The 57,671-nt window shown below is 61.7% G+C and carries 45 protein-coding genes and 1 pseudogene; 27 read left to right on the top strand and 19 right to left on the bottom strand.

The features are described from left to right. Positions 1-142: 142 nt before the first annotated feature. From J2W17_RS09045 to glcD, 5 genes are read right to left on the bottom strand one after another with little or no spacing between them, the layout of a single operon-like run. Positions 143-2,326, bottom strand: a complete 2,184-nt coding sequence (locus tag J2W17_RS09045) for a malate synthase G (protein WP_307332579.1) — start codon at positions 2,324-2,326, stop codon at positions 143-145. Positions 2,327-2,375: 49 nt separating this feature from the next. Continuing rightward, the gene (locus J2W17_RS09040) at positions 2,376-2,777 is read right to left on the bottom strand and encodes a heme-binding protein (protein WP_150797656.1); all 402 of its coding nucleotides are present in this window, start codon (positions 2,775-2,777) and stop codon (positions 2,376-2,378) included. 19 nt (positions 2,778-2,796) lie between these two features. Next, positions 2,797-4,014, bottom strand: a complete 1,218-nt coding sequence (gene glcF / locus J2W17_RS09035) for a glycolate oxidase subunit GlcF (protein ID WP_307332574.1) — start codon at positions 4,012-4,014, stop codon at positions 2,797-2,799. Positions 4,015-4,017: 3 nt separating this feature from the next. Next, complete coding sequence (gene glcE / locus J2W17_RS09030; RefSeq protein ID WP_307332570.1) at positions 4,018-5,082, bottom strand: glycolate oxidase subunit GlcE; 1,065 nt, start codon at positions 5,080-5,082, stop codon at positions 4,018-4,020. Next, positions 5,082-6,581, bottom strand: coding sequence for a glycolate oxidase subunit GlcD (glcD, locus tag J2W17_RS09025; protein ID WP_307332567.1), 1,500 nt, complete (start codon positions 6,579-6,581; stop codon positions 5,082-5,084). The genes glcE and glcD overlap by 1 nt, the downstream gene beginning before the upstream one ends. A 234-nt stretch (positions 6,582-6,815) precedes the next feature. Between glcD and glcC the strand changes: the two genes are divergently transcribed. From glcC to J2W17_RS08990, 7 genes are all read left to right on the top strand, one after another. Next, entirely contained in the window at positions 6,816-7,583 is a 768-nt protein-coding gene (glcC, locus tag J2W17_RS09020; RefSeq protein WP_307332563.1) for a transcriptional regulator GlcC, read from the top strand. Next, positions 7,583-8,494: a LysR family transcriptional regulator gene (locus tag J2W17_RS09015; protein ID WP_307332559.1), complete on the top strand. Its 912-nt coding sequence runs from the start codon at positions 7,583-7,585 to the stop codon at positions 8,492-8,494. The genes glcC and J2W17_RS09015 overlap by 1 nt, the downstream gene beginning before the upstream one ends. Positions 8,495-8,598: 104 nt before the next feature. Continuing rightward, positions 8,599-9,528: a hydroxymethylglutaryl-CoA lyase gene (locus J2W17_RS09010; protein WP_307332556.1), complete on the top strand. Its 930-nt coding sequence runs from the start codon at positions 8,599-8,601 to the stop codon at positions 9,526-9,528. Between the two features lie 22 nt (positions 9,529-9,550). Continuing rightward, positions 9,551-10,741 (top strand): CaiB/BaiF CoA transferase family protein, encoded by a 1,191-nt coding sequence (locus J2W17_RS09005; protein ID WP_307332554.1) that lies wholly within the window; start codon positions 9,551-9,553, stop codon positions 10,739-10,741. 12 nt (positions 10,742-10,753) lie between these two features. Beyond that, positions 10,754-11,278 carry a gamma carbonic anhydrase family protein gene (locus J2W17_RS09000; protein ID WP_307332552.1) on the top strand — a complete coding sequence of 175 codons (525 nt, stop codon included), beginning with the start codon at positions 10,754-10,756 and terminating at the stop codon, positions 11,276-11,278. Between the two features lie 65 nt (positions 11,279-11,343). Beyond that, on the top strand, positions 11,344-12,660 hold the full coding sequence (locus J2W17_RS08995) for an MFS transporter (protein WP_307332550.1): 1,317 nt from the start codon (positions 11,344-11,346) through the stop codon (positions 12,658-12,660). Positions 12,661-12,714: 54 nt separating this feature from the next. Further along, positions 12,715-14,001, top strand: coding sequence for an OprD family porin (locus J2W17_RS08990; RefSeq protein WP_307332547.1), 1,287 nt, complete (start codon positions 12,715-12,717; stop codon positions 13,999-14,001). Between the two features lie 240 nt (positions 14,002-14,241). Here J2W17_RS08990 and J2W17_RS08985 read toward each other — a convergent pair whose 3' ends face one another. Further along, a complete protein-coding gene (locus J2W17_RS08985; protein WP_307333327.1) occupies positions 14,242-16,005 on the bottom strand; it encodes an L-lactate permease in 1,764 nt (587 codons plus the stop codon). Between the two features lie 169 nt (positions 16,006-16,174). Here J2W17_RS08985 and J2W17_RS08980 point away from each other — a divergent pair, with 169 nt between their 5' ends. Beyond that, positions 16,175-16,411: a hypothetical protein gene (locus tag J2W17_RS08980; protein WP_307332544.1), complete on the top strand. Its 237-nt coding sequence runs from the start codon at positions 16,175-16,177 to the stop codon at positions 16,409-16,411. A gap of 177 nt (positions 16,412-16,588) precedes the next feature. On the opposite strand, the gene J2W17_RS08975 is transcribed toward J2W17_RS08980, so the two are convergent. The 4 genes from J2W17_RS08975 to J2W17_RS08960 all read right to left on the bottom strand — a co-directional run bounded on the left by J2W17_RS08975 (position 16,589) and on the right by J2W17_RS08960 (position 22,281). Then, the gene (locus tag J2W17_RS08975) at positions 16,589-18,154 is read right to left on the bottom strand and encodes an amino acid permease (protein ID WP_307332541.1); all 1,566 of its coding nucleotides are present in this window, start codon (positions 18,152-18,154) and stop codon (positions 16,589-16,591) included. A gap of 162 nt (positions 18,155-18,316) precedes the next feature. After that, on the bottom strand, positions 18,317-19,477 hold the full coding sequence (locus J2W17_RS08970) for an iron-containing alcohol dehydrogenase (RefSeq protein ID WP_307332537.1): 1,161 nt from the start codon (positions 19,475-19,477) through the stop codon (positions 18,317-18,319). A 17-nt stretch (positions 19,478-19,494) separates the two neighbouring features. Next, positions 19,495-20,886: an aldehyde dehydrogenase family protein gene (locus tag J2W17_RS08965; RefSeq protein ID WP_307332535.1), complete on the bottom strand. Its 1,392-nt coding sequence runs from the start codon at positions 20,884-20,886 to the stop codon at positions 19,495-19,497. A 21-nt stretch (positions 20,887-20,907) separates the two neighbouring features. Next, complete coding sequence (locus J2W17_RS08960; RefSeq protein ID WP_307332530.1) at positions 20,908-22,281, bottom strand: glutamine synthetase family protein; 1,374 nt, start codon at positions 22,279-22,281, stop codon at positions 20,908-20,910. Between the two features lie 197 nt (positions 22,282-22,478). Here J2W17_RS08960 and J2W17_RS08955 point away from each other — a divergent pair, with 197 nt between their 5' ends. Continuing rightward, a complete protein-coding gene (locus J2W17_RS08955; protein WP_307332528.1) occupies positions 22,479-22,799 on the top strand; it encodes a carboxymuconolactone decarboxylase family protein in 321 nt (106 codons plus the stop codon). On the opposite strand, the pseudogene J2W17_RS08950 reads toward J2W17_RS08955, so the two are convergent. Continuing rightward, positions 22,768-22,896 (bottom strand): annotated as a pseudogene (locus J2W17_RS08950) (glutathione S-transferase family protein); the annotation flags it as partial. The gene J2W17_RS08955 and the pseudogene J2W17_RS08950 sit on opposite strands and share 32 nt — an antisense overlap. Positions 22,897-23,021: 125 nt before the next feature. Further along, on the bottom strand, positions 23,022-24,446 hold the full coding sequence (locus tag J2W17_RS08945; RefSeq protein WP_307332525.1) for an MFS transporter: 1,425 nt from the start codon (positions 24,444-24,446) through the stop codon (positions 23,022-23,024). Between the two features lie 137 nt (positions 24,447-24,583). Between J2W17_RS08945 and J2W17_RS08940 the strand changes: the two genes are divergently transcribed. The 6 genes from J2W17_RS08940 (at position 24,584) to J2W17_RS08915 (ending at position 34,032) form a co-directional block, all read left to right on the top strand. Next, positions 24,584-25,474 (top strand): LysR family transcriptional regulator, encoded by an 891-nt coding sequence (locus J2W17_RS08940; RefSeq protein WP_307332522.1) that lies wholly within the window; start codon positions 24,584-24,586, stop codon positions 25,472-25,474. Between the two features lie 527 nt (positions 25,475-26,001). Beyond that, entirely contained in the window at positions 26,002-27,339 is a 1,338-nt protein-coding gene (locus tag J2W17_RS08935) for a TackOD1 domain-containing metal-binding protein (RefSeq protein ID WP_307332518.1), read from the top strand. 5 nt (positions 27,340-27,344) lie between these two features. Beyond that, entirely contained in the window at positions 27,345-28,673 is a 1,329-nt protein-coding gene (locus tag J2W17_RS08930) for a glycosyltransferase family 2 protein (RefSeq protein ID WP_307332515.1), read from the top strand. 1 nt (position 28,674) lies between these two features. Beyond that, positions 28,675-29,523: a hypothetical protein gene (locus tag J2W17_RS08925; RefSeq protein WP_307332511.1), complete on the top strand. Its 849-nt coding sequence runs from the start codon at positions 28,675-28,677 to the stop codon at positions 29,521-29,523. A 6-nt stretch (positions 29,524-29,529) separates the two neighbouring features. Further along, positions 29,530-30,642, top strand: a complete 1,113-nt coding sequence (locus J2W17_RS08920) for an HlyD family secretion protein (RefSeq protein ID WP_307332508.1) — start codon at positions 29,530-29,532, stop codon at positions 30,640-30,642. A gap of 189 nt (positions 30,643-30,831) precedes the next feature. Continuing rightward, positions 30,832-34,032: a glycogen debranching N-terminal domain-containing protein gene (locus J2W17_RS08915; RefSeq protein WP_307332506.1), complete on the top strand. Its 3,201-nt coding sequence runs from the start codon at positions 30,832-30,834 to the stop codon at positions 34,030-34,032. On the opposite strand, the gene J2W17_RS08910 is transcribed toward J2W17_RS08915, so the two are convergent. Then, on the bottom strand, positions 34,029-34,286 hold the full coding sequence (locus J2W17_RS08910; protein ID WP_307332503.1) for a hypothetical protein: 258 nt from the start codon (positions 34,284-34,286) through the stop codon (positions 34,029-34,031). The genes J2W17_RS08915 and J2W17_RS08910 overlap by 4 nt on opposite strands. 443 nt (positions 34,287-34,729) lie before the next feature. On the opposite strand from J2W17_RS08910, the gene J2W17_RS08905 reads away from it, so the two are divergent. Then, positions 34,730-35,797: a hypothetical protein gene (locus tag J2W17_RS08905; protein ID WP_307332501.1), complete on the top strand. Its 1,068-nt coding sequence runs from the start codon at positions 34,730-34,732 to the stop codon at positions 35,795-35,797. A 16-nt stretch (positions 35,798-35,813) separates the two neighbouring features. Next, entirely contained in the window at positions 35,814-36,167 is a 354-nt protein-coding gene (locus J2W17_RS08900; protein WP_307332497.1) for a DUF1428 domain-containing protein, read from the top strand. A 13-nt stretch (positions 36,168-36,180) separates the two neighbouring features. Here J2W17_RS08900 and J2W17_RS08895 read toward each other — a convergent pair whose 3' ends face one another. Beyond that, on the bottom strand, positions 36,181-36,375 hold the full coding sequence (locus J2W17_RS08895) for a hypothetical protein (RefSeq protein ID WP_307332494.1): 195 nt from the start codon (positions 36,373-36,375) through the stop codon (positions 36,181-36,183). 60 nt (positions 36,376-36,435) lie between these two features. Here J2W17_RS08895 and thpR point away from each other — a divergent pair, with 60 nt between their 5' ends. Then, positions 36,436-36,975, top strand: coding sequence for an RNA 2',3'-cyclic phosphodiesterase (gene thpR / locus J2W17_RS08890; RefSeq protein ID WP_307332491.1), 540 nt, complete (start codon positions 36,436-36,438; stop codon positions 36,973-36,975). Between the two features lie 363 nt (positions 36,976-37,338). Here the strand turns inward: thpR and J2W17_RS08885 are convergent, their stop codons facing one another. From J2W17_RS08885 to J2W17_RS08865, 5 genes are all read right to left on the bottom strand, one after another. After that, positions 37,339-38,436 (bottom strand): polyamine ABC transporter substrate-binding protein, encoded by a 1,098-nt coding sequence (locus J2W17_RS08885; protein WP_307332488.1) that lies wholly within the window; start codon positions 38,434-38,436, stop codon positions 37,339-37,341. A 308-nt stretch (positions 38,437-38,744) separates the two neighbouring features. Continuing rightward, a complete protein-coding gene (locus tag J2W17_RS08880) occupies positions 38,745-39,629 on the bottom strand; it encodes an ABC transporter permease subunit (protein ID WP_307332486.1) in 885 nt (294 codons plus the stop codon). Beyond that, a complete protein-coding gene (locus J2W17_RS08875) occupies positions 39,626-40,507 on the bottom strand; it encodes an ABC transporter permease subunit (protein ID WP_307333325.1) in 882 nt (293 codons plus the stop codon). The genes J2W17_RS08880 and J2W17_RS08875 overlap by 4 nt, the downstream gene beginning before the upstream one ends. Positions 40,508-40,536: 29 nt before the next feature. Further along, positions 40,537-41,679 (bottom strand): polyamine ABC transporter ATP-binding protein, encoded by a 1,143-nt coding sequence (gene potA / locus J2W17_RS08870; RefSeq protein WP_307332482.1) that lies wholly within the window; start codon positions 41,677-41,679, stop codon positions 40,537-40,539. Between the two features lie 316 nt (positions 41,680-41,995). After that, complete coding sequence (locus J2W17_RS08865) at positions 41,996-42,757, bottom strand: gamma-glutamyl-gamma-aminobutyrate hydrolase family protein (RefSeq protein WP_307332479.1); 762 nt, start codon at positions 42,755-42,757, stop codon at positions 41,996-41,998. Positions 42,758-43,037: 280 nt separating this feature from the next. Between J2W17_RS08865 and J2W17_RS08860 the strand changes: the two genes are divergently transcribed. The 9 genes from J2W17_RS08860 (at position 43,038) to J2W17_RS08820 (ending at position 57,538) form a co-directional block, all read left to right on the top strand. Beyond that, positions 43,038-44,414, top strand: a complete 1,377-nt coding sequence (locus tag J2W17_RS08860) for a glutamine synthetase family protein (RefSeq protein ID WP_307332476.1) — start codon at positions 43,038-43,040, stop codon at positions 44,412-44,414. Positions 44,415-44,681: 267 nt separating this feature from the next. Then, entirely contained in the window at positions 44,682-46,172 is a 1,491-nt protein-coding gene (locus J2W17_RS08855) for an aldehyde dehydrogenase (RefSeq protein WP_307332473.1), read from the top strand. Positions 46,173-46,224: 52 nt separating this feature from the next. Next, positions 46,225-47,511, top strand: coding sequence for an NAD(P)/FAD-dependent oxidoreductase (locus tag J2W17_RS08850; RefSeq protein WP_307332468.1), 1,287 nt, complete (start codon positions 46,225-46,227; stop codon positions 47,509-47,511). 366 nt (positions 47,512-47,877) lie between these two features. Beyond that, on the top strand, positions 47,878-50,577 hold the full coding sequence (mdeB, locus tag J2W17_RS08845) for an alpha-ketoglutarate dehydrogenase (protein ID WP_307332464.1): 2,700 nt from the start codon (positions 47,878-47,880) through the stop codon (positions 50,575-50,577). Between the two features lie 171 nt (positions 50,578-50,748). Continuing rightward, positions 50,749-52,815 carry a maltose alpha-D-glucosyltransferase gene (gene treS, locus J2W17_RS08840; protein ID WP_307332461.1) on the top strand — a complete coding sequence of 689 codons (2,067 nt, stop codon included), beginning with the start codon at positions 50,749-50,751 and terminating at the stop codon, positions 52,813-52,815. Between the two features lie 754 nt (positions 52,816-53,569). Beyond that, positions 53,570-56,131 (top strand): nitrite reductase large subunit NirB, encoded by a 2,562-nt coding sequence (nirB, locus tag J2W17_RS08835; RefSeq protein ID WP_307332458.1) that lies wholly within the window; start codon positions 53,570-53,572, stop codon positions 56,129-56,131. Continuing rightward, positions 56,131-56,508 carry a nitrite reductase small subunit NirD gene (nirD, locus tag J2W17_RS08830; RefSeq protein WP_307332455.1) on the top strand — a complete coding sequence of 126 codons (378 nt, stop codon included), beginning with the start codon at positions 56,131-56,133 and terminating at the stop codon, positions 56,506-56,508. The genes nirB and nirD overlap by 1 nt, the downstream gene beginning before the upstream one ends. Before the next feature lie 45 nt (positions 56,509-56,553). Then, positions 56,554-56,994 carry a CBS domain-containing protein gene (locus J2W17_RS08825; RefSeq protein WP_150767278.1) on the top strand — a complete coding sequence of 147 codons (441 nt, stop codon included), beginning with the start codon at positions 56,554-56,556 and terminating at the stop codon, positions 56,992-56,994. Between the two features lie 100 nt (positions 56,995-57,094). Further along, positions 57,095-57,538: a CopD family copper resistance protein gene (locus tag J2W17_RS08820; protein ID WP_307332450.1), complete on the top strand. Its 444-nt coding sequence runs from the start codon at positions 57,095-57,097 to the stop codon at positions 57,536-57,538. Positions 57,539-57,671: the final 133 nt, after the last annotated feature.

The following is a 57,671-nucleotide window of genomic DNA, read 5'->3' as shown; positions in this document are numbered from 1 at the left end:
TCCATCGCGAGCAAGCTCGCTCCTACAGGTTCGCAGGTTCACGCTCCTACGGGTTCGCAGGTTCGCAGGTTCGCAGGTTCGCAGGTTCGCAGGTTCGCAGGTTCACAGGTTCACAGGTTCACAGGTTCACAGGCATCAGGCATCAGGCCTGGGCTTGTTCCTTGAACCGCTGCCGGAATTTGTGCAGCAACGGTTCTGTGTAGCCATTGGGCTGCGCGACGCCTTCGAACACCAGTGCACACGCCGCCTGGAACGCCACCGACTGGTCGAAGTCAGGCGCCATCGGTGTGTACAGGAGATCGCCGGTGTTCTGTTCGTCGACGACCCGCGCCATGCGCTGCAGTATCTCGACCGTCTGGTCCCGGGTGATTACGCCGTGCAGCAGCCAGTTGGCCATGTGCTGGCTGGAAATGCGCAGGGTCGCGCGGTCTTCCATCAGGCCCACGTTGTGGATGTCGGGCACCTTGGAGCAGCCGATGCCTTGTTCGACCCAGCGCACCACGTACCCCAGCAAGCCTTGTGCATTGTTTTCGACTTCCTGGCGAATCTCCTCCGCCGACCATGCTGGATCGGTCACCACTGGCACGCTGAGCAAGCCTTCCAGCAACGACTGGCTGACGCCATTGAAATCCGTGCGTTCAAGCTCCACCTGCACGCTGCGCACCTTGACCTGGTGGTAATGCAGAGCATGCAAGGTCGCGGCGGTCGGCGAGGGCACCCAGGCCGTATTGGCGCCGGCTTTCGGGTGAGCGACTTTCTGTTTCAGCATGTCGGCCATCCGGTCTGGCATGGCCCACATGCCTTTGCCGATCTGGGCCCGGCCGCGCAGGTTGCAGGCCAGGCCAACCAGCACGTTGTTCAGCTCATAGGACTCGATCCACGGCGTGTTTTTCATGTCGCCCTTGCGCAGCATCGCGCCGGCTTGCATGGCCGTGTGCATCTCGTCACCGGTGCGATCGAGGAAGCCGGTGTTGATGAAGGCGACCCGTGAGGACGCGGCGGCAATGCAGGCCTTGAGGTTGACGCTGGTGCGGCGCTCCTCGTCCATGATGCCCATTTTCAGGGTGTGGCGTTCGAGCTGCAGCAGGTCTTCGATGCGACTGAACAATTGCTCGGCGAAGGCCACTTCGGCGGGGCCGTGCATTTTCGGTTTGACAATGTAGACGCTGCCGGTGCGGGAGTTGCCGCGACGTTGCAGGTCATGCAGGGCGATCAGGCTGGTGATCACGCCGTCGAGAATCCCTTCCGGAATGTCCAGCCCGCCCTGGTCAACAACGGCCGGGTTGGTCATCAGGTGCCCGACGTTGCGGATGAACAGCAGCGAGCGTCCGTGCAGCGTCAATGCCGTGCCATCGGCGGCGGTGTACTCGCGGTCCGGATTCAGCCGGCGGGTGATGGTCTTGCCGTTTTTCTCCAGGTCCTCTTTCAGGTCGCCCTTCATCAGGCCCAGCCAGTTACGGTACACCTGCACCTTGTCGTCGGCGTCGACAGCTGCCACCGAGTCTTCACAATCGATGATGGTCGAGAGCGCCGCCTCCAGCAGCAGGTCCTTGACCCCGGCAGCATCGGCCTGACCGATGACGCTCTGCCGGTCGATCTGGATCTCCACGTGCAGGTCATTATTCTTCAGCAGGATGGCCACCGGGTCGGCCGGCGAGCCCTGGAAACCGATGTACTGCGCGGCATCGGCCAAGCCAGTCTGGCTGCCATCGTTCAAGGTGGTCTGCAGCGTGCCGTCTTCGATCCGGTAACGGGTCACCGCTGCATGGGAGCCGCTGCTCAAGGGGAAAGCCTGGTCGAGAAACGTCCGGGCAAACGCGATGACTTTCGAGCCGCGCACGGGGTTGTAGGTGCGGCCTGGTTCAGCGCCGTCGTCAGGGGGAATCACGTCGGTGCCGTAGAGTGCGTCGTACAGCGATCCCCAGCGCGCGTTGGCGGCATTGAGTGCATAGCGCGCATTGACGGCCGGGACCACCAGTTGCGGTCCGGCCTGCAGGCTGATCTCTGTATCGACGTTGGCGGTGCTGACCTTGACCTCAGCCGGTGCAGCTTGCAGGTACCCGATGTCACTGAGAAAGGCGCGATAAGCCGCCATGTCGCTCACCGGTCCCGGGTGGGCGCGGTGCCAGCTGTCCAGCTCGGCTTGCAGGCGATCCCGTTCCGCCAGCAGCGCGCGGTTTTGCGGCGCCAGTTCATGCACCAGATCGGCGAACCCTCTCCAGAACGTTTGCGGGGCCAGACCGGTGCCCGGCAGCACTTCCACCTCAACGAAACGTTGCAGGACGGGCGCGACCTTGAGGCCTTGGCAGTTCACGAAATCGGTCACTTTTGCATCTCCATCACACAGTATTCATTCAGCGCGAGCAGCGCCCTGTTCATTTCAGGCTTTGCGCACCGGCCTTGGCCACTTGTGCGTCCTGCTCGGCCTTGACCCCGGACACCCCGACGGCACCGATGACCTGGCCGTCGACGATGATTGGCACGCCGCCTTCCAGGGAGGTCAGCAGGGGCGCTGACAAGAAGGCGTGGCGTCCACCGTTGACCATCTCTTCGTAGCCTTTGGACTCGCGCCGACCCAGGGCCGAGGTGCGAGCCTTTTCGGTGGCGATGTAGGCGCCGATCGGGGCGCAACCGTCGAGGCGTTCGAGGGCCAGCGGGTGACCGCCATCGTCGACGATCACGATGGTCACGGCCCACTGGTTGTTCTGGGCTTCGGTGCGGGCGGCAGCGAGGATCTGGCTGACTTCGGTCTGACTCAGTACGGCTTTGCTTTTCATGAAACTCTCCAGGGTGGGGTTAAGGCAGTGCGGCTTCGACCAGTTCGATCCAGTGCCTGACCGGGGTTCGGCCCGCACCATCGAGGTGCGACTGACAGCCGATATTGGCGGTGACGATGACGTTGGGGCGTCCGCTTTCCAGGGCATTGAGCTTGTTGTCGCGCAGTTGTCGGGACAGCACGGGTTGGGTCACAGAATAGGTGCCCGCCGAGCCGCAGCACAGGTGACTGTCAGGCACGGGCGTGAGGTTGAAGCCCAGGCGGGTCAGGATTGCCTCGACCGCGCCGCCGAGTTTCTGTGCGTGCTGCAAGGTGCAGGGGCAATGAAACGCCAGGCGCTGATCGCTGTGCACGCCGAGCTTTTCCAGCGGCTCGTCACGCAGTACTTCAACCAGGTCCTTGGCCAGGGCGCTGACTTTTTTCGCCTTCTCGGCATAGGCCGGGTCGGCGCGGAGCAGGTGCCCGTAGTCCTTGATGAAGGCGCCGCAACCGCTGGCGGTCTGGACGATGGCTTCGGCGCCGTTTTCAATGCTTGGCCACCAGGCGTCGATGTTGCGCCGGGCGCGATCGAGACCGGCGGCCTGGGCGTCGAGATGATAGTCCACGGCGCCGCAGCAGCCTGCCTCGCGGGTGGCTATGACACTGATCCCAAGTCGATCCAGGACTCGCGCGGTGGCCGCGTTGGTATTGGGCGACAGGCTCGGCTGCACGCAGCCTTCGAGCATCAGCACCTGCCGGGCGTGGCGGGTGACCGGGCGCGGTTTGGCGGGGTAGACGCGGCGCGGCAGTTTGGCCTGCAAGGCAGTGGGCAACAACGCGCGGAACACCTGGCCGCTGCTCACCAGTGCCTTGAACAGTCGCGGATTGGGCACGACACCGCGCAGTCCTTCGCGCAACAGGCGCTGGTCGACAGAGCGCGGCACGGCGGCATCGACCACCGCGCGACCGATGTCCAGCAGGTTGTGGTAGTCGACCCCGGAAGGGCAGGTGGTTTCACAGTTGCGGCAGGACAGGCAGCGATCCAGGTGCTGTTGGGTTTTCTGCGTGACTTCGTTGCCCTCCAGCACCTGTTTGATCAAATAAATACGACCGCGGGGACCATCCAGTTCATCGCCGAGCAACTGATAGGTCGGGCAGGTGGCGTTGCAGAAACCGCAGTGCACGCAGGTGCGCAGGATGCTTTCGGCTTCTTCGGCGCGGGGCAGTTGGCGGGCCTGTTCGCTCAAGGTGGTTTGCATGGGTCAAAGCTCCGCGTACAGGCGACCGGGGTTGAAGATGCCCCGGGGATCGAGTTGTTGCTTCAGGCTGCGGTGGTAGCGCATCAGTGCCTCCGGCAGCGGCTGGAACGGGCTGTCGATCAGACCGTGGCTGTAGCAGGTCACATGCCCGCCGACCTCTTCGACGATCGAGCGGATGAACGAGGCCTCGGCGTCGGATTTGAGCCAACGCTGCGCGCCGCCCCAATCGATCAGCTGCCGGCCCGGCAGGGACAGTCGGGGGGTGTTGTGCGGCACCGACAGACGCCACAGTGGCTGGTCTTCGTCGAAGAAGCTCAAGCGATGTTCGTTGAGATCCGCCCAATAAGCCGTATCCAGCACCTCGCCACCCAAGCGGTCATGGGCGGCCGCCACCGAGCCTTCGCCACCCTCGAGTCGCAGGTGCAGGCGCTGGCCGTCGTGACACGCGGCGCTGATCGGCAACGGTTGCTGGCCCCATTCCGCCAGGCGCAGCAGGGCGCGATCGCTGTCCATTTCCAGGCTGATGCTCAAGCACTGCCGCGGTTTGGGCAGGACCTTGAGCGAGACTTCGGTGATCACCCCCAGGGATCCGTAGCTGCCGGCCATCAGGCGTGACAGGTCGTAGCCGGCGACGTTCTTCATGACTTCGCCACCGAAGCGCAAATGCTTGCCGTGGCCGGTGATGACCCGGGTGCCGAGCACGAAGTCTCGCACCGAGCCTGACCAGGGACGGCGCGGCCCCGACAGCCCGCTGGCGATCATGCCGCCAACGGTGGCGTCGTCGCCGAATGACGGCGGTTCGCAGGGCAGCATCTGCTGCGCCGCGTCCAGCACTTGCGCGAGTTCAGCCAATGGCGTGCCGCAACGGACGGTGATCACCAGTTCGGTCGGGTCGTAGCTGACGATGCCCCGGTGCGAGCGCGTGTCGAGCACTTCGCCGGCAACGATGCGCCCCAGGAACGCCTTGCTGTTTGAACCCTGGATGCGCAACGGCGTGGCGTTTTGCAACGCCTGGTTGACTTGTTCCAACAGGGTGCCGCTGTCATCCATATCGTGTTCGCCTGGCATCAGAAACGCTCCAGTTCAGGGAAGGGCAGTTGCCCCATATGAACGTGCATGGCGCCAAACTCGGCGCAGCGGTGCAGCGTCGGTATGTTTTTGCCGGGGTTGAGCAACCCGCTCGGATCGAAGGCCGCCTTGACCGCGTGAAACAGGGTCAGCTCATCGCTGTTGAACTGTGCGCACATCTGATTGATTTTCTCGCGACCGACACCGTGCTCGCCGGTGATACTGCCACCGACCTTGACGCACAATTCGAGGATCTTGCCGCCCAGGGCTTCAGCCCGATCGAGTTCGCCCGGTTGATTGGCATCGAACAGAATCAGCGGGTGCATGTTGCCGTCACCGGCGTGAAAGACGTTGGCCACCCGCAGGTCGTACTCGGCCGACAACGCGGCAATGGCCTGCAGCACGCCGGGCAGTTCGCGACGCGGGATGGTGCCGTCCATGCAGTAATAATCCGGAGAGAGACGACCCACCGCCGGGAAGGCATTCTTGCGTCCGGCCCAGAAGCGCACCCGTTCGGCTTCATCCTTGGCCAGGCGCACTTCGGTGGCGCCGGCCTGTTCCAGTACCTGGCGCACGCGGTCGCAGTCGTCATGGACGTCGGCTTCGACGCCATCGAGTTCGCACAGCAGAATGGCTTCGGCATCCACCGGATAGCCGGCGTGGATGAAGTCTTCGGCAGCGCGTATGGCCAGGTTGTCCATCATTTCCAGGCCGCCGGGGATGATGCCGGCGGCAATGATGTCGCCCACGGCGCGCCCGGCTTTTTCAACGGAATCGAACGCTGCCAGCAGCACCTTGGCGGTCTGAGGTTTGGGCAGCAGCTTGACCGTAACCTCGGTGATGACCCCGAGCATGCCTTCGGAGCCGGTGAACAGCGCCAGCAGATCGAACCCCGGCGAGTCGAGGGCGTTCGAGCCCAGGCTCAGGTGTTCGCCATCGACTGTGAGGATGTCGACCTTGAGCAGGTTGTGCACGGTCAGCCCGTACTTCAGGCAATGCACGCCACCGGCGTTTTCCGCGACGTTGCCGCCGATGGAACAGGCGATCTGCGAGGACGGGTCCGGCGCGTAGTACAGGCCGAACGGTGCCGCTGCCTGGGAAATCGCCAGGTTGCGCACCCCCGGCTGGACCCGAGCGGTGCGCGCGGCAGGGTCGATGTGCAGGATGTTGTTGAAGCGCGCCATCACCAGCAGCACGCCTTTTTCCAGGGGCAACGCACCGCCGGACAAACCGGTGCCGGCGCCGCGGGCGACCACCGGCACCTGCAGTTCATGGCAGACACGCAGCACACCTTGCACCTCGTCGAGGTGGCGGGGCAGCACCACCAGCATCGGTGTGGTGCGATAGGCGGAGAGTCCGTCGCATTCGTACGGCTTGAGTTCTTCGCGCTGATGCAGGATTTCCAGATCCGGCAAGCGCGTTTGCAGCGCCTGGATCAGTGCGGTTCTGTCGACATCAGGCAAGACACCGTCGACGCGTTCATCGTAGAGGATGTTCATAGGCGGTTCACGGCACTCGGTTGTTTTTATTAGAGCCTTGTTCGGGCATAACGCTCACTTGCATCATTGGCCGGAGACGGTCTACTGTCTATGCGTTGTTTGACTGGTCGAACCAGTTTTTTATTCGATATTTCCAGCTATGTCGGAAAAATGCTCTATAAAACATTAGCTTGTAAGCGTGTCTGCAGCGGTGTGATTAAGCTGACGCAGCTGGTCATACCAGTTGGAGGGTTAATGGAAAGCGTAGAAACGAGTCGTAATCCGCAAGTTGCGGACGTGGTATGCGAGCGCATCGAACGGTTGATCGTCGATGGGGTGCTCAAGACCGGGCAGCTGTTGCCTTCGGAGCGGCGCCTGACGGAAAAGCTCGGCGTCTCGCGCACGGCACTGCGCGAAGGGCTGAAGCTGTTGCGCGCCCGCGGCATTATCCGCACCGAGCAGGGCAAGGGCTCTTTCGTCGCCGATCTTTCCGGTCACGGTGGCGTATCGCCGCTGATGCACCTGTTCGGCTCGCAGCCCCGCACCCTTTATGACCTGTTCGAAGTGCGCAGCCTGCTCGAGGGCGAATCCGCGCGCCTGGCCGCCTTGCGTGGAACCGACGCCGATTTTGTCCTGATCACCCGCGCTTACGAGGCATTGATCGATGCCCACAACCATCCGCTGCAAGCGTGCGACCATGCCCGGCTCGATCATGCGTTTCACCTGGCCATCTGCGAGGCCTCGCACAATCCGGTGCTGGTGCAGACTTTGCGCTCGCTGACCGACTTGCTGCTCAACACCGTCTTTGCCTCGGTCAACAACCTCTACCACCGCGAACCGCAAAAACGCCAGATCGACCGCCACCATGCGCGACTCTACAACGCGGTGACCGGACGCATGCCGGAGCAGGCGCGCAAGGCGGCCATCGCGCATATCCAGAGCCTGTGCGACAACCTCAAGGAAATCGAAGGCGAAGAGCAACGGCTGGTCCGGGCCACGCTGCGGCTGGAGGGGTGGACCTGATGCAGCACCTGGACCACTTGTCCCTGCACCTGTTCATCCTGGTCTGCGACGAAGGCACCATTGCCCGGGCCAGTGAGCGGGCCTTCCTCGCACCTTCGGCGGTCAGCAAGCGCATCTCCGACATCGAGGCGCGCTTCGGCACGCCGCTGCTCAAGCGCAGCAAGCGCGGGGTCGAACCGACGCCGGCGGGGCTGGCGTTGCTGCGGCATGCGCGGTCACTGACCCTGGCGATGGAACGGCTCGACAGCGAGCTCGGCGAATATGCCGAAGGGGCTCGCGGGCATGTGCGGGTCTTGGCCAATGTATCGTCGATCATGGAGTTCCTGCCGGAAGAACTCTCCGCTTTCATGCTGGACAACCCGCGCATCCAGGCCGACATCGAAGAGCGTTTCAGCCCCGACGTCGTGCGTGGGGTGGCCGAGGGCAATGCCGACCTGGGCATCTGCCGGCGTTCGATGGCCGTGGGTGACCTGGAGTTTGTGCCTTACCGTCAGGATCACCTCGCGGTCGTGGTCAGTGCGAGTCATCCCTTGGCGGATCGCAGCAGCATTGCCTTCGAAGAGACACTGGACTTTGATCATCTGGGCTTGTCGGCCTTCGCCACCCTCAATACCTTCATGCGCGAAGACGCCTCAAGGCATGGCCGAGAGTTGCGCTTCCGCTCCTATGTGTCCTCATTCGATGCGACGTTCCGCCTGGTGCAGTTTGGCCTGGGACTGGCGGTGTTCCCGCTGGAAGCGGTGGCGCGCTACGCGCAACTGTTCGATCTGCGCATCGTCCCCCTGACCGACGACTGGGCGCTGGGCGAGTTTGTGATCTGCGTGCGCGATCGTGAGGCCTTGTCGCTGTCGGCGCGCCGATTGCTGGACCATCTGCTGCTGCGTGCACCGCCGCGCCAATCGACGGTCTGATCCATCCATCGCGGTTGACGATGGATCAGGCCGTGAATCACGTCTTTTCGGCACCGCGCTGTCTCTCTAGTCTGGGCCAAAGCTTCAGCCTGTGAGAGAACTTCATGACAACAATAACGATCAACGAAGTCGGTATGCGCGATGGTTTGCAGAGCCTGCAAGCCATCATGCCAACCATCGCCAAGCGCCAATGGATCGATGCAGCGTACGCCGCTGGCGTTCGCCATATGGAGGTCGCGTCCTTCGTGCCTGCCAGACTGCTGCCGCAAATGGCCGATGCCAGGGAAGTGGTGGCCCATGCCCTGAGTTACCCCGACCTGGTGGTCTCGGTCCTGGCGCCGAACCTGCGCGGTTGCCGCGACGCGCTTGAATCCGGCGCCCATCGCATCATCGCACCGGTCTCGGTCAGCGCCGCCCATAGCCTGGCCAATGTGCGGCGCACGCCACTGGAAATGGTCGAGGAGCTGGCGCGGATGTGCCGGTTGCGGACCGAGACGGGCTTGCACAACGTCCAGATAATTGCCGGGATGTCGGTCGCCTTTGGCTGTACCCGCCAGGGCGATGTGCCGCTGAGCGACCTCTGCGAATTGACCGGCCACGTGCTCGAAGCCGGTTGCGATCTGGTGTCCCTCGGCGACACCACCGGCTACGCCAATCCCGGCCAGGTGGCGACGACCTTGCAGGCGATTCGCGCCATTGCCGGGGACAAGCTCAGGGCCGCGCATTTCCACGATACCCGCGGCCTGGCGCTCGCCAACAGCCTGGTGGCGGTGCAGCAGGGCATCACCGAACTCGATTCGTCCCTGGCCGGGCTGGGCGGCTGCCCGTTCGCCCCGGGTGCGTCCGGCAACACCGTGACCGAAGACCTGGTGTTCATGCTGCAAAGCATGGGCTACGACACCGGCATCGATCTGGCGGCCCTGATCGCCTCACGGCAGGTGCTGCGCGACGCCTTGCCCGACGAAGCCCTTTACGGCTGCATCGCCCGCGCCGGCCTGCCGCTCAATTACACCCCAGCCGCCAGCCGCGCCTGAACCTGCGACGAGGAAAACAATAATGTCCAGACTTCCATTGGACGGCATTCGTGTCGTCGAAATCTCACATATGGTGATGGGACCGACCTGCGGGATGATCCTCGGTGACCTCGGCGCCGAAGTGATCAAGATCGAGCCGACCCGCGGCGATGGTACCCGGCGTCTGCTCGGTGCCGGTGCCGGGTTCTTTCGCACCTTCAACCGCAACAAGCAGTGCATCGCCATCGACGTCAACACCGCGCAAGGACGCGATGCCGTACTGGAACTGATCGACACCGCCGACGTGTTCATCGAGAACTTCAAACCCGGGCGCATGCAGGAGCTGGGCTTCGGCTACGAGGCGATTCATCAACGCAACCCGCGCCTGATCTATGCCTCGCACAAAGGCTTTCTCAACGGTCCATATGACAATCGCCTGGCCCTGGATGAAGTGGTGCAGATGATGGCCGGCCTGGCCTACATGACCGGCCCCGTCGGCCGGCCGTTGCGCGCCGGCAGCTCGGTGAACGACATCATGGGCGGCATGTTCGGTGCCATCGGCGTGCTGGCCGCGCTCAACGACCGCCACGTCACCGGCGTAGGCCGCGAGGTGCAGAGCGCGCTCTACGAGAATTGCGTGTTGCTCGCCGCCCAGCACATGCAGCAGTACGTCGTGACCGGCCAGGCTGCAGCGCCGATGCCGAACCGCATCAGCGCCTGGGCGATCTACGACGTGTTCGAGTTCGCCGGCGGTGAGCAGATGTTCGTCGCCGCCACCGGCGAAGGGCAGTGGAATGCCTTGTGCCAATTGCTGGGCCAGACCGCGCTGCTCGACGACCAGACCCTGGCCACCAACAATGATCGGGTGTTGCAACGGCCACGGCTGCTGGCGCATCTGGCCGAAGTATTCGCGACCATGGACGCCCAGGCCCTGGCAATGCAGCTCGAAGCCCACAGCATTCCTTTCGCGCCGATCCGTCGCCCGGAAGAACTGTTCGAAGATCCGCACCTGCTGCATAGCGGTGGCCTGGCCGATCTCGAACTCGAAGACGGTTCCTTCACCGCCATGCCGCTGCTGCCGTTGTCCCTGGATGGCGAGCGTCTGCAACCGCGCCGGTCGATTCCACGCATCGGCGAGCATACCCACAAGGTGATGCGCGAACTGGGCTACAGCGACGAGCACATCGCCGAACTGTGTGCCGCCGGCGTGCTGAAAACCGATGTTCAGGCCTGAGGAGACGCTGCCATGGCTATCTATCGATACGACACGCTTATCCCTGTCATCCATGCCGAAACCTTCGTCGCCGAAGACGCGACGGTCATCGGCAATGTCACGCTCGAGCAAGGCGTCAGCGTCTGGCCCCAGGCCGTGCTGCGCGGTGACAACGAGCCGATTCGCATCGGCCAGTACAGCAATGTCCAGGAGGGCGCGGTGCTGCATGCCGATCCCGGTTTTGCGTTGACCGTGGGCGAGGGCGTCACCATCGGCCATCAGGCCATGCTGCATGGCTGCACCATTGGCGACGGTGCGCTGATCGGGATTCAGGCGGTGGTGCTCAATGGCGCGGTGATCGGCAAGAACTGCCTGGTCGGTGCCGGCGCGATCGTCACCGAAGGCAAGGTGTTCCCGGACAACTCGCTGATTCTGGGGGCGCCGGCCAAAGTGGTGCGAGAGCTGACGCCTGAAGCCATCGCCGGCATGCTTGGCAATGCCCGGGACTATGTGAGCAAGGGTCAGGCCTACAAGGAAAAATTGGTTCGCATCAACTAACCCCGTTGAGCAACGTCCTGCAGGATTTTGCTTCTCTCCAATAATTACAAAAACGGAGAAACACCATGGTTGCCATGACTGGCGAAATGGCGCTTGCGCGCAACGAAGAAACGATCAACGAGTTGCTGCTGTATCGGCGCGTGGCCTGGCGCATCATGCCGCTGGCCATCATCTGCTTTCTGTTTTCCTATTTTGACCGGATCAACATCAGCTTCGCCAAAGTCCAGATGCAACAGGAACTGGGCTTGTCCGACGCGGCCTATGGCCTGGCGGCGAGCATGTTTTTCATTGGCTATGTGCTGTTCGAAGTGCCCAGCAGCCTGGGCCTGAAACGCTACGGTGCGCCAGCCTGGATCTGCCGGATCATGATCTCCTGGGGCCTGGCAACCGCGGCCCTGATGTTCGCCTACACCCAATACACCCTGTACTTCCTGCGCTTTCTGATCGGCGTCATGGAGGCCGGCTTCGGCCCGGCGATCCTGTTCTACCTGGCGTGCTGGTTCCCGAAAAAGCATCTGGCAAAGATGAACGGGCTGTGGTTCCTGTCGGTACCGCTGGCCGGTGCCTTGGGTGGGCCGGCTGCGGGGGTCCTGTTGGGAACGATGGATGGCGTGCTCGGCCTGGCGGGATGGCACTGGCTGTTCCTGATGTCGGGGTTGCCCTGTGTGCTGCTGGGTCTGTTGGTGCTGTGGAAGCTGGACCGGGACATCGAGTCGGCCAAGTGGCTGAGCCGGGGCGAGAAAGACCTGTTGGCGGCTAACCTCGAATACGACCGGGCCAAGGCCAAACCGGTGCATGCCTCGCTGTGGCGCGTATTGCTGACCCGGGAAGTGGCGATCATGGCGCTGATCTACTTCGTGATCAAAATGGCCTCCTACGGCATCAATTTCTGGATGCCGCACCTGATCAAATCGTCCGGGGTGCAAAGCGTATTCTGGGTCGGCATGCTGTCATCGCTGCCCTACATCGTGGCGTGCATCGGCATGATCTGGCTGACCCGCCTCTCGGACCGCACCGGCGAGCGCAAGAAGTACCTGGTGATGTGCCTGTTGCTGGCGGCGGTGGGGTACTTGCTGGCCTGCCTGTTCTCCGATTCGTCCTGGGCGATGATGGCGGCGCTGGTGCTGGCCACGGCGGGCACCTTTATCGCGATCCCGATCTTCTGGACCATTCCGCAATCGACCTTCTCCGGGTTGGCGATTGCCAGCGGCACGGCGGCGATCAACTCCATCGGCCAGCTCAGTGGCATGGTCGCGCCGGTGATGGTCGGCAAGATCAACGATGTCTCCGGCACCAGTTACATGGGCATGCTCTCCATCGCGCCGATGATTCTGCTCGCGTGCATTGTGGTCGTGTGCTTCGTCAAGAATCCGAAGGCCTGACCCGGCTGTTGAAACAATCTCGCTCCTGATAACAACAATAAAACAGGCACAAACATGACTCCATTCGTTATGCAGCGAGCATCGTTGATGCTCGCGACGGTTTGCTGCGCCTTTCATTCAGCGGCCCAGGCCGGTTTTGTCGACGATGGCAAAGGCAGTCTGGAGCTGCGTAACTTCTACTTCGATCGTGATTTTCACGGTGACTCGGCCACCCAGTCCCGGCGCGGCGAGTGGGCGCAGGGCTTCATGCTGAAGTTGCAATCGGGGTTTACGCCCGGCCCGCTGGGCTTCGGTCTGGATGCCGTGGGCATGCTCGGGATCAAGCTCGACTCCAGCCCGGATCGCTCCGGCAGCGGGTTGTTGCCACGGGGGTCGGACAGGCGCGCCGTCGACGATTATTCCAAGGCCGTCGGGACATTCAAGGCCAGGTTTTCCCAGACCGAGGTGCGAGTGGGCGGCCTCAGTCCGCAGCTGCCGCTATTGGCTGCCAACAACAGCCGGCTGTTCCCGCAGTGGTTCAATGGCGCCCAGTTGGTGAGCAAGGACCTGGACAGGTTCACCTTCACCGCGCTGGAGGTGGATTCGACCAAGCTACGGGATTCCACCGATTTCGAAGACCTGACGGCGATGGCGCAGCAGGGGGCTTATCCGGCCAGTGTCACCGGTGACCGTTTGTACTATGCCGGTGTTGACTACCAACCGCTGAAGAACCTGACGCTGAGCTTGCACACCAGTCAGCTCGAAGAGCTGTTTCGCCGTGACTTCGCGGGGTTCAAGTACAAGATCGGGCTGGGGCCGGGAGATGTGTTCACCGAGTGGCGCTATTTTGCCGCCCGTGAAACCGGGCGCGAGTTGTTGGGCAAGGTCGATAACCGGACCTTGAGCACCCACTTCGGTTATGCGATCAAGGGCCATACCTTCAGCGGCGGCTACCAGAAAGCCCGTGGCAACACCGCTTACGCCTACGTGGGCGGTACCGACACTTATCTGTTCAGCGAGCAACAGGTCAGCACCTTCGCACTGGCCAATGAACGGGCCTGGATGATGCGCTATGACTATGATTTCGCAGCGCTCGGGGTTCCCGGGCTGACTTTCAATCTGCGGTATGTGAAGGGGGACCAGGTGGATCCCTCGGCTATCAGCAGCGTCAAGGCCGGGAGGTTACGGGCATCGGGTGGGGAGGGGCAGGAGTGGGAGCGGACCACGGACCTGAGCTACGTCGTCCAGTCCGGGGCGTTGAAGAATGTATCGCTGCGCTGGCGTAACGCGACGATGCGCTCGAACTTTGCAGATGCGGCGGATGAGAATCGGGTGATTGTTGGGTACATCATCAGCTTCTAGGCTTTATCGATGGATCGAAGGTTTTGTATTGGACACAATCCCGATTTCACGGATGTACCCGGCCCCATGTAGGAGCTGGCTTGCCAGCGAAGGGGCCGTCACATTCAACATCATTGGTGCCTGTCACACCCCCTTCGCTGGCAAGCCAGCTCCTACATGGGGCCGGGTACTCCCTTCGTTTTTCACCCTCCACCCTACCCAGGCTTCCAACCCGGGCAGGGTCTGCAGGTTTCGCATCAATCACTTCCCACCCACCACCATACTGCTGAACGGCTCGACATACGCCTGCAACGTCACCAGGCCACCGACCAGAATGGCCAGGATGATCGAATGGAAGAACACATAACGCAGGATCTCCCCTTCATGGCCATACCAGCGCGTAGCGGTGGAAGCCACCACGATCGACTGCGCATCGACCATCTTGCCCATCACCCCGCCGGAACTGTTGGCCGCCGCCATCAATACCGGGCTGAGCCCCAGTTGCTCGGCGGTCACCCGTTGCAAGCCGCCAAACAGCACGTTGGAAGCCGTATCCGAACCGGTCAAGGCCACCCCGAGCCAGCCGAGCAAAGTGCCGAACATGGGATAGAAAATACCCGTCGCGGCAAAGGCCAGGCCCATGGTCGCATCCAGCCCCGAGTAACGCGTAAGGAAGCCGAGGGCGAGCATCGCCACGATGGTGATCAGTGAGTAACGCACCAGCCAGATGGTTCGCAGGTAATGGTGAATCAGTTGCGGGATGGAATATCCCATCAACAATCCGCCGAGGATCGCCGACAGCAGGATGCCGCTGCCGGTGGCGGTAAACCAGTTGAACTTGTAGATCGCCTCTTCGGTTTTCGGCACAGGCACCACCGGCGGCACCTTCTCGATCTGCTGGTGAATGGTGGTAAAGGTCAAGGTCGGGGCGAAAATCGGGTTGGCCTCACGCATCGGCTTGCCTTGCGGATCGAGTTTGGCCGAATGGGTGACCGGATCGATCGCCGCACGGGTATCGAACATGTTCTTGAAACTCTGGGTCCCCCAAGCGAAGACGAACACCGTCAGGACGATCCATGGCATCCAGGCACGCATCACGGCGGATCGGTTTTCGCTGTTGAAGTTGGCGGTGGATGTGGGTTGTACGTCGTGCTCCTCGTCGATTTTGGAGTTGTCCACTCGGCCTGACAACGCGGCGGAGGTATGGATGGTGGCCGGTTTCCAGACCTTGATGAAGCCGGTCAGGCAGGCCATGGAAATCAACGCGGCGATCACGTCCACCAGCATCGGCCCGTGGTAGTTGGACACCAGGAACTGCGGCACCGCGAAACTGACCCCGGCCACCAGGATCGCCGGCCAGATTTCCAGCATCTTGCGCCAGCCGGCAAAGGCCCAGATCAGCCAGAACGGCACGATCACAGAGAAAAACGGCAGTTGCCGACCGACCATCATCGACAGCTCCATTTCATCCAGCCCGGTAACTTTGGCCAGGGTGATGATCGGTGTGCCCAGGGCGCCGAACGCCACCGGCGCGGTGTTGGCGATCAATGCCAGGCCCGACGCCGCCAGCGGCGAGAAGCCCAGGCCGATCAGGATGGCCCCGGTCACCGCCACCGGCGTGCCGAACCCGGCGGCCCCTTCGAAGAATGCGCCGAAGCAGAAGGCAATCAGCAGCAACTGCAGCCGCCGATCGTCGGTGATGCGGGCCAACGAGTCCTGCAGCACCTTGAACGAGCCGTTCTCGGTCGTCAGCCGGTGCAGGAAAATGATGTTGAGCACGATCCAGCCGATCGGCAGCAAACCGTTGGCGGCGCCGTACAGCGCGGCGGAACCGGCCATGTTCGCCGGCATGCCAAAGGCGAAGATGGCAATGATCAGGGCCGAACCCAGCGCCATGAGTGCCGCCAGGTGCGCCTTGACATGGAAAAACGCCAGGGCTGCCAGCATCACCACCACCGGCACTGCCGCCATGATGGTTGAAAACACCGGGCTATTGAACGGATCGTAGATTTGCTGCCAGACCATGGTCCACCTCTGCTTTTTATTGTTGGGCATGCAGACCCCGAAGGGGCGGTGGCTTGTAGTATAGGTGGCATTACGCCGCTGTCCTGGCCGTCCTGCGAGCGGGCTGTACTGAGCTAAGATGGCCAATAGGTGAATGCGCTACTCGCACGTCAACGGGAGGAATGCAGCAATGACTGAACGCCATATACAGCACAAGGAAACGCTTTCCAACGGATGCAAGATCGAGGTTAGAGCCGAGATTCTGAAGGACGGATCCTTGGGGATGTTTATCGGTGTTTACCGGCCTGACGGTACGGTCATCGATGAAAATCATGACCCGAAACCGCACATGCTGGATATGGAAGCCGCGATGGACTGGGGCATCGATATCGCCAAGGGCATCGGGAACAGCCAGAGAACCCTGTGACGTGCGCGGGCCCCTTGTAGGAGCCGGCTTGCCGGCGAAGGCGGCCTCGAGCCTTGCAGTGCCTATGAAAACGCCTTCGCCGGCAAGCCGGCTCCTACAGGGACGGCGGCCTCGAGCCTTGCAGTGCCAGTGAAGACGCCTTCGCCGGCAAGCCGGCTCCTACAGGGGGTTGCGGTATCAGCTTCCTGCACGTTTGTTCAACGCCGCTTCCGCCGCGGCGATTTGCGCCTGGCGCTTGACGATCATGTCACCCACCGGCGGCCCCTGGAAGCGTCGTGCTTCAAAGCCGAACCAGATGATCGCCGTCAGGACCAGGAACCCGATGGTGATGTACAGCGCCCAATCGTTCGGTGGCTGGATGCCGATGATGAAGATGATCACCATCGACAGGATCGAGAGAATGGCGAAGAACGAGTACCAGAAGCGTCCCATGTTCCACGGCCCCATGGTCGGCCATTTGGAGGTGCCGTAGGCGAACAGGCCGAGCACGATGGGAATGACGAAGGAGAAAAACAGAAAGATCACCGTACAGGAGACCACGATGGTATAGACCGGCGTTGCACCGATCGAAATCACCGACGAGCCCCAGACGAACAACACCGCCAGCGTCGCCCCGGTCCAGATCGCCGGCACCGGGCTGCGGTGGGTCGGCGAGACCGTGGCCAGGGCTTTCGAGAAGGGCAGGCCACCGTCGCGGGAGAAGGCGAAGATCATCCGCGACACCGAGGTCACGGTCGCCAGCCCGCAAAGGAATTGCGAGATGAAAATCGCCAGATACAAACTGATCTTGACGGTCGGGTTGACCTGAGTGTCCATCGCCCAGAAAAACACGTTCCAGCCCTTCGACGCCGCTTCGTCCATGCTCGGCAGCATCAGCACGAACGAGCTGAGCATGAGCCAGCCGAACAGCAGCGACCAGACCACCGACATGACCATGCCGACCGGCACCGACATCGCCGCATTGCGGGTCTCCTCGGAGGTATGCGCGGAGGCGTCATAGCCGGTGATGGTGTAGATCGGCAGGAGCAGGCCAAGCATGAAAATCCAGGCGTTGGAGACCTGCGGCCAGACGCTGCCGCCGGCCTCGCCGGAATAGTTGGCGAAGGTCACCAGCCGGACGAATTCATAGCTGGGGGCTGCGATCAGGCACACGATGGTCAATGCGATCGCCGTCGCGAAGATCAGATAGCCCGAGAAGTCGGTGAGCTTTGCGGTCAGGCCGATGCCGAAATGGTTGCACAGGGCCTGGATGCCAGTGAGGATCGCCAGGAAGATCACCCGGGTCGTGGTCGTATCTTCCATGCCCAGGGCCGGTCCGAAAGCCCCGAAAAAGAAATAGTAAGTACCGACGTTGATCGCGCCGAGCACCGTCACCAGCCCCAGCAGGTTGAACCAGGCCGTCAGCCAGCCGGTGAAGCGGTTACCGAGAATCGAGCCCCAGTGATACAGGCCGCCAGCGGTGGGGTAGGCCGAGGAAATCTGCGCCATGGCCATGGCAAAGACTCCGGAAATCAGGCAACCGATCGGCCAGCCGATGCCGATCGAGGCGCCGCCCGCACCCGAGGTGCCCTGGGCCAGTGAGTTGATGCCTCCCGAGAGGATGCAGATGATCGAAAAGGAAATGGCAAAGTTGGAGAAAACGCCCATTCGTCGCGACAGCTGCTGGGCATAGCCCATGCTGTGCAGCACCTTGACGTCATCGTCTTGCGGCGCGCCGGTGCCGGGCTGGCTTGCTGGGTTCATTGGGTGTGCTCCTTCAGGTTCTGGAACAGGCCGAACTTCGCCGCCGTAGGCTGCAGCCCTGGTTTAATGTAGGAGCGAGCCTGCTCGCGATGGGCTCAAGGGCAACGCGTTTATTCAGAAAGCACGCGTTATCGTTAACGTCCATCGCGAGCAAGCTTGCTCCTACAGACGGCCGTGAAACGCCGCTTCGAAAATTTCTGCCGCGCCGGCCCGGGTCAACGGCAGCGGATTACCGCCGGCAGAGGGGTCGACGATTGCCATGTCCGCGATCAGGTCCGCCTGGCGATCATCCACGCCCAGCTCGAACAGCGTGTGCGGCACGCCGATGTCCTTGCGCAGCTTGAGGACGAAGGCCAGGAAGCTGTCGAAACCCGGCGAAGGCAAGCGCAGCCAGGCCGCCAGGCGGGTGATGCGTTCTTCGATGGCCGGGCGATTGAATTTCAGTACATAGGGCATCAGCGTGGCGTTGGTCATGCCGTGATGGGTGTCGTACAACGCGCCCACCGGATGAGCGAGGGCGTGCATCCCGCCCAGGCCCTTCTGGAAGGCGGTGGCGCCCATCGCCGCTGCCGCGAGCATCTGCCCGCGCGCCTCGAGGTCGGAGGGCATGTGCACGGCCCGCACCAGGGCGTTGGCTATCAGGCGCATGCCTTCCACGGCGATGCCTTCGGCCATGGGGTGAAAACCGGGGGCGCAGTACGCCTCCAGGCAATGCGAAAATGCATCCATGCCGGTGCCAGCGGTGACCTTGGCCGGCATGCCGACGCTCAGGGCCGGGTCGCTGATGACCACTCGCGGCATCATTTTCGGGTGAAAGATGATGCGTTTGGTGTGGCTGCCCTCGTCGATGATCACCGCTGCGCGGCCCACTTCCGAGCCGGTACCGGCCGTCGTCGGCACCGCGATTACCGGAGCGATACGGCTTTCGTCGGCCCGGGTCCAGTAGTCGCCGATGTCTTCGAAATCCCAGACCGGTCGCGTCTGACCGCTCATGAAGGCGATGAGCTTGCCCATGTCCAGACCGCTGCCACCGCCGAAGGCCACCACGCCATCGTGCTTGCCGGCGCGCCAGGCATCGAGCCCGCCCGCCAGGTTGGCTTCGACCGGATTGGGCTTGAGGTCGCAAAACAATGCCACGCCAAGACCGGCGGCGCGCAGGGCGTCCAGCGCCGCGGTGGTGATCGGGGCGCGCCCCAGGCCACTGTCGGTGACCAGCAACGGTCGCTCGATACCCAGGCTGCGGCAAGTCTCGGCCAGTTCGGCAATGCGGCCGGCACCGAAGCGGATGCTGGTGGGGTAGTTCCAGTTCGCGGTCAGGCTCATGGCTCACCTCTGGTTGCTCAAATCTCGTGGCGCAAATGAAAGGATTTCGCCCGGCTCAGATGTTCGTAGCCCAGGCGCGACAGGGTGACGCCGCGCCCGCTGTTCTTGACCCCGGTCCAGGCCAGGGCCGGGTCGAGGTAATCGCAGCGGTTCATGAACACGGTGCCGGTGGCGATCTCGTCGCCCAGCTGTTCGGCGGCGGCGAGGTCCTGGGTCCAGATGGAAGCACTGAGCCCGAACTGGCTGTCGTTCATCAAGGCGATGGCTTCGACGTCGCTGGCGACCGACATGATGCCGACCACCGGCCCGAAGCTTTCTTCGCGCATCACCGACATCCGATGGTTGACATCGACCAGTACCTGCGGTGCGAGGTAGGCACTGCCCGGTGCATCGGCGGCGAAGGCCCGTGGATCGATCAGCGCCCGGGCGCCCAGTGTCAGGGCTTCGGCGATCTGCCCACGCACGAAATCAGCCGCGCTCGGCGACACCAGCGGGCCCAGCGTGGTGGTTTCGTCCAGGGGATTGCCCAGCACGTACTGGCGAGTCAAGGCGACGAAACCCTCGACAAAAGCCGGATAGATGTTCTCATCGACATAGATGCGTTCGATCGCGCAGCAGCTCTGACCGGAGTTGAAGAAGCTGCCGTCCACCAGGTTTTCCACCGCGTGTTCGAGATTGGCGTCGGCCCGGACATAGGCCGGGTCTTTGCCGCCGAGCTCCAGGCCCATGCCGAGAAAGCGCCCGGTGGCGGCGCTTTGCATGGCCTTGCCACCCTCGACCGAACCGGTGAAGTTCACCTGCTGTACCCGACCCGAGGCGATGATCGCGGCCGTTTGTTGATGATCGAGCAACAGGTTGTGAAACAGGCCGGCAGGCAGGTTGGCGCGGCTGAACGCTTCGGCGAAGCGTTCGCCGACCAGCAGGGTTTGCGACGCGTGCTTGAGGATCACACTGTTGCCGGCCATCAACGCCGGAATAACCGTATTCACCGCCGTCAGGTAAGGATAATTCCAGGGGGCGACGACCAGCACCGTACCCAGCGGTTCGCGTCTGATCTGCCGACGAAAACCGGCGACAGGCGTGGGTTCCAGCTTGGCCAGTGCTTCAGGCGCAATGGCGATCATATGCCGGGCCCGCTCTTCGAACCCGCGCAATTCGCCCGCGCCAAAGCGCACCGGACGGCCCATTTGCCAGGCCAGTTCCGGCACGATGTCCGCCTGCATGGCCACCATGGCGTCCACCGCGGCGCTGCAACAGGCGGCGCGTTCGCTCAGGGGCCGGCGTTTCCATAACGCCTGGGCCGCTTCGGCAGCCGCCAACGCCTGGTCGATCTGCGCCGCATCGGCGCAGTGGCGTTCGGCATAGACCCGGCCATCGACCGGCGAGATGAGCTGAATCATTGAAGTCATGATCTTCTCGGTAAAGGCTGCTCAGTAGCGCTCGAAACCGCGCTGCAGTTCCCAGTCGGTAATCCGTCGGTCGTATTCCTTCTGCTCCCATTCGGCGGTGTGCACGTAGTGGTCGATCACGTCATCGCCGAACGCCTCGCGCAACATGCTCGACGTCTGGAGCGCGGCACAGGCCTCGCGCAGGGTCTTGGACACTTCCGGCAGTTGCTCGTCGACGTAGGCATCGCCTTCAAACGGTGGGGCGAGTTCAAGCTTTTCATCGATCCCGGCCAGGCCTGCGGCAATCAAGGCGGCGAACGCCAGGTAAGGGTTGAGGTCGGCGCCGCCGATGCGACATTCGATGCGGATGGCCTTGCTGTCCTCGGCGCACAAGCGAAAGCCCGCGGTGCGATTGTCCCGGCTCCAGACCGCCCGCGTCGGGGCAAACGTGCCGGCCTGGAACCGCTTGTAGGAGTTGATGTAGGGCGCGAGGAAACAGGTGATGTCATTGGCGTACTTGAGCTGCCCGGCAACCCAGGCGCGCATCAGCCTGGACATGCCGAACTCGGCCTTGGCGTCGAAGAACAGCGACTTCTTGCCATTCTTGTCCCACAGCGAATTGTGGATATGGCTGCTGGAACCGGCGGCGTCATAGCGCCACTTGGCCATGAAGGTAATCGCCTTGCCCTGCAGCTGCGCGATCTCCTTGCAGGCGTGCTTGATGATGACGTGGTGGTCGGCCATGGTCAGGGCATCGGCATACCGGATGTTGATCTCTTCCTGGCCCGGCCCCCATTCGCCCTTGGAGTTTTCCACGGGGATGCCCGAGGCCTGCAGATGCTTGCGAATCGCCCGCAGCACCGGTTCCTCGCGGGTGGTCTGCAGGATGTTGTAATCCTCGATGTAGTGACCGGCCGTCTTGGGCTTGTGGTAGTTGCGGTTGTGGATGGCCTCGTAGCTCTCATCGAACAGATAGAATTCCAGTTCAGAGGCGAACATGCCGGTATAACCGCGCTGGCGCAGGCGCTCGATCTGCTTTTTCAGGATGGCCCGCGGGCTGTGCGGCAAGTCCTGCCGATGGTGATGATCGAGCACATCGCACAGCACCAGCGCCGTGCACTCCAGCCAGGGCACCCGGCGCAAGGTGGCCATGTCGGGCTTGAGCACAAAGTCGCCATAGCCTTTACTCCAGCTGGCGGCGGCGTAACCCGGCACCGGCTCCATGTCGATGTCGTCGGCCAGCAGGTAATTGCAGCAGTGGGTTTCTTCGTGGCCGCTGTCGATGAAAAACTCGACCTGGAAGCGCTTGCCGACCAGGCGCCCCTGCATGTCGACCATGCACACCAGCACGGTATCGATTTCGCCGGCAGCCGCGGCACGCTTGAGTTGATCAAAACTGAGGAGGGGCTCGGTCATCACGTCAGTCCTGCGGGAAGGGGTTGGACCTTTCTGAATAGCTGTTGCAGACGCTCTCCAGAAAAAAACCAAAACCTGCAGACGCGAGCATCGTGGGCAATGAGCTGTTCTTAGCTTAGCTTACTGTTGGAATGCGCAAGTTTCGGCAATCGACGCCGGTCAAATCGGGCCGGGCACAGCCTCGCGAGGAGACAGAGATGGGTAAGAAAAGAGAGCACAACACCTACCGACAACTGAAAAAGCAGTACCCGGATTACCTGGCCGCCGTACAGGCCCTGGGTACGGCGGTGCGGCATGCCGGCCCGCTGGACGACGCAGTGGTCCAGCTGATCCAGCTCGGCGCCGCCGCAGCCATTCGTTCCGAAGGCGCGGTGCACAGTCATGCCCGGCGGGCCCTGGAAGCGGGCGCTACGCCAGAACAGATCCGCCATGCCTTGATCGCGCTGACGAGCACCATCGGCTTTCCTACCGTCGTGGCGGCCATCAGCTGGGCGGAGGATGTGCTGGAGCAAGGCTGAAATCCGTGCTGGCGACCCAGGTTCGGGACGCCAGCTGGCGCTCGAGCATGCCGTACGCCGTCGTCAGCAGGGAGCGCTCTTTGGTCAGATCGCCGTTGCACCGAATAGTCGATCGCTGAGGATCTAAAGCGTCAATGACATCATCCAGCTCCTCGGCGCCCTGCGGCCTTTGTTCCGAATTTCAACAAGCATAGCGAAGCACCGGACAGCCCTTGTTCAGCGTTACGAGCGGTCATGTTTCATGGCGAGGCCCCCCAAGGCGACCGCCAGAGCCGTGACGATCAACCCCAGCGCAACGGCAAAGGTGATCCGCATGCCGCTGGCCACCGCCTCGGGGTGTGCACTGCTGATCTGCGCCGTCGCCGATGCCAGCGCAAACACCGCGCTCAAGGCGCTGGCGCCGGTGATGAGCCCCAGATTGCGCGACAGGTTGAGCAGGCCGGAGATGACGCCCCGTTGCGTCGGTGCAACATCGGCCATGACCGCGGTGTTGTTGGCCGTCTGGAACAGTACATAGCCGAGGGTGACGAGCACCATGGGCGCGAGGTAGCCGCCGATGCCGAGCGATAGTGGCAACACCGCCAGCGTGAGGCAGCCGACCGCCATCGCGATCAGCCCGGCGAGGGTCATGCGTCGCGCGCCAAAACGGTCGCTGATGCGGCCGGCGGGCACGCCGGTCAGCGCCACCACAAACGGCCCGACCGACAACGCCAGGCCGACCCTGACGGCATCCAATCCCAGTGCTTGCGAGAGATAGAAGGGCCCGACCACCAGCGTTGCCATGATCACTGTTGCCACCAGAGTGCTCATGACGAGGCTGGCGCCAAGTTGCGGGTCGCGCAACAGCGACAACCTGATCAAGGGTGAGCCGACTCGGGTCTGGGCGAAGACGAACAGAACGCCGCAGGTGCCCGCCGCCACCAGCAAAGCCAGATTGAGGAAACCGAAGGTGCCGCGGCCGAGTGTCATGGCCAGGGCGTATGCCCCCAGCGTCAGTGCCAACAGTAGTGTGCCCAGCGAGTCGAAACGGGCACGCCCGGATCTGGCTATCTGGCGATCAGCAGGCAAGTGGCGATGCGCGAGCCACCCCGTCAGCAGACCCAGCGGTACGGTAATCAGGAAGATCGCCCGCCAGCCGAAACCAGCGATCAGCATGCCGCCCAGGGACGGCCCCATCGCGGTGCCAATCGCCGACATCGTCCCCAGCAACCCCATGGCGCTTCCGGTTCTTTGCTTGGCCACCGTTTCGCCGACGAAGGCCATTGTCAATGCCATCATGATTGCCGCGCCCAGACCCTGCAGCGCCCGGGCGCCGATCAGCAACCACAGCGTCGGCGCCAGGGCGCACAGGGTCGAGGCCAGGGTGAACAGGCTGATGCCGCCCAGCAGCAGGCGTCGTCGACCGAAAATGTCGCCGAGACGACCGACGCTGACGATCAGGGTGGTGATCGCCAGCAGATAAGCGAGGACTATCCATTGCACGTGCTGGAACGAGGCGTCGAATATGGCGGCCAGGATTGGCAGGCCGACATTGGCGATGCTGGTGCCCAGCGAGGACAGCAACATCGAAAGCGCCAGGCTGGCCAATGCCAACCGTACTGAAGCAGTGGGTTGCAGGGTGTCTACAGTTGCAAGGGTTGGCTTCATATTGGCCCTCTTTCGTGAAGTCACTCCGAAGTGGAGCTGTCACAAAGGTACGCTCGGGGCCTAACATGGCGGAAGGCGCAGCAGTTGCATTCAATAATTGCATCAAACGCCATGTCACCACAGCCCAGGGGCAATCCATGTCCACTCCCGATTTAAACCTGCTGGTCACCCTCGATGTGCTGCTCGCCGAAGGCAGCGTTGCGCGTGCCGCCAAGCGCTTGCGGTTGAGCCCGTCAGCGATGAGTCGGGCGCTGGCGCGCTTGCGCGAAACCACCGGCGATCCGCTGCTGGTCAGGGCCGGGAGGGGCCTGGTGCCGACACCTCGGGCGCTGGAACTGCGTGAGCGGGTCGGTCAACTGGTGCAGGACGCAGAAGCGGTGCTGCGGCCGGCCGAACAGCCGGACCTCACTCAACTCAGCCGCACCTTCACCCTGCGCAGCAGTGAAGGCTTCGTCGAGAATTTCGGCGCGGCGCTCATTGCGCGCATGGCCGGACAAGCACCCGGGGTGCGGCTGCGCTTCATGCACAAGCCCGACAAGGACAGCAACGCATTGCGCGACGGCACGGTCGATCTGGAGACGGGCGTCGTGGGCAAGTCTGCCAGCCCGGAGCTGCGGACACAGGGCTTGTTTCGCGACCGATTGATCGGTGTGGTCCGCAGGGGGCATCCCTTGGCGAAGGGCGAGATGACGCCCGCCCGGTATGCGAGCGGCGACCACATCAGCGTGTCTCGGCGGGGGCTCGAAAGAGGGCCGATCGATGACGCCCTGGCGCCGCTCGAACTGGAGCGGCATATAGCGACCATCGTCGCCGGATTCTCCACCGCTCTGGTGCTGGCCCGGACCACTGACCTGATCGTTTGTGTTCCTGAACGGCATACCGCCAGCTTGCGCGAAGGGATGCACAGCTTTGCATTACCCTTCGCTGTGCCGACATTCACCGTGGCAATGCTATGGCATCCGCGACTGGACAGTGATTACGCCCACCTGTGGTTACGCAGTTGTGTTCGTGATGTCTGCACGCAATAAGCACTACAGGTTATCAATTTGACAGCTGTACATATGCTCATTAGTGTTAAAATCATGTAACGCTTGCGGTAATGTTTAGTCTATATGGAAATAACGGCAAGTTATTTTGATATAAGGCTACTTTGAACTTATTAAAAAACAGTAGGTATCGTTGCTTTCAAGTGCGAAATTTTCTTCTTTGCAATTATGTTGTTTATATGGCGCATTGCTATCGATGGTGGCCATTAACTAGCAGGTTTCATAATCGCCAGCTTATAATGTTCGGCCTGTATAACTAATTGATTTTGAATAAATATAGTTATCCTTGGGTTAAGTTCGCAGTTCTGCTTGTACCCCACGGTGAGCAAGGCTTTGCGCGTTCGTCGAATCGTGGATGTAAACAACCCGATAACAGATGCATTTTTTCTACGCGCAATGGTAGTGTTATTTATATTGCTGTTTAACCATGTGCCTATCTATTGGTAGAGGCGAGCGTCATGCCGACTCCCCACCCTCGGATTGCGTTACTCGGTAGCAGGGTTTCAGACTTGAACCTTGCGCAGCTTGAACACTTTAGCGATCTCGGCAGCCTGCTGGCGGTGGCCGTGTTTGATGTACTCCTGCTGGACATGCCAGGAGCCTATGCCGGACGAGTGCTGCGCAAGTTACGTTCGCTGCCCTCTTATCGCTACCGCCTGATTTTCTGTTGCCGCGATCAGGATGGCTGGTGCGAAGCCCTGGGTGATGGTGGCTGTCCTGCCGAAGCCAGCGAGATAAAAGCACGCTGGGAAGTATGGCAGGATCGTTTCAGCTTGCTCAGGCAGGGACCGGCGCCGGGCCGCTTTGAAAGTCGGGTGCTCGCCTGGCTATGGTTGCGCGACAACGCTCAGGTGTGTGCCCTGCGGGACGCGGAAGTACCCCAACACTATCGCTACCCATTGCTCGATGCCCTGGCTGATAGCGAGCAGATCAATTCATTCGCCTGGCTGGCCTTGATGGTGCAGCAGGATTGGCTGGAGGAGGGTGTTCTGGTCGATCGCGTCCGCTTGTGCCCGGACTGTGGTTCGGGCCGGCTCAACTTCATTGATGTGTGTACCGAATGCCATGCCCTGGACATCGCGCGCCAGCCGTCCTTGCACTGTTTCACCTGCGGGCATGTCGGCGCGCAGGAGTCTTTTCTGAAGGACGGGGTGTTGCTCTGCCCCAACTGCTTGAATCGGTTGCGCCATATCGGCAGTGACTACGATCGGCCGATGGAGAACTATCGCTGCCGCGCGTGCCAGGCATTTTTCGTCGATGCCGAGGTGCAGGCTCGCTGCCTGGACTGCGGCATGTCCCACACCCCTGACCAGTTACGCGCCCGGGAAGTCAGGGATTTTCGCCTGGCCGAGGCGGGTCGATTCCGTTGTCGCCAGGAATTCTGCGATCACTCGGGCCGGCACTTTGGTCGACTCAGTCTGCTCGGCGGCAGGGATTTCTATGATCTGTTGAGCTGGCAGATCCTGCTTGCACGGCGCTACCCGTCGCCGGCTTTTTCCCTGATCGGCCTGCGCTTCGTCAACCTGGCCGGGACCATGTCGCTGCTTGGCGAGCACCGCGGCCATGCCTTCATCGACAGCCTGGCGGACCGGTTAAAGGAGTCCGTACGGGAAACCGATCGGTGTTCGCGCAGCACCGAGGAGTTCTTCTGGATCATGCTCCCGCACACCGATGCCAAGGGACTGGAATGCGTAAAACAACGCCTGAGCCGGGTGGCCGAGCTGTTTTCCGCGCCGGAAGTCAGTGACATTTCCCTGCGTGTCATCACCCTCACTGCACCCCAGGAACTGCTCGATCAGGAAGATGGCGAACTGTTGCTGGCCCGTCTGGCCAGTGAGCTGGAGTGAGGGCAATGGGCCCGTTACTGGAACAGCTCTACTACGCATTCGGCCAACTCGCGGGGCCGGACGGCTTGAGCCGTTTGTTCTTCATGCTGTTTCCCTTGTTCCTGATCTTTGAATTGCCCATGACGATCATGGTGCTGCTGGGGGTGTTGCGCTGGTTTGCCCGGCGGCGCACCAGTGTGCCGATTATCAGTACGTACCGCCCCAGGGTTTCTTGCATCATCACCTGCTACAGCGAGGGGATGGACGTGCAGACCACCCTGTTAAGCCTGTGCGAGCAGACCTACCCGGGCCACATCGAAATGATTCCGGTGGTGGACGGGGCCACGATGAACCAGGCGACACTCAACGCCGTGCGCCGTTTCCATATGGACCCGCAGCTGTACCCCAAGCGCCATTTACGGCCGATCGCCAAATGGCAGCGGGGCGGGCGGGTGTCATCCTTGAACGCCGGGCTGTCGCTGGCCAGCGGTGAAATCGTCATGGCGCTCGACGGCGATACCTCCTTCGACAACAACATGGTCAGCGCCATCGTGCGCCATTTCGAGGACCCCTCGGTGCCGGCGGTCGCCGGTAGCCTGCGCGTACGCAACGTGTGGGCCTCCTGGGTCACGGCGATGCAGGCGCTGGAATACCTGTTGTCGATCCATATGTCGAAAATCGGCCTGGCCGAATGGAACCTGGTCAACAACGTCTCGGGGGCCTTCGGCGCCTTCCGTCGCAGCTTCCTGGTGAACATTGGCGGCTGGAACACCCATACCGCCGAAGACCTGGACCTTACGCTGCGCATCAAAAGTTACTTCAAGCGCCACAACTTGCGCATCCCCTTCGAGCCGGAAGCGATCGGCCATACCGACGCACCGGCCACTCTGCGCCAGTTCCTGATGCAGCGATTGCGCTGGGATGGCGACCTGTTTTTCCTGTATGTCAGAAAGCATAACCACAACATCGACCCCAGGTTACTGGGCTGGCCGAGCTTTTTGATGATCCTGGTCAGCGGCTTCTTTTTTCAGTTGGTGCTGCCGTTCATCATCTTCAGCTACACCTTGATCGCCTTGTTCGTTCTGCCGGGCAGGACGCTGCTGTTCCTGTTCGTACTGATCTATCTGCTGTACCTGCTGATCACCGTGCTGATGTTCGGCACCATGATGTTGCTGGTGTCCGACCGGCCGCGTCAGGACATGACCCTGGGGATGCTGGTGCCGGTCTTTCCGCTGTTCATGCTCCTCATGCGCTGCTGGAGCGCCGTGGCCATGCTCAACGAGATGTTTCGTCGTGGCCATGAAGAAAGCTCGATGGCGCCCTGGTGGGTGCTTAAACGGGCCACGAGGTTTTGATATGCGCTCGCTGCTGCTGGTGCTGACCCTGACCCTGACCCTATCGCCGGCGATGCTGTTCGCAGTGCCGCTGGCGCATCAGGCGTCAGGCGCGGACAAGTGGTCCCAGGCCAGCTATGTCTGGGACAGCGAAGCGCTGCTCGATCCCGGCCAACGCCAGGCGGAGCTTCAAGCACTGCGCAAGGCCGGGATGGACAAGATCTACCTGGGCCTCAAGGCCGCACAGATCGATGATCTGGCCACCACCCGCCGACAGCTCGAGCAATTGCTGCAGGAAGCGGCCAGCGAGCAGTTGCAAGTGAGCCTGTTGCTCGGCGATCCGGCCTGGATCGAACCGCCGCAACGCCATCAGCTCACCGACTTATTGAGCAAACTCAAAGGGCTGTCCTTTACCAGCCTGCACCTGGACCTGGAAGTCGAGCAGTTGGGCGTGCCAGTGCCTGACCGGAACTTGCAGAACTGGCTCGAGACCTTGCGTGCGGCTGCCAAAGAGAGCCCATGGCCGGTGGAAATCTCCAGTCATCACCGCTGGTTCACCGAGACCAGGCCCGGACGAACCTGCGTGCCCTGCGCACTTCCCGACGCGGGCGTGCACCGGGTCAGCCTGATGATCTACACCCGCAATCCACACAACAGTGCGCGCAAGGCCGAGCAGATCGCCAGGCGCTGGCCCGACTTGCAATTTCGCCTGGCACAAAGCACGGAGCCGCAACTGGATGCCACGGAATCGTGGGCCGACGCGTCGACCGAACAGCTGCGACGCCAGACCAGCGCCTGGCGCGAACAACTGCAACCACGGGGAATTGCCGGCATCGACTGGCAAGCCTGGCGAGACTTTCCAAAACGGTGAGCCGTCATGAAAATCCGATTCGACAGCCGCAAAGAACTCCACCCGACCCAGGAACAGGGATTGACCGTGCTCTATGCGCCGAGCAAGCGCGCGGCGTTTCGAGTGCGCTGGTATCTGATCCTGTTCCTGGTGGCCAGTCCCTTGATCTGGCTGGGCGGCAAACTGGCTTACAGCCTGTTGATGATCGACGCACCGGCGCAACTGCGCCTGCAGATCCTCGAAGTGCGTGCGCGGGAAGCCGGTCGGGTCGAGCAGTTATATGTCATGGCCGGCGACCAGGTGCGGGTCGATCAGCCATTGGTGCATCTGGACAATCCGGAATGGCGTGCCCGGCTGTTGCAGCTGGCGGCGATGCCCAAGGACACGACGCGCACCGCCAGCACTCAACTGGAGGCCAAAGAGCGCCAGTTGCTCAGGACCCGGGTGGGCAGGGCGGAGCAACGGGTGCAGACCCTGCAAGAGTTGGTGTATCGCGGCGCCGTCTCCCGTGGTGAAGTGTTGGCGGCTGAATCCGAACTCGATGCGTTTCGCGCCGACCTGCTGGCGTTGGAGCGCCGCGAGCAGCTGGCGCGCCAGTCACCCTTGAGTATCGAGCGCGAGATCAGCCAACAGAACGCCGAGCAGCAGTGGCTGAAAACCCGCCTGGCGGCGTTGTCGATCAATGCCGCCCAGAACGGTCGGGTGGCCGAGGTATTGGTCAATCCCGGCGAAAACGTCGGTGCCGGGACCTTGCTGATGCGCATCGAGCGACTGGAGGAGCCGCTGTTGTGGATCTATCTGGAGCCGCTGAACATCAGCTACGCCGCGATTGGCCAGCCGCTGCGCGTACGCATGCCCGATGGTGAATGGCTGACGGCCCATGTGGTCCAGTCCGTGGACAGCGCCGGGCGTACGCCGACGGTATTGCGCGGGCCGTTTGCGGCCAGCGAAATGGGCTTGCAGGTAGCCGCCCGGTTCGATAAACCGCTGGCGTCGCGCTGGCGAATCGATCAACTGCCGTTGAATGTGCGCTTTCCTACCGACTGGCAGCAGATGTTCAGTGACAGCCGTGAATTTATCCAACAGTTGAACGGGTTCATCGCAGACCGAACCACCCGCACTGCACCGGAGAGTCAGTGAGCAAGGCTGTCGATTGCTTTATCGAACGGCTATGCCGTGCGACCGCTGAGCGGTGACGCCATGACCTGATGGAACTGACGCAGCGAGGCGGTCGTCAATCGAGGGAAAGGTCACCGTCCGCATGCCGAGGGCACAAACCGAAGCGCGGCGGGCCGTTATCCTGCAAGTCATCTGCCGGAGGGTATGTCCATGAGGATCGCACAGATCGCGCCGCTCGCGGAGCGTTGCCCGCCTCATCTGTACGGAGGCATCGAGCGCATCGTGTCGTACCTGACCGAGGAACTGGTCCGGCAGGGGCATGACGTCACGCTCTTCGCCAGCGGCGATTCGCAAACCTCGGCGCGCCTGGCGTCCGGATCACGGCAGGCACTGAGGCTCGATCCTGATGTGAAGGATACGATCCCGCATCATATCCTGATGCTCGACCAGGTCATCAGGCAGGCAGACCAATTCGACATCATGCACTTTCATGTCGATATCTTTCATTTTCCGCTGATCCGTCATCTGGCCGGGCACAGCGTGACCACGCTGCACGGACGGCTGGATGTCGCCGACTATCAATCTTTCTACGGCCACTTTCCCGAGGTGCCACTGGTCTCGATATCCAAGGCGCAACGGCTGCCGCTGATCGGCAACGTCAACTGGGTGGGCAATGTCTATCACGGTATTCCGGCCGATCTGCTGGCGTTCAATCCGCAGCCCACAGGTGATTACCTGGCTTTCCTGGGGCGTATTTCCCCCGAGAAACGCCCGGACCGGGCGATAAAGCTTGCGTCGATGGCCGGCCTGCCCTTGAAGATCGCAGCCAAGGTGGACAAGGCGGATCAGGCTTATTGGGACAATGTCATCGCGCCGCTGATCGCGACTCACCCCAACATTGAGTTCATTGGCGAAATCGCCGAGAGTCAAAAAGCGGACTTCCTCGGCAACGCCAGGGCGCTGCTGTTTCCCATCGACTGGCCTGAGCCTTTCGGCCTGGTCATGATCGAAGCCATGGCCTGCGGCACGCCGGTCATCGCGTTTCGTCATGGCGCGGTGCCGGAAGTGATCGACGACGGCGTGTCCGGCTATATCGTCGACGACATGGAAGGCGCATTGAAAGCCGTGCAGCGCCTGGGTGCGCTGGACCGGGGCAGGGTACGAGCCGCGTTCGAGCAACGGTTCACGGTCGAACACATGACCGGGCACTATCTGGACCTGTACCGCCATCTGACGGCGGGCGACGGCGTCGCGCAACCGGGCAGTACCTTCGATATCCCGGCCTCGGCGTCTCTGCAGGAAATGCGCCTGCGCACGCTCAAGCACAACGACACGTTCGGTGTGTTCGATCCCAATGGCGACGTGTTGGTGACAGAGGACAGCCCGCAGGGATTGTTTCATACCGATACCCGGCACCTGTCGGGACTCTACTTGACGATCAATGGCGCGCGCCCGTTGCTGCTCAGTTCGACGCTGCGTGACGACAATACGATGCTCACCTGCGACCTGACCAATCCGGACCTGCTCGATGCCAAGGGCAAGCGAATCCTGCATCACGACTTGATTCATCTGCGCCGCTCGCGCTTTCTCTGGGACGGGGCCTGCTGCGAACGCATCACCCTGCGCAATTTCGACGAGTACCCACAACGCCTGCAATTGCGCATCCAGTTCGTGGCCGATTTCAAGGACCTCTTCGAAGTGCGCGGCGCCCGCCGCTCGCAGCGTGGAGAAACCCATCGGGCGGAGATTGCCAACGAACAGGTGCTGCTGTCCTACACCGGTCTCGACCACAAACGGCGTACCACCCGGCTACGCTTTGATCCGGTGCCGGCCAGCCTGACGTGTGACCAGGCGCTGTTCGAGGTGGAGTTGGCACCAGGGCAGATCCAGTCGTTCTTCATGGACATCAATTGCGGGGTACAGAATCCACCTTATTCGGTGCGTCACGGTTTTTTCGTGTCGTTGCGCGACGCCCGTCGTCAGTCGCGGGCGTTCTTTGCCCGTGCAGCCTCTGTCATCACCTCCCATGACGTGTTCAACGAAGCAGTGAACCGCAGCATCGCAGACCTGAACATGCTGATGAGCAACACACCCCATGGCCTGTATCCGTACGCGGGTATCCCCTGGTTCAGCACGGTATTCGGGCGTGATTCCTTGATTACCGCGTTGCAAATGCTCTGGGTCGATCCCGGGATCGCCTGCGGCGTACTGAGGTACCTGGCCGCCAATCAAGCGACCAGCGTCGACCCCGCCGCCGATGCCGAGCCCGGGAAAATCCTGCATGAGGTTCGCCTGGGGGAAATGGCCGAGCTCGGTGAGGTGCCCTTCAGGCGCTACTACGGCAGCATCGACTCCACGCCGCTGTTCATCATGTTGGCCGCCGCCTATCTTGAGCGAACCCAGGACCTGGAGACCTTGCGCGAGCTGTGGCCAAACATCGAGGCCGGGCTGAACTGGATCGATCAATACGGTGATCGCGATGGTGACGGTTTCGTCGAATATGGCCGGCAATCGAGCGAAGGCTTGATCAACCAGGGCTGGAAGGACAGCCACGACTCGGTGTTTCACGCGGACGGGCGCCTGGCGGTGGGCCCGATCGCGATTGTCGAGGTTCAGGCCTACGTCTATGGCGCCTGGAACGGTGCCGCGCAAATCGCCCGCCGCTTGGGTGATCCCGATCGGGCGCAGAGCCTTAAGGAGAAAGCCCGGCACCTGCGGCAACGGTTCGATGCGCAGTTTTTCGACGAAGAGTTGGGCACCTATGTGCTGGCGCTGGACGGCGACAAAATGCCTTGCCGGGTCAGGTCTTCCAATGCCGGCCATGCCCTGTTCGCCGGCATCGCGCTACCGGAGCGCGCGCCATTGGTGGTGGCCGCGTTAATGGACCGTTCATCTTTTACCGGATGGGGGGTGCGCACGCTGGCCTCCTCGGAGGCCCGCTATAACCCGATGAGTTACCACAACGGCTCGGTGTGGCCCCATGACAACGCGCTGATCGCGGCCGGATTTGCCCGTTACGGTTATCGGCAGGAAGCGGCGCGGATTTTCGAGGGCCTGTTCGCTGCGTCCACCTATATCGACCTGCGCCGTCTGCCCGAGTTGTTTTGCGGCTTTCGCCGCCAGCGCAACCAGGGCCCGACCTTTTACCCGGTGGCCTGCTCGCCCCAGGCCTGGGCAGCCGCGGCGCCGCTGTCGTTGATTCAATCCTGCCTGGGCCTGAACTTCAATCCGAAGAAACGCACCATCATGTTCGATGAGCCGGTCATGCCAGCCTTTCTGGACACCATCGCCCTTGGGCGTCTGGCCATCGGGAAGGAGTCGGCCGATGTGATGCTCAGGCGCGCGGGGGAGAACGTCATGGTCGAAGTGCTCAATCGCCAGCGTGGTGTACGGATCATGAGTACCAGTTAGTAGCGCTTGGCGGCCGAATGCCGAGTCAGTTCGGCGTCCAGCAGATGCTCGACCAGCACGTCATTCAGGAAGCGGAACTGATCGTTGAGCCCGACCACCTCGTTGTTGAAGTGATGGGTGGCGGCCGGCATCAGCAAGGCCTCGAAGTCTTGGTCGAACACCAGGGACAGCTCTTTGCGCGAGACGACCTGTTGGGCGTAATAGTTGTTGCCGAAGACCGGGAAGCTCACGGCCAGGGTGACGGAGTGGATCATGACGTGCGCTCCTCGGACAGGACGTACCAGGAAAAAATGCTCAGGGTGACGGCGGTCAGGGCCAGGCAGGTCAGGAGATGGATGATCATGATGTGCCCCTCCGGTTCGGGGTTTGGTGATGGGTTGAGATTGATCCTACGCTGACGGGTTTTTAGCGGAAGGCATTCGTGGCGATGGTGGATATCGATGTGAGTGATGGTCGGATGTTTTGTGGTGTTCTTGGGGGCCTCTTCGCGAGCAGGCTCGCTCCAACAGGGGGTGTGTCGTTCACGAAACAGTGTCACACCACAAATCCACTGTGGGAGCGAGCCTGCTCGCGAAGAGGCCCCACGCCCCGACACAACATCCAGACGAATGGCCAACCACCGCCACCTATACTCAAATCAGAAGCCTTCAAAACCCCGGATATCCTGTTCGGGGGAAGTCTGTAGGACACCGCGATCGTGAACCTGCGTTGGCTGATCGTCGCCGTGCTGGTGGTGTTGGCGGGGTGCGTCACGCCTGCGCGTGCCCCGGTGCCAGCCCCGCCGGTCGTGGTATCCCAGAGCACTTGGCAGCAGGTGGATAGGGAGATCGTTGCGGCGTCGCAATCGGCCACCGAGCAGGCGAAAATCTACTCGCGCGGTGCCATGGATTACTGGCGAACCCGGGTCTATCAATTGACCGAAGAGAACTTCATCCCCTGGTTCAGCAGTTACTGGACCCAGGAATGGCTATCGATGAAGGTTAGCTGGTACAGCCTCAGCGCCCAGGGCGAGCAGGATGCCTCGGCCAAGCGCCTGGCCGCTTATCTGCTGGAGCAATACCAGCAGCGCGTGCTGGCGCCGGTCGCGGTGGAGATCGATCCCGACCAGATTCTCAATCTGTCTATGGCGTTTTACGTGGACATACTCCAGGAAGAATTGCAGCGCATCTCCCAGCGTTACGGGGTGCCGATGGCCCAGCTCAATGGCCGTATTCAGAAGATTCCGGCCATCGCCCTGGGACCGCCCCCGGCACGGAACGCCTCGCTTTACCAGGTGGTGCATACCCAGCCGCTGAATACCTTGCCGGCGTATGCGGCGCTGATTGACAAGATCCACAAGGCGGGCGGCGACAAGGGGGTGGATAATACCGAGACTGCCATGGCGCCGGTGGCCAGGCGTGCGAGCAAAAGGATCGAAGCCGAAATGGCCCCGCGCGGGGCCGCCAGTGCCGTGGCCGCGGCGGCGGGAAAACTGGCCGGGGCGTTGATTTCCGTGGGCGTGGCGGGCGTACGGGCGATCATTCAGGCCAACGACCGGCCGGACAGCGAAGCGCTGATCCGCAGCAGCCTGGGCAATACGTTCGACAAGGCTTGGGTGAAGCTGGTGCAAAACCCGACGACAGGCGTGATGGCGGGAACGCTGTACATGGCGGCGCAGATCGAAGGCAACCTGGCGAGCAGCGCCGAAGTACCGTCGGTCAGTTCGGGCAGCGGAGCGGTCGATTGGACCGCGACCCAGTCGACTAACCAGCAGATGGCCCCATGACCCAAGGAGAACGACCATGTCCTACATAGATGGCTTTGTCATTGCGGTACCCACCGCCAACCGTGAGCAATTCAAGAAACACGCCGAATCCGCCGCCGCCGTGTTCATCGAGAACGGGGCGCTCAGCCTTGCCGAATGCTGGGGCGACGATGTGCCTGACGGCAAGGTGACGTCGTTTCCCATGGCGGTGAAGCTCAAGGACGACGAAACCGTGGTGTTTTCCTGGATTGTCTGGCCCGACAAGGCCACCCGGGACAAGGGCATGGAAAAGCTCATGGCCGATCCGCGGCTGCGACCCGACGTCAATCCGATGCCGTTCGATGGCCAGCGCATGATCTTCGGCGGTTTTGACATGCTCGTGAAGGCTTGAACCCACGCCAGGATCACTCAGGCGTCGGGGTGATCCTGCAACTCTTGCGTTGACGGATCTCGCTGTCCGACGGCCGCTCCCTGACGAACTCGAAGCGCGGCTCACCTTCGTTGTAATGAACCAGCCAACCCCATTCCAGCTCGGTCTCATCCTGTCCGGGTTTCGGTGGCACGGCCCACCATGGCTCCCTGCTGATGATTTCTCTCATGGCCCCCTCCAGTTGAATCGGTTGGATGAACTATAACTTGGATGTCAGGAGGTGCCACGAATGAGCGACGAATCCCACGAGCCGTTGAAACGACTGTTTTTTGCCCTGGACTGTGCGCCTGCCCAGCGCAAGGCGATTGCCCAATGGCGCGGGGACCTGCAGCTCAGGAGCGGCCGCCCGGTGCCGGCGGAAAACTTTCACCTGACGCTATTGTTTCTGGGCGCGGTCGGCGTGGCGCGGATTGCCGAAATCTGTACGGCCGCCGCGAAGGTCCGAAAACCGGGCGTGCCTTTGCGGGTGGTGCTGGATCGCCTGGATGTCTGGCGCAGGGCAGGGGTGCTGGTGCTGGCGCCGGAGCAGGCACCGCCGGAGTTGTTGCGTCTGGTGTATGCGCTGGAGCAGGCGATGTTGCCGTTCAGGATGGAAGATGCGCCGAAGGAGTTTCGCCCGCACCTCACGTTGATGCGCGACTATCGAATGCCGGTACCTGAATCCGGTACTTCCCCCGAGTTCTTTTTGCGGGCGGAATATTTCACCTTGTTCGAATCCCATAAAGGGCGTTATCGGGCGTTGGCGCAATGGCCGCTGGTTCCGTCGTAGCCATAACAAAAAAAAGGCGCCCGAGGGCGCCAAACTTCACCTGAACCGAGGAAGCCAGGTGAGGCCGTTCGTCAGGGAGGAGGGCAGCGGTGGTAAGGCGCTGCGTGAACCGAAAACGTTGAACAACGCAAAATTTTTTTTATGTCTGGCCCACCCCTGTAGGAGCGAGCCTGCTCGCGAAGGACGTTAACGATGACGTGGGCTGCCTGAATTAATGCGGCGTCCTTGAGTCCATCGCGAGCAGGCTCGCTCCTACAAGTGTCGGCGCCGTTAACAAATCCGGGTTCCACCACGGACCCCTGTGGGAGCGAGACCGGCTTGCCGGCGAAGGCAATTGCAGGTTCAAAGATAAACTCAAGTGAACTACTGACCGAGCTTCACCCGCGTCCACCCCCGGGTCATCACCCGCTGCACGCCAATCGGCATATCCGGAATCGCATACAAGGTCGCCATCACCGCCTGCGACGGATACGACCCCGGATCATTGCGGATCGCCTCATCCACCAAGGGCGTGGCCGCCGCGTTGGCATTGCTGTAGCCGATGTTGTTGGTGATCTCGGCGATGATGTCCGGGCGCATCAGAAAGTTCATGAACAGGTAGGCGTTTTCCACGTTCGCCGCATCCCGCGGGATGGCGACCATGTCGTAGAAACTGCCGGCGCCTTCCTTCGGAATGCCGTAGTCGATCTTCACGGTATCGCCGGCTTCCTGCGCGCGAGCCTTGGCTTGCAGCACGTCGCCGGAGTAACCGACGGCAACGCAGATGTTGCCGTTGGCCAGGTCCGAGATGTACTTCGACGAATGGAAGTAAGCCACCGATGGCCGGATCTTCATGAACAGCGCTTCAGCTTCGGCGATCTGCCCCTTGTCCCGGGAATTGACCGGGTAACCCAGGTAGTGCAGGGCAGCCGGGAGCATCTCGGTCGGCGAATCGAGGAAGCTGATGCCGCACGCCTTCAGTTTTTCCGCGTTTTCCGGTTTGAACAGCAAATCCCAGGAGTTGGTCGGTGCGTTGGCCCCCAGTACTTGTCTGACCTTGTCCGGGTTGAAGCCAATACCGATCGACCCCCACATGTACGGGAAGGCATGCCCGTTATCCGGGTCGCTGGCCGACGCGTTCTTCAGCAGGACCGGGTTGAGGTTTTTCCAGTTCGGCAGCTTCGATTTGTCCAGTTCCTGATAGACCCCGGCCTTGATCTGCTTGGCCAGGAAACTGTTGGACGGCACGACGATGTCGTAGCCGGATTTGCCCGCCAACAACCGTGCTTCCAGGGTTTCGTTGCTATCGAACACATCGTAGGTCACGCGGATGCCGGTCTCGTCTTCGAACTTCTTGACGGTGTCCGGGGCGATGTAATCCGACCAGTTGTAGACGCGCAGTACCTTGTCATTGGCCTGGACGCCGGTAGCCATTGCGCCCAATAAGGACAGTGTCAGCAGAGTCCTGCCAAACATTTTCATCGGTACAAACTCCATTTCTCTTTTATTCAAAAATCACACCCGCCCTACTGTGGGAGCGAGACCGGCTTGCCGGCGATGGACGTTAACGATGACGCGGGCTGCCTGGAAGTACGCGGCCCCCTGTAGGAGCGAGCTTGCTCGCGATGGACGTTAACGATGACGCGGGCTGCCTGGAAGTACGCGGCCCCCCCTGTAGGAGCGAGCTTGCTCGCGATGGACGTTAACGATAACGCGGGCTACCTGGAAGTACGCGGCGCCCTGGAGTCCATCGCGAGCAGGCTCGCTCCTACAGGTGAAGGCGGGCGGCACTAGGCCGTCGCTTCCAGCATTTGCTTTTTCGGCTGCTGCCAGGATTCGCTGGCGGTCTGGTCCATCGCTTCCTGAATCGCCCGCTTGCGGCTAGCTTCAGCACGGCGGCTGAAATACCAGACCATGAAGGTCACGATCGATACCGCCAGCAAAATCAGGCTGGCCACGGCGTTGATCTCGGGTTTGACCCCCAGGCGCACCGCCGAGAACACTTCCATCGGCAGGGTCGTCGAACCCGGGCCCGAGACGAAACTCGCCAGCACCAGGTCATCCAGCGACAGGGCAAACGACATCATGCCGCCGGCCGCCAGTGACGGTGCGATCATAGGGATGGTGATCAGGAAAAACACCTTGAACGGCTTCGCCCCGAGGTCCATGGCCGCTTCTTCGATGGACAGGTCCAGCTCGCGAAGGCGGGCGGAGACTACCACCGCCACATAAGCGGCACAAAACGTGGTGTGGGCGATCCAGATGGTGACGATGCCACGCTCCATCGGCCAACCGATCAATTGCGCCATGGCCACGAACAGCAGCAACAGCGACAGGCCGGTGATCACTTCCGGCATCACCAGCGGCGCTGTCACCAGGCCGCCGAACAAGGTGCGGCCCTTGAAGCGCGTCACCCGGGTCAGCACGAACGCTGCCAGGGTCCCCAGCGCCACCGCGGCAATCGCGGTGTAGCAGGCGATTTCCAGCGAGCGCACCACCGAGCCCATCAGTTGCGTGTTATCGAGCAGGCCTGCGTACCACTTGAACGACCAGCCGCCCCATACGGTTACCAGTTTCGAGGCGTTGAACGAATAGATCACCAGGATCAACATCGGCAAGTAGATGAACGACAGGCCGAAAATCAGCATCAACTTTGAAAATCCGAAGCGTTTCATCCCCGACCCTCCATCTCTTTGGCCTGGCTACGGTTGAACAACAGGATCGGCACGATCAGGATTAACAGCATCACCACCGCCAGCGCAGACGCCACCGGCCAGTCGCGGTTGTTGAAGAACTCCTGCCACAGCACACGACCTATCATCAGGGTCTCGGGACCGCCCAACAGCTCCGGAATCACGAACTCGCCGACCACCGGAATGAACACCAGCATTGAGCCCGCGATGATGCCGTTCCTGGCCAACGGCACGGTGATTTTCCAGAAGTTGTTGAAGTTGCTCGAGCCCAGGTCCGAGGCGGCTTCCAGCAGGCTTTGATCGTGCTTGACCAGGTTGGCGTACAGCGGCAACACCATGAACGGCAAATACGCGTAAACAACGCCTATATAGACCGCGGTATTGGTGTTGAGGATCTCGATCGGGTGGTCGGTCAGCCCGGTCCACATCAGGAAGCCGTTGAGCAAACCGTTGTTGCTGAGGATGCCCATCCACGCATAGACCCGGATCAGGATCGCAGTCCAGGTCGGCATCATGATCAGCAATAGCAGGACGTTCTGGGTTTCCTTGTTGGCTTTGGTGATCGCATAGGCCATCGGGAAGCCGAGCACCAGGCACATCAGGGTGCTGAAAAATGCGACCTTCAACGAGCCGAAGTAGGCCGAGATGTACAACTCATCCTGGGTCAGCAGCGAGTAGTTGCCGAGGTTCAGCAGCAGCTCGAATTTCTGCTCGGCGAAGGTATAGATCTCTGAGTAGGGAGGAATGGCCAGCGCCGCTTCCGAGAAGCTGATCTTCATTACCAGAAAGAACGGCAACAGGAAAAACAGGCACAGCCAGAGGAAAGGGATCCCGATGACGAGCTTACGACCACTCGGCATCAGCCGCAGGAACTGCTGATTGAGTGTGTTCATGAGCGCAGCACCACGCCGCTGTCGTCTTCCCACCACACGTAGACCTTGTCGTCCCAGGTCGGACGGGCGCCACGGCGTTCGGCGTTGGCCATGAACGACTGCACGACCTTGCCCCCAGGCAGCTCGACGTAGAACACCGAGTGGCCGCCGAGGTAGGCGATGTCATGCACCTTGCCCTGGGACCAGTTGTAGCGGGTCTCGGGCCGGGTGGTGCTGACCAGCAGTTTTTCCGGGCGGATGGCGTAGGTGATCGACTTGTCCTGCACCGAGGTGCTGACGCCGTGACCGACGTAGATCTTCTGTTCCAGGTCCGGGCTGTGGATGATTGCGTGACCTTCCAGGTCTTCCACGACCGTGCCGTCGAAGGCGTTCACGTTGCCGATGAACTCGCAGACCATGCGGCTGACCGGCGCTTCATAGATGTCCACCGGGCTGCCGATCTGTGCGATCCAACCCAGGTGCATGATCGCGATGCGCTGGGCCATGGTCATGGCCTCTTCCTGGTCGTGGGTCACCATCACGCAGGTCACGCCAACCCGCTCGATGATTTCCACCAGCTCAAGCTGCATTTGCGAGCGCAGCTTTTTATCCAGCGCGCCCATGGGTTCGTCGAGAAGCAGCAGTTTCGGCCGCTTGGCCAGGGAGCGGGCCAGGGCCACACGCTGACGCTGACCGCCGGACAACTGATGGGGTTTACGTTTGGCGTACTGGGTCATGTGCACCAGGCGCAGCATCTCTTCGACGCGGGCGTCGATTTCGCTGGCGGGCAAACGGTCCTGCTTCAAGCCGAAGGCGATGTTCTGCGCCACCGTCATGTGCGGGAACAGCGCGTAGGACTGGAACATCATGTTGATCGGCCGCTCGTACGGCGGCATGTCGGTGATGTCGACACCGTCGAGCAGAATCCGTCCTTCGGTCGGGCGCTCGAAGCCGGCGAGCATGCGCAGCAGCGTCGATTTGCCCGAGCCGGAACCGCCGAGCAGGGCGAAGATTTCCCCTTGATGGATCTCAAGCGAGACATCGTCCACCGCAGTGGTTTCGTCGAATTTCTTTGTGACGCGGTCGATTTTCACCAGCACCTTTTTCGGTGCCTGGTGACCTTCAAGAGCCTTCCTGTAGACGCTGGAGGCGTTTGCCATGTGAAACTCCCAACAGGTTTCAGTCGTCGGGCCAACGCGGCCTGACTTAAGAGTGGATTGCAAACCCGGGACACCCCCCTGTAGGAGCTGGCTTGCCAGCGAAGGCGTCCTTTCAGCCAACAATGATGTCGACTGGAAGGGCCCTTTCGCTGGCAAGCCAGCTCCTACAGGGGACCGTGTCGCCTGGGCTTATTCGGCACCGCCGTCCTGGCTGCCTGGTCGTACTTGTTGTTATTGCAGTGTGTCGTTTCGCTGGCCACGGACGCGCAAAGGCACGCCCGCCTGACTCGCGGGGGCATAAAAAGGGTGTGTTAAGTCAGCGCCTGTTACGCAGCTCGGCCCGTTGCCGGCACGCCTCGCCAAACGCCTGGAAAATACTCAAATAAGGAGGATTCGAAAGCACCTGCCACTCCGGATGCCACTGCACGCCGACGGCAAAGCCCGGGCTGTTTTCCACCGAAATCGCCTCGATCAAACCATCCGGCGCCACCGCTTCCGAGCGCAAGCCGGGCGCCAGTCGATCGATGCCCTGACTATGAATCGAATTGACCTGGAACACCTGCGGCAGATCCAGCGCTTCGAACACGCCGCCCGGTTGCACCGTCACCCCATGCGCCGGTGCGTATTGCACCGCCAACTCCGGGCTGTCCGCTTCCCGGTGATCGAGCATGCCCGGCAGTTCATGCACCTTCTGATGCAGGCTGCCGCCGAACGCCACGTTCATTTCCTGGAAACCGCGGCAGATACCGAGCACCGGCACACCGGCGGCGATGGCTGCACGCAATAAAGGAAGGGTGGTGGCATCCCGCGCCGGATCATGATCCGTGCCGGGGGCGCTGGCCGGGCCTTGATAGTGGAAGGGTTCCACATTCGAGGGCGAACCGGTCAGCAACAGACCGTCGAGCTGCGCGAGCAGGTCCTCGATGTCGGTCAGGTCGCCTAAGGAGGGAATGACCACGGGCAGCCCCAGCGCCGCGACGCTGACCGCACGCAAGTACTTGTCACCGCTGATGTGGTAGGGGTGCGGGCCAATCTGTTTGACGCACGCTGTAACGCCGATCAATGGCTTGAATGCCATTTTTATCACCTCGAAGTTTCACACTTGAACGAGCTTTTCCGGAGCTTAGCCTTGTTGATTTTAATTAACAACTCTCATGTAAAAAATTCTAAACGCCGCACGTCCGATCCTTAGGAATTATCCAGTGTGCGAGGATGATCTGGCACTCTCGTCCCCAGAAAAGGGCCGAAAATAAAGGGTTAAAGGTCAGGTGTTCGCTATTGACTTCACTTTGCCTTTCGGATTGACTGGGCTCGCAACAAGGTAGTGAACATAATAATTAACAGCTAATAGGTGCATCATGTCGGTCCCTCTGCGTGCCGTTCAACTCAACGAAGCAAACGCATTCCTTAAGAAATATCCTGAGGTTTTGTACGTCGACCTTCTGATTGCGGATATGAACGGTGTGGTGCGCGGCAAGCGCATCGAGCGCACCAGTCTTCATAAGGTCTACGAAAAAGGCATCAACCTGCCGGCGTCTCTGTTTGCCCTGGACATCAACGGTTCCACGGTGGAAAGCACCGGCCTGGGTCTGGACATCGGCGACTCGGACCGGATCTGCTTTCCCATCCCCAACACCCTGAGCATCGAGCCCTGGCAGAAGCGCCCGACCGCGCAACTGCTGATGACCATGCACGAGCTCGAAGGCCAGCCGTTCTTCGCCGACCCACGCGAAGTGCTGCGTCAGGTGGTGAGCAAGTTCGATGACATGGGCCTGACCATCTGCGCCGCGTTCGAGCTCGAGTTCTACCTGATCGACCAGGACAACGTGAACGGTCGCCCACAGTCGCCACGCTCGCCGGTCTCCGGCAAACGTCCGATCTCGACCCAGGTGTATTTGATCGACGACCTGGACGAATACGTCGACTGCCTGCAGGACATCCTCGAAGGTGCGAAAGAGCAGGGCATTCCAGCCGACGCCATCGTCAAGGAAAGCGCCCCGGCGCAATTCGAAGTGAACCTGCATCACGTCAACGACCCGATCAAGGCCTGCGACTACGCGGTGTTGCTCAAGCGTCTGGTGAAAAACATCGCCTACGACCACGAGATGGACACCACCTTCATGGCCAAGCCGTATCCCGGCCAGGCGGGTAATGGCCTGCATGTGCACATTTCGATTCTCGACAAGGAAGGCAACAACATCTTTGCCAGCGAGGATCCCGAGCAGAACGCCGCGCTGCGTCACGCGATCGGCGGTGTGCTCGAGACCCTGCCGGCGCAGATGGCCTTCCTGTGCCCGAACGTCAACTCGTACCGGCGCTTCGGTGCGCAGTTCTACGTGCCGAACTCGCCGAGCTGGGGCATCGACAACCGTACCGTCGCGGTGCGTGTGCCGACCGGTTCCGCGGACGCGGTGCGTATCGAACATCGTGTCGCCGGCGCCGACGCCAACCCGTACCTGCTGATGGCCTCGGTTTTGGCGGGTATCCACCACGGCCTGACCCACGAGATCGAACCGGGCGCACCGGTAGAAGGCAACAGCTACGAGCAGAACGAGCAAAGCCTGCCGAACAACCTGCGCGATGCCCTGCGCGAGCTGGCCGACAGCGAGGTCATGTCGCGATACATCGACCCGATGTACATCGACGTGTTCGTGGCGTGCAAGGAAAGCGAGCTGGCCGAGTTCGAGAACTCCATCTCGGACCTGGAGTACAACTGGTACTTGCACACCGTCTGAAGCGGCACCCCCGATCAACTGTGGGAGCGAGACCGGCTTGCCGGCGAAGGCTGCGGCACATTCATCATTGATGGTGCCTCAGACACCGCTTTCGCTGGCAAGCCAGCTCCTGCAGTGGATCGCTGTCGTTCACATCTTTTGCGTACGACACAAACCCTGTAGGAGCCGGCTTGCCGGCGAAGGTGCCAGACCAGTCACCACCATGTCCCCCGACACCGAAGACCTATCGGCAGACAACCCAACAATCTCCTGCGTCGAGTCACAACCATGACAAACACCCGCAGCGACTGGGAACAACGTTTCCAGTCCCTAACAATAGAAAGCCGCGCCTTCATCGACGGCCAATACCGCCCGGCACTCAGCGGCGCCACCTTCGAATGCATCAGCCCGGTCGACGGCCGGTTTCTGGCCAATGTCGCCAGCACCGACGAAGCCGATGCGAACGAAGCCGTCGCGGTCGCGCGTAGCACCTTCGAATCCGGCGTTTGGGCGCGATTGGCCCCCGCTGAACGCAAGCGCACCCTGATCCGTTTCGCCGACCTGATCCTGGCCAACCAGGAAGAGCTCGCCCTGCTCGAAACCCTCGACATGGGCAAACCCATCAACGACTCGATGAACATCGACATCCCAGCGACCGCCAACGCGATCCGCTGGAGCGCCGAAGCCATCGACAAGCTCTACGATGAAGTCGCCGCCACGCCCCACGATCAACTCGGCCTCATCACCCGTGAACCCGCCGGTGTGGTCGCTGCCATCGTGCCGTGGAATTTCCCGCTGATCATGGCCAGCTGGAAGTTCGCCCCAGCCCTCGCGGCCGGCAACTCGTTCATCCTCAAGCCTTCGGAAAAGTCGCCGCTGACCGCGATCCGCATCGCCCGGCTGGCGCTGGACGCCGGCATCCCCAAAGGCGTGTTCAACGTCCTGCCGGGCTACGGCCACACAGTCGGCAAGGCGCTGGCATTACACATGGATGTCGACGTGCTGGCCTTCACCGGTTCGACCGCGATTGCCAAGCAACTGCTGGTCTACGCCGGGCAAAGCAACATGAAACGCGTCTGGCTCGAAGCCGGGGGCAAAAGCCCGAACGTGGTGTTCGCCGACGCGCCGGACCTGCGCGCGGCAGCACAAGCGGCGGCCGGTGCCATCGCCTTCAACCAGGGCGAAGTCTGCACCGCCGGTTCGCGCCTGCTGGTGGAGCGTTCGATCCGCGAGCAATTCATCCCGCTGCTGGTCGAAGCGCTGCAAGCGTGGAAACCGGGGCACGCCCTCGATCCTGAGACCACCGTCGGCGCGGTCGTCGACCAGCGTCAACTGGACAATGTATTGCGCTACATCCAGGTCGGCAAAGACCAGGGCGCGCAACTGATCGCCGGCGGCAACCGCACGCTCGAAGCCACCGGTGGCCTGTACGTGGAACCGGCGATCTTCGACGGCGTGACCAACGCCATGACCATCGCCCGGGAAGAAATTTTCGGCCCGGTGCTGTCGCTGATCACCTTCGACACCTTCGATGAAGCCCTGGCCATCGCCAACGACAGCATCTTTGGTCTGGCCGCCGGTGTCTGGACCAGCAACCTGAGCAAGGCCCACACCTTCGCCCGGGGCCTGCGCGCCGGCAGCGTCTGGGTCAACCAGTACGACGGCGGCGACATGACCGCGCCGTTCGGCGGGTTCAAGCAGTCGGGTAACGGTCGGGACAAATCGCTGCACGCGTTCGACAAATACACCGAACTCAAAGCGACCTGGATCAAGCTCTGACACCTCTACAACGGCGGTCGCCGGCAGGTGCCAGCGGCCATCGGAGAAACGTATGAAAACAACAACACATGTAAACAGCTACTACGCCGCCACCCGCAACTTCACCGGCGAGTTCCCGGTGCTCGAACAAGCGGTGGACTGCGACGTCTGCGTAATCGGCGCCGGCTACACCGGCCTGTCCTCGGCCCTGTTCCTCTGTGAGGCCGGCTACAGCGTCACCGTACTCGAAGCCGCCAAAGTCGGTTTCGGCGCCAGCGGTCGCAATGGCGGCCAACTGGTCAACTCCTACAGCCGCGACGTCGACGTGATCGAAGAACGCTACGGCGACAAGACCGCCGAAGTCCTCGGCAGCATGATCTTCGAAGGCGCCGACATCATCCGTCAGCGCATACAGCACTACGACATCCAGTGCGACTACCGCCCGGGTGGCATCTTCGCCGCGCTGAACAAAAAGCAACTCAAAGGTCTGGCCGAGCAGAAAAGCAGCTGGGAACGCTACGGCAACAAAAACCTGAAAATGCTCGACGCCGCCGAGATCAAACGCGAAGTAGGCTGCGACAACTACGTCGGCGGCCTGCTCGACCTCCAGGGCGGCCACATCCATCCGCTGAACCTGGCCCTCGGCGAAGCCTCGGCCATCATCGGCCTTGGCGGCAAGATCTACGAACAATCCGCCGCCGTGGAAATCACCTATGGCGAACCGATCACTGTGCGCACCGCCAAAGGCCTGGTCCGCGCCAAATACCTGCTGATCGCCGGCAATGCCTACCTGCCGCAGGACCTGGACAACCGCGTCACCCGCAAAAGCATGCCCTGCGGCTCGCAAATCGTCGTCACCGAACCGCTGTCCGAAACAGTCGCCCGCAGCCTGATCAAAAACAACTACTGCGTCGAAGACTGCAATTACCTGCTCGACTACTACCGCCTTACCGCCGACAACCGCCTGCTCTACGGCGGCGGCGTGGTCTATGGCGCCCGCGAACCGGACGACATCGAACAGCTGATCAAACCGAAGATCCTCAAGACCTTCCCGCAACTCAAGGATGTGAAAATCGCCTACCGCTGGACCGGCAACTTCCTGCTGACCATGTCGCGCATGCCGCAATTTGGCCGCATAGAGAAAAACGCTTACTACATGCAAGGCTACAGCGGCCACGGCGTCACCTGCTCGCACCTGGCCGGCAAACTCATCTCGGAGATGATCCGCGGCGACGCCGAACGCTTCGATGCTTTCGCATCGTTGCCACACATGCCCATGCTCGGCGGCCGCACCTTCCAGGCCCCGCTCACTGCCATGGGCGCCGCGTACTACGCGTTGCGTGACCGTTTCGGCATCTGATCCCGACCCTCCGGCGGCCCTCCCCGAAAGGCTGCCGCCGGATTCAGACCCTCTGCAATTCCCTGTGAGATCGGCGTCGCACACGTGCTACGTCATCCAGTCCTGTCACGACTATCCTGTTACTGAATCGACGACGCCCGGATGCGGCCCCTGTAGGAGCGAGCTCGCTCGCGATGGTCGTTAACGATAACGCGTGTTTGCTGGTTAAACGCGGCGCTCTGTAGGAGCGAGCTTGCTCCGGGCGGCGTTCCGACGATGGTCGTCAACGATAACGCGTGCTTACTGGTTAAACGCGGTGCTCTTGAATCCATCGCGAGCAAGCTCGCCCCTACATCTATGGTTACCTGTTCTTCGCAGGAGATGCCCATGATCCCGCCCGATCTCCAAGCCCCATTACCGGGCCAGCCCCCTGAAGACGCTCAAGAAATCGCAGAATGGCGAGATGCGTTGCTGTCCGTCATCGCCCACGGCGGCGCGGCGCAGGCCAAAAAGATCCTGGACATGCTGGTGGCCGTGGCCAGCGCTTCGGACATCGGCTGGCGGCCCAGTCATGGCACGCCCTACATCAACACCATCAGCGTTGAACAACAACCGGTGTTTCCAGGGGACCTGGCCATCGAGGAGCGTCTGGCATCGATCATGCGCTGGAATGCCCTGGTGATGGTGGCCAGGGCCAATTACGCCTATGGCGAATTGGGCGGGCATATCGCCAGTTACGCCAGCGCCGCAGACCTGTTCGAAGTGGGTTTCAACCACTTCTTCAAGGCGCGCACCGAATCGACCGGCGGTGACCTGGTGTTCTACCAGCCGCACTCGGCGCCAGGCGTCTATGCCAGGGCTTTTCTCGAGGGACGCCTGGAGGAAAGGGATCTGCAGCACTATCGGCAGGAGATCGGCGCGCGCGCCCATGGCGCACGGGGGTTGTCGAGTTATCCGCACCCCTGGCTGATGCCGGACTTCTGGCAGTTCCCGACCGGGTCCATGGGCATCGGTCCGATCAGTTCGATCTACCAGGCGCGCTTCATGCGTTACCTGGAGCACCGCGGCCTGCTGGACACCTGCGGGCGCACCGTCTGGGGGGTGTTTGGCGACGGGGAAATGGATGAACCGGAAAGCATGTCGGCCCTGACGCTGGCGGCACGGGAAGGGCTGGATAATCTGGTCTGGGTGATCAACTGCAACCTCCAGCGCCTGGACGGTCCGGTCCGCGGCAACGGGCGCATCATCGATGAGCTGGAGGCACTGTTCGGCGGTGCCGGCTGGAATGTGATCAAACTGGTCTGGGGCTCAGACTGGGACGCGCTGTTTGCCCGGGATCAGGACGGCGCGCTGGTCCAGGCATTGTCCAGCACCGTCGATGGCCAGTTCCAGACATTCGCGACAAAAGACGGGCGTTTCAACCGCGAGCGATTCTTCGGCCAGAACGAGGCGTTGGCGGCGTTGGCCCAGGGCTTGACCGACGAGCAGATCGACCGCCTCAAGCGCGGAGGTCACGACCTGGTCAAGATTTTTGCCGCGTACCAACATGCACTGCGCGAGGGCAACAAACCCACGGTGATTCTGGCGCACACCAAGAAAGGGTTCGGCATGGGCACTGCCGGGCAGGGCAAGATGACCGTCCATCAGCAGAAGAAACTCGATAACGAGGCCGTGCTCGCATTCCGCAACCGGTTCAACCTGCCGCTGACCGATGAGCAGGCGGTGTCGCTGAGCTTTTTCAAGCCCGGGCAGGACAGTGCTGAAATACGCTACCTGCATGAACGCCGCTGTGCGTTGGGCGGGTACATGCCCTCGCGGCCGGCAACTTCACCATCATTGGCCGTGCCCGATGTCCACAGTTACGCCGGGTTTGCCCTTGCCGCCGAAGGCAAGGAAATGTCCACCACCATGGCCTTCGTGCGGATGCTCGGCGGCCTGCTGCGGGACAAGCAGCTGGGACCGCGCATCGTGCCGATCGTGGCGGATGAAGCGCGCACGTTCGGCATGGCCAGTCTGTTCAAGCAGATCGGTATCTATTCCAGCGTGGGGCAGCGCTATGAACCGGAGGACATCGGTTCGATTCTCAGTTATCGCGAAGCCCTGAACGGGCAGATTCTCGAAGAGGGTATCAGCGAGGCCGGTGCCATCAGTTCCTGGGTGGCCGCCGCGACCAGCTATTCGGTGCATGGATTGCCGATGCTGCCGTTCTACATCTATTACTCGATGTTCGGCTTCCAGCGCGTTGGCGATTTGATCTGGGCGGCGGCGGATCAGCGCGCTCGCGGGTTCCTGCTCGGCGCTACCGCAGGGCGCACCACGCTGGGCGGGGAAGGCCTGCAGCATCAGGACGGCAACAGCCATTTGATGGCGTCGATGGTGCCCAACTGCCGTGCCTACGATCCCGCGTTCGCTGGCGAGTTTGCGCTGATCCTGGATCACGGCATGCGCCAGATGCTGGAGCGGCAGGTCGACGAGTTTTATTACGTCACCTTGATGAACGAAAACTACCCGCAGCCCAACCTGCCTGAAGGCGTCGAACAGGCGATCATCAAGGGCATGTATCTGTTTGCCCGGCATCAGGTCGCGGGGGCACGCGGCTCAGTCCGGCTGTTGGGCTCCGGCGCCATCCTGCGCGAAGTGGTGGCCGCCGCCGAGCTGCTGGCCAGCGAGTGGAACGTCGACAGCCAGGTCTGGAGCGTGACCAGCTACTCAGAGCTGGCACGTGAAGCCCGTGAAGTGGAGCGCTGGAATCGCCTTCATCCCGCACAGCCCCCGCGGCGCAGCCATGTGCAGGCCTCGCTCGACGGGGCAGCGCCGATCGTTGCCTGCACCGATTACGTGCGTGCCTTGCCACAGCTGATCTCCAGCTATCTCGAGGCCCCTTGCACCGTGCTCGGCACCGACGGTTTTGGTCGCAGCGATACCCGCAGCCAGCTGCGCAGGTTTTTTGAAGTGGACCGTTATCAGGTCGTCTTGAGTGCGCTGACGGTACTGGTACACGAGGGCCGCCTCGACGTCGGCGTCTGTGCCGAGGCCATTGTGCGGTATGCCATTGACGCGGATGCAGTGGAACCCTGGAAAGCTTGAAGCCGGGCTTCTGACCAGGTCGACCGGCGTCACCAGGCATGACCACGTGGATATCACGCCGCCGTGATGCAACGAATGCCACGCCAGGGCCTCATATAAAGACGAGCGGAGCCATTGATACCGATGCAATGGCCGATTGCGGTTTCACCCCGACAATAGGTAATTGTTTATATGACGGCTGCTGAAAAGAACCAAGTAACCTGGCTGGTCGAGCAATCCATGCTGCATGCCGCAAGGCAGCGGGCCCGGCTTTACTCCGGGCAAGGCCGGTTGTGGCAACAGCCCTATGCCCATACGCGGCCCCGTGATGCTTCGGCCCTGGCGTCGGTGTGGTTCACCGCGTACCCGGCTTCCATCATCACCCGGGAAGAGGGCACCGTGCTCGAAGCCCTGGGCGATGAAACCCTGTGGCATGCGCTGTCGAAAATCGGTATCCAGGGGATTCACAATGGCCCGCTGAAACGCTCTGGTGGACTGAAAAAAGGCGAATTCACCCCGACGATCGACGGCAATTTCGACCGGATCAGTTTCGACATCGACCCGCAACTGGGCACCGACGCCCAGCTTCACGCGCTGACCCGCATGGCCGCCGCCCACAACGCGGTCATCATTGATGACGTCATCCCTTCGCATACCGGCAAAGGCGCGGATTTTCGCCTGGCTGAAATGGCCTATGAGGACTATCCGGGGCTCTACCATATGGTGGAAATCCGCGAAGAGGACTGGCCGCTGCTGCCGGATATCGCCGAGGGACGTGATTCGCAGAACCTCAGCCCGCCACAGGTCGACATTCTGCGGGACAAACATTACATCGTCGGCCAGTTGCAGCGGGTGATCTTCTTCGAACCCGGGGTCAAGGAAACCGACTGGAGCGCTACGCCGGTGGTTATCGGAGTCGACGGCAAGCCGCGACGCTGGGTCTACCTGCATTATTTCAAGGAGGGGCAACCGTCGTTGAACTGGCTGGACCCGACCTTCGCCGCGCAGCAGATGATCATCGGCGATGCCTTGCATGCGATCGATGTCATGGGCGCGAAGATCCTGCGTCTGGACGCCAACGGCTTTCTCGGCGTAGAACGCAAGCTGGATGGCACCGCGTGGTCCGAAAGCCACCCGTTGTCGATCACCGGCAACCAGTTGCTGGGCGGCGCGATTCGCAAGGCCGGCGGCTTCAGTTTTCAGGAATTGAACCTGACGGTCGACGACATCGCCTCCATGTCCCACGGTGGCGCCGACCTTTCGTATGACTTCATCACCCGACCGGCCTACCAGCACGCGCTGTTGATGGGTGACACCGAATTCTTGCGCTTGATGCTGCGGCAGATGCATAACCTGGGCATCGACCCGGGCTCACTGATCCATGCCTTGCAGAACCATGACGAACTGACCCTGGAACTGGTGCATTTCTGGACCCTGCATGCCCATGACACCTTCCTTTATCAAGGCCAGACCTTTCCCGGCAACATCCTGCGCGAGCACATCCGCGAGCAGATGTACGAACGCCTGGCCGGAGAGCACGCGCCCTATAACCTGAAATTTGTCACCAACGGCGTGTCTTGCACCACCGCCAGCATCATCACCGCGGCGCTCGGCATTCGCGACCTCGATGCGATTACTCCGGCGGATATCCAGCAGATTCGCCAGGTCCATTTGCTGCTGGTGATGTACAACGCCATGCAGCCCGGGGTGTTCGCCCTGTCGGGCTGGGACCTGGTGGGTGCATTGCCGTTGCCGGCGGAGCAGGTCGCCGATTTGATGCTCGACGGCGATACCCGCTGGATTCATCGCGGCGCCTATGACCTGGTCGATCTCAATCCCGACGCACCGCTGTCGGCGGGCCAGATGCCACGGGCGCAAACCTTGTACGGCAGCCTGATCAGTCAATTGGACGACCCGGATTCGTTCGCCTCGCAGCTGCAGAAGATTCTCGCGGCGCGCCGCGCCTACGACATCGCCGCCAGCCGCCAGATCCTGGTGCCGGATGTGGAGCATCCGGGGTTGCTGGTCATGGTTCACGAATTGCCGGCCGGCAAAGGCACGCAAATCACCGCGCTGAACTTCGGCTCGACACCGATCACCGAAACCCTGCATCTGCCTAATATCGCGCCCGGGCCGGTGGTCGACATCATCAATGAACGGGTGGAAGGTGATCTCACGCCGGAGGGCGATTTCACCATCACCCTGGATGCCTATGAAGGGTTGGCGCTGCGGGTGGTCAGTAGTTCGCCGATGATCTAGGGCGGCATTCTCCGGATAAAAAACGTCACTCGTTTTCAGAGTGGCGTTTTTGTTTGTGCATTGTCAGCGCTCAGACCGAAGATCAAAACGGGGTGCACACACATCCTGCGCCCGGCGAGATCAAATGTAGGAGCTGGCTTGCCAGCGAAGAGGCCAGCACGTCCAGCATCGATGTCGCCTGTCACACCGCTTTCGCTGGCAAGCCAGCTCCTACAGGGGATCGGGGTGCACACGCATCCTGCGCCCGGCGAGATCAAATGTAGGAGCTGGCTTGCCAGCGAAGAGGTCAGCACATTCCTTCTGGTCGTCACCCGAGGCCGTCTTGATATGGTCGCCGCTCAAGTACATGACCGAGGCTTTGAGACCGGGCTCGCGAGGCGTCTGTCTTGAAGTAGCGTGATCCATGCACTTTTATAAAGCCCTGATGCGCGCCGCTGCACTATGCGAAGGCAAAACCATGGATGTTGATCCGTGTGCCCTTGCAGCGCCAAGCGCCGGATACGCAGGCCTGAAGGGCTGTCCGCAGGTTCTGGCACAAACGCTGCATAACCCTCAACAGGCCCGCCGCGAATACAGTCGAGTGGGCAGCCCCCTCGGTCAACGACGATCGATACGTGGGCAACATCGGTGAATCAGGCATAGACGTCTGGTTTCAACACCGCAAAAGAACAGGCAAAGACGCCTGGAACCGCAAGGTTTCAGGCGTTTTTTTTTGCATTTTTGAACCGTGACGGGCTTGAGCCGGGTACTACTTATGAATTCCAATGTTGCCGCGTTGAACAAACTGCAAACGCTGGTCGTGATCGGCAATGGCATGGTCGGACATCATTGTGTCGAACAGCTGATCGAGCGCGGTGCCCTTGATCACTATCGGCTGCACGTGTTCAGCGAGGAGCCGATGCGCGCCTACGACCGTGTGCACCTTTCCGAGTATTTCACCGGCCGTGATGCCGAGTCGCTGGCGTTGTCCGACGCGGCGCTGTACCAGACCCCGGGCGTTACCCTGCACCTGGGCGTGCCGGTGCTGGAAATCGACCGCGCCCGCCGCCAGGTGATCACCGCGCAAGGTTGCGTCGCCTACGACAAGCTGGTGCTGGCGACCGGTTCCTATCCCTTCGTACCGCCGATCGAAGGCGCCGAGGGCGACTCGCGCCTGGTCTACCGCACCCTGGAAGACCTCGATGCGATCCGTGCCGCGGCCGCCAACGCCCGCCGCGGCGTGGTGGTCGGCGGTGGCCTGCTCGGCCTTGAGGCCGCCAACGCGCTGAAAAGCCTGGGTCTGGAAGCCCATGTGGTGGAGTTCGCCCCGCGCTTGATGCCGGTGCAACTGGACGAGATGGGTGGCCTGGCGCTCAAGTCGCAGATCGAACGGCTGGGCGTCGGTGTGCACCTGTCCCGCGCCACCCAATCGATCAGTGCGGGCCAGGACTACCGCTACCGCATGAACTTCGCCAACGACGAATTTCTCGAAACCGACCTGGTGGTGTTCTCCGCCGGTATCCGTGCGCAAGATGCGCTGGCCCGTCAATGCGCGCTGGACATCGGCCCGCGCGGTGGCGTGGTGATTGACGACCACTGCCTGAGCATCGACCCGAACATCTACGCGATCGGCGAGTGCGCCTCCTGGAACGGCAGCCTGTTCGGCCTGGTCGCCCCCGGCTACCAGATGGCGCGCAGCGTCGCGGCGCGCTTGTGCCACCAGGTCGCCGAGCCGTTCACCGGTGCCGACATGTCGACCAAACTCAAATTGCTGGGGGTCGATGTCGGCTCCATCGGCGACGCCCACGGCAACACACCCGGCGCGCGCAGCTATCAGTTCATCGACGAAACCAGCGCCAGCTATCGACGCCTGGTGGTGGATGCCACTGGCAAGCATGTACTCGGGGCGGTGCTGGTCGGCGACAACAGCTATTACGACACCCTGCTGCAATACATGCAGAACGCCATCGCGCTGCCATCGGAACCGGCCAGCCTGATTTTGCCCTCATCCGAAGGCGCGCCGACCCTGGGTCCCGGCGCGTTGCCCGAGTCGGCCACGGTGTGCTCGTGCCATAACGTCACCAAGGGTTCCATTTGCTCGGCCATCGACGGTGGCTGCACCGACCTCGGCCTGCTCAAGGCGCAGACCAAGGCCTGCACCGGTTGCGGCGGTTGCGCCGGGTTGCTCAAGCAGGTGTTCGAGCATGAACTGATTGCCCGTGGCGTTAGCGTCGACAAGAGCCTGTGCGAACATTTCGCCTATACCCGCCAGGAGCTGTACGCCCTGGTGCGCGTGGAAGGGGTGATCACTTTCGAAGAACTGTTGGCCAGACACGGCCGTGGCCACACCGGCTGCGATGTGTGCAAACCGGCGGTGGGGTCGATCCTCGCTTCGTGCTGGAACCAGCCGATCATGGACGCCTCGCTGGTGCCGTTGCAGGACACCAACGACACTTTCATGGCCAACATGCAGAAGAACGGCACCTACTCGGTGGTGCCACGCATTCCCGGCGGCGAAATCACCGCCGACAAACTGATCGCCATCGGTGTGGTGGCGAAGAAATATGACCTCTACACCAAAATCACTGGCGGCCAGCGCATCGACCTGTTTGGCGCGCAGTTGCACGAGTTGCCGGACATCTGGGCCGAACTGATCGAAGCCGGCTTCGAGACCGGCCACGCCTACGGCAAATCGACCCGCACGGTGAAGTCCTGCGTCGGCAGTACCTGGTGCCGTTATGGCGTGCAGGACAGCGTGCAGATGGCCCTGACCATCGAGGACCGCTACAAGGGCCTGCGCTCGCCGCACAAGCTCAAGTTCGCCGTGTCCGGCTGCACCCGTGAATGCGCCGAAGCACAAAGCAAGGACGTTGGCGTGATCGCCACGGAGAAGGGTTGGAACCTCTACATTGCCGGCAATGGCGGCATGCGCCCGCGTCACGCCGAGCTGTTCGCCACCGACCTCGACGATGCGACCCTGATCCGCTACATCGACCGCTTCCTGATGTTCTACATCCGCACCGCCGACAAACTGCAGCGCACCTCGGTCTGGCGCGAAAGCCTGGAAGGCGGCCTGGATTATCTCAAGGACGTGATCATCAACGACAGCCTGGGCCTGGGCGCCGAACTCGAGTCGCAGATGCAGTTGGTGGTCAATCGCTACGAATGTGAATGGGTCAACGCCCTCAAGGACCCGGAAAAACTCAAGCGTTTTCGCACCTTCGTCAACGATAAACGCCCGGACCCGGACATCCACTTTGTCCAGGAACGCGGCCAGCGGCGCCCGATCATGGCCGCCGAACTCAACCTTATCCCTGTCATCGAGGAGATTGTCTGATGAGCCAGTCCACTACCCAGCGTGTCGAATCCCTGGCCAACACCGATGTCTGGCAATCGGTGTGCGAGCAACAGGACCTGGTCAGCAACTCCGGCGTGGTCGTCTGGCTCGACGGCGCACAAGTGGCGCTGTTCTACCTGCCGAGCGTTCACGGCAAGACGCTGTACGCCATCGACAACCATGACCCGCAATCCGGGGCGAACGTCATCGGTCGCGGCCTGGTCGGCAGCATCAAGGGTGACCTGGTCGTTGCCTCGCCGATCTACAAGCAGCACTTTCGTCTGGAGGACGGCAGTTGCCTGGAATACCCGCAGCAGCGTCTGCGGGTGTGGCCGGTGCGCTTGAATGACGGCGTGGTGGAGGTGGGGGTGGCTTGATGCCACGCTCCTTCGGGTCAGGACGCAACAGTATCGGAGACTCTTATGAAAACAGCCGCACAGTTACTTAAGCTGAAGGTGGTGCAAAACCGCCAGGTGCACAGCGTCGCGCCAGACGTGATGGTCCTTGAAGCGCTGAAGATCATGGCCGAAAAGAACGTCGGCGCGCTGCCGGTCATTGAAGACGGGCAGGTGGTGGGCGTGATCAGCGAGCGCGACTACGCACGCAAGGTGGTGCTGCAGGGACGCTCGTCGGTCGGCACCCCGGTCAGGGCCATCATGAGTGCGCCGGTAGTCACGGCGGACAGCCAGCACAGCATCGAGCGGTGCATGGCGGTCATGACCGACAGCCACCTGCGCCATCTGCCGGTGGTGGAGGGCGGTGAACTGATCGGGCTGTTGTCGATCGGTGACCTGGTCAAGGAAGCCATCGTTGAGCAGGCCGATTTGATCCGGCAACTGGAGCACTACATTCGCGGGCACTGATCGGTCCGGCGCCAGGGTGTGGGGCTTTCTTGATCGGTGTCAACCGGGTGGGGCGTCCGGCTGTGTAGTCTGCAGAGACACCCCGCCAGTGGCGCTCATCATGATCTATCCGCTGATTCTGACCCTGCATCTGTTTGCCGCCCTGATCTTCATCGGCACTGTGTTCTTCGAAGTGCTGTTTCTGGAAAGCATCCGCAAACAGCTGCCGGCCAGAGTAATGCTGCTGGTCGAGCAGGGGATCGGCCGCCGGGCCCGCACCTTGATGCCGTGGGTGCTGCTGGTGTTGTTCGGCGCGGGGCTGGGCATGGTCTGGCTGCGCTACCTGCCAGCCCTCGCGGCACCCCTGGCGTCATCGTTCGGCACCTTGCTGGCGTTGAAAATCGCGGTCGCCGCCAGCGTGCTCCTGCATTTCCTGACAGCCATGTTCTTGTTCAAGAGCGGCCGGATGAATGCTCGCTACCTGCATTTCATCCACGGCAGCCTGTTCTGCCACATGATCGTTATCGTGCTGCTGGCCAAGGGCATGTTTTACCTGACGTGGTGATCGCCAAGGACACAAAATCGGCGAACGCCACCGATCCCCTGTAGGAGCTGGCTTGCCAGCGAAAGCGGTCTGTCAGCCAACAACTCTGCTGCATGTGACGCCGCCTTCGCCGGCAAGCCGGCTCCTACAGGGG

Origin of the sequence: Pseudomonas lini (assembly GCF_030812475.1) — a bacterium.
Lineage (GTDB): Bacteria > Pseudomonadota > Gammaproteobacteria > Pseudomonadales > Pseudomonadaceae > Aquipseudomonas > Aquipseudomonas lini_A.
The sequence above is the reverse complement of the archived record's forward strand: the minus strand, read 5'-3'. Positions and strand labels throughout refer to the sequence as shown.

Coding starts and splice junctions, on each gene's coding strand:
- J2W17_RS08865 (WP_307332479.1), bottom strand. CDS start 42,757: ATGGCATTCAAGCCATTGATCGGCGTTACAGCGTGCGTCAAACAGATT.
- J2W17_RS08860 (WP_307332476.1), top strand. CDS start 43,038: ATGTCGGTCCCTCTGCGTGCCGTTCAACTCAACGAAGCAAACGCATTC.
- glcE (WP_307332570.1), bottom strand. CDS start 5,082: ATGCCAGGCGAACACGATATGGATGACAGCGGCACCCTGTTGGAACAA.
- nirD (WP_307332455.1), top strand. CDS start 56,131: ATGAGCCAGTCCACTACCCAGCGTGTCGAATCCCTGGCCAACACCGAT.
- J2W17_RS09040 (WP_150797656.1), bottom strand. CDS start 2,777: ATGAAAAGCAAAGCCGTACTGAGTCAGACCGAAGTCAGCCAGATCCTC.
- J2W17_RS08895 (WP_307332494.1), bottom strand. CDS start 36,375: ATGAGAGAAATCATCAGCAGGGAGCCATGGTGGGCCGTGCCACCGAAA.
- J2W17_RS08955 (WP_307332528.1), top strand. CDS start 22,479: ATGGGTAAGAAAAGAGAGCACAACACCTACCGACAACTGAAAAAGCAG.
- J2W17_RS08970 (WP_307332537.1), bottom strand. CDS start 19,477: ATGAGCCTGACCGCGAACTGGAACTACCCCACCAGCATCCGCTTCGGT.
- J2W17_RS08985 (WP_307333327.1), bottom strand. CDS start 16,005: ATGGTCTGGCAGCAAATCTACGATCCGTTCAATAGCCCGGTGTTTTCA.
- J2W17_RS08920 (WP_307332508.1), top strand. CDS start 29,530: ATGAAAATCCGATTCGACAGCCGCAAAGAACTCCACCCGACCCAGGAA.
- J2W17_RS08825 (WP_150767278.1), top strand. CDS start 56,554: ATGAAAACAGCCGCACAGTTACTTAAGCTGAAGGTGGTGCAAAACCGC.
- J2W17_RS08945 (WP_307332525.1), bottom strand. CDS start 24,446: ATGAAGCCAACCCTTGCAACTGTAGACACCCTGCAACCCACTGCTTCA.
- J2W17_RS08820 (WP_307332450.1), top strand. CDS start 57,095: ATGATCTATCCGCTGATTCTGACCCTGCATCTGTTTGCCGCCCTGATC.
- J2W17_RS09015 (WP_307332559.1), top strand. CDS start 7,583: ATGCAGCACCTGGACCACTTGTCCCTGCACCTGTTCATCCTGGTCTGC.
- J2W17_RS09000 (WP_307332552.1), top strand. CDS start 10,754: ATGGCTATCTATCGATACGACACGCTTATCCCTGTCATCCATGCCGAA.
- J2W17_RS08875 (WP_307333325.1), bottom strand. CDS start 40,507: ATGCCGAGTGGTCGTAAGCTCGTCATCGGGATCCCTTTCCTCTGGCTG.
- J2W17_RS08900 (WP_307332497.1), top strand. CDS start 35,814: ATGTCCTACATAGATGGCTTTGTCATTGCGGTACCCACCGCCAACCGT.
- J2W17_RS08855 (WP_307332473.1), top strand. CDS start 44,682: ATGACAAACACCCGCAGCGACTGGGAACAACGTTTCCAGTCCCTAACA.
- thpR (WP_307332491.1), top strand. CDS start 36,436: ATGAGCGACGAATCCCACGAGCCGTTGAAACGACTGTTTTTTGCCCTG.
- J2W17_RS08915 (WP_307332506.1), top strand. CDS start 30,832: ATGAGGATCGCACAGATCGCGCCGCTCGCGGAGCGTTGCCCGCCTCAT.
- J2W17_RS08925 (WP_307332511.1), top strand. CDS start 28,675: ATGCGCTCGCTGCTGCTGGTGCTGACCCTGACCCTGACCCTATCGCCG.
- J2W17_RS08850 (WP_307332468.1), top strand. CDS start 46,225: ATGAAAACAACAACACATGTAAACAGCTACTACGCCGCCACCCGCAAC.
- glcC (WP_307332563.1), top strand. CDS start 6,816: ATGGAAAGCGTAGAAACGAGTCGTAATCCGCAAGTTGCGGACGTGGTA.
- J2W17_RS08995 (WP_307332550.1), top strand. CDS start 11,344: ATGGTTGCCATGACTGGCGAAATGGCGCTTGCGCGCAACGAAGAAACG.
- J2W17_RS08930 (WP_307332515.1), top strand. CDS start 27,345: ATGGGCCCGTTACTGGAACAGCTCTACTACGCATTCGGCCAACTCGCG.
- J2W17_RS08885 (WP_307332488.1), bottom strand. CDS start 38,436: ATGAAAATGTTTGGCAGGACTCTGCTGACACTGTCCTTATTGGGCGCA.
- nirB (WP_307332458.1), top strand. CDS start 53,570: ATGAATTCCAATGTTGCCGCGTTGAACAAACTGCAAACGCTGGTCGTG.
- J2W17_RS09005 (WP_307332554.1), top strand. CDS start 9,551: ATGTCCAGACTTCCATTGGACGGCATTCGTGTCGTCGAAATCTCACAT.
- J2W17_RS08975 (WP_307332541.1), bottom strand. CDS start 18,154: ATGAACCCAGCAAGCCAGCCCGGCACCGGCGCGCCGCAAGACGATGAC.
- J2W17_RS08940 (WP_307332522.1), top strand. CDS start 24,584: ATGTCCACTCCCGATTTAAACCTGCTGGTCACCCTCGATGTGCTGCTC.
- J2W17_RS08965 (WP_307332535.1), bottom strand. CDS start 20,886: ATGACTTCAATGATTCAGCTCATCTCGCCGGTCGATGGCCGGGTCTAT.
- J2W17_RS08980 (WP_307332544.1), top strand. CDS start 16,175: ATGACTGAACGCCATATACAGCACAAGGAAACGCTTTCCAACGGATGC.
- mdeB (WP_307332464.1), top strand. CDS start 47,878: ATGATCCCGCCCGATCTCCAAGCCCCATTACCGGGCCAGCCCCCTGAA.
- glcD (WP_307332567.1), bottom strand. CDS start 6,581: ATGAACATCCTCTACGATGAACGCGTCGACGGTGTCTTGCCTGATGTC.
- J2W17_RS08990 (WP_307332547.1), top strand. CDS start 12,715: ATGACTCCATTCGTTATGCAGCGAGCATCGTTGATGCTCGCGACGGTT.
- J2W17_RS08960 (WP_307332530.1), bottom strand. CDS start 22,281: ATGACCGAGCCCCTCCTCAGTTTTGATCAACTCAAGCGTGCCGCGGCT.
- treS (WP_307332461.1), top strand. CDS start 50,749: ATGACGGCTGCTGAAAAGAACCAAGTAACCTGGCTGGTCGAGCAATCC.
- J2W17_RS09010 (WP_307332556.1), top strand. CDS start 8,599: ATGACAACAATAACGATCAACGAAGTCGGTATGCGCGATGGTTTGCAG.
- J2W17_RS08880 (WP_307332486.1), bottom strand. CDS start 39,629: ATGAAACGCTTCGGATTTTCAAAGTTGATGCTGATTTTCGGCCTGTCG.
- glcF (WP_307332574.1), bottom strand. CDS start 4,014: ATGCAAACCACCTTGAGCGAACAGGCCCGCCAACTGCCCCGCGCCGAA.
- J2W17_RS08910 (WP_307332503.1), bottom strand. CDS start 34,286: ATGATCCACTCCGTCACCCTGGCCGTGAGCTTCCCGGTCTTCGGCAAC.
- potA (WP_307332482.1), bottom strand. CDS start 41,679: ATGGCAAACGCCTCCAGCGTCTACAGGAAGGCTCTTGAAGGTCACCAG.